At 72.2% G+C, this 51,365-nt stretch carries 41 protein-coding genes, 2 pseudogenes and 1 riboswitch (1 of these 44 only partly in view); of the genes and pseudogenes, 22 read left to right on the top strand and 21 right to left on the bottom strand.

The window, feature by feature from the left end:
- From ACW69E_RS22350 to ACW69E_RS22335, 4 genes are all read right to left on the bottom strand, one after another.
- Positions 1 to 1,041: Hsp70 family protein (locus ACW69E_RS22350; RefSeq protein WP_457500061.1), on the bottom strand; the 1,041-nt coding region annotated here is incomplete at its 3' end.
- 244 nt (positions 1,042 to 1,285) lie between these two features.
- Positions 1,286 to 1,471 carry a DUF397 domain-containing protein gene (locus tag ACW69E_RS22345; RefSeq protein ID WP_457500060.1) on the bottom strand — a complete coding sequence of 62 codons (186 nt, stop codon included), beginning with the start codon at positions 1,469 to 1,471 and terminating at the stop codon, positions 1,286 to 1,288.
- Positions 1,468 to 2,349 carry a helix-turn-helix domain-containing protein gene (locus ACW69E_RS22340; protein ID WP_457500059.1) on the bottom strand — a complete coding sequence of 294 codons (882 nt, stop codon included), beginning with the start codon at positions 2,347 to 2,349 and terminating at the stop codon, positions 1,468 to 1,470. The genes ACW69E_RS22345 and ACW69E_RS22340 overlap by 4 nt, the downstream gene beginning before the upstream one ends.
- 145 nt (positions 2,350 to 2,494) lie before the next feature.
- Positions 2,495 to 3,196: a hypothetical protein gene (locus tag ACW69E_RS22335; RefSeq protein ID WP_457500068.1), complete on the bottom strand. Its 702-nt coding sequence runs from the start codon at positions 3,194 to 3,196 to the stop codon at positions 2,495 to 2,497.
- An 80-nt stretch (positions 3,197 to 3,276) separates the two neighbouring features.
- Here ACW69E_RS22335 and ACW69E_RS22330 point away from each other — a divergent pair.
- Positions 3,277 to 3,585 (top strand): annotated as a pseudogene (locus ACW69E_RS22330) (IS630 family transposase); the annotation flags it as partial.
- An 89-nt stretch (positions 3,586 to 3,674) separates the two neighbouring features.
- On the opposite strand, the gene ACW69E_RS22325 reads toward ACW69E_RS22330, so the two are convergent.
- From ACW69E_RS22325 to ACW69E_RS22300, 6 genes are all read right to left on the bottom strand, one after another.
- Positions 3,675 to 4,439: an AfsR/SARP family transcriptional regulator gene (locus ACW69E_RS22325; protein WP_457500058.1), complete on the bottom strand. Its 765-nt coding sequence runs from the start codon at positions 4,437 to 4,439 to the stop codon at positions 3,675 to 3,677.
- Positions 4,440 to 4,568: 129 nt separating this feature from the next.
- Positions 4,569 to 4,892, bottom strand: a complete 324-nt coding sequence (locus ACW69E_RS22320) for a hypothetical protein (protein ID WP_457500057.1) — start codon at positions 4,890 to 4,892, stop codon at positions 4,569 to 4,571.
- Positions 4,893 to 4,898: 6 nt separating this feature from the next.
- On the bottom strand, positions 4,899 to 5,351 hold the full coding sequence (locus ACW69E_RS22315) for a hypothetical protein (RefSeq protein ID WP_457500056.1): 453 nt from the start codon (positions 5,349 to 5,351) through the stop codon (positions 4,899 to 4,901).
- 68 nt (positions 5,352 to 5,419) lie between these two features.
- The gene (locus tag ACW69E_RS22310; protein WP_457500055.1) at positions 5,420 to 6,517 is read right to left on the bottom strand and encodes a hypothetical protein; all 1,098 of its coding nucleotides are present in this window, start codon (positions 6,515 to 6,517) and stop codon (positions 5,420 to 5,422) included.
- On the bottom strand, positions 6,514 to 7,710 hold the full coding sequence (locus tag ACW69E_RS22305) for a coproporphyrinogen-III oxidase family protein (RefSeq protein ID WP_457500054.1): 1,197 nt from the start codon (positions 7,708 to 7,710) through the stop codon (positions 6,514 to 6,516). Before ACW69E_RS22305 ends, ACW69E_RS22310 begins: the two co-directional genes overlap by 4 nt.
- Before the next feature lie 177 nt (positions 7,711 to 7,887).
- Positions 7,888 to 8,037 (bottom strand): thiocillin/thiostrepton family thiazolyl peptide, encoded by a 150-nt coding sequence (locus ACW69E_RS22300; RefSeq protein WP_206351315.1) that lies wholly within the window; start codon positions 8,035 to 8,037, stop codon positions 7,888 to 7,890.
- Positions 8,038 to 8,387: 350 nt separating this feature from the next.
- On the opposite strand from ACW69E_RS22300, the gene nocL reads away from it, so the two are divergent.
- From nocL to ACW69E_RS22245, 11 genes are all read left to right on the top strand, one after another.
- A complete protein-coding gene (gene nocL / locus ACW69E_RS22295; protein WP_457500053.1) occupies positions 8,388 to 9,581 on the top strand; it encodes a 3-methyl-2-indolic acid synthase in 1,194 nt (397 codons plus the stop codon).
- A 2-nt stretch (positions 9,582 to 9,583) separates the two neighbouring features.
- Entirely contained in the window at positions 9,584 to 10,294 is a 711-nt protein-coding gene (locus ACW69E_RS22290) for an alpha/beta fold hydrolase (protein ID WP_457500052.1), read from the top strand.
- A gap of 180 nt (positions 10,295 to 10,474) precedes the next feature.
- Positions 10,475 to 11,800 carry an AMP-binding protein gene (locus tag ACW69E_RS22285; RefSeq protein ID WP_457500051.1) on the top strand — a complete coding sequence of 442 codons (1,326 nt, stop codon included), beginning with the start codon at positions 10,475 to 10,477 and terminating at the stop codon, positions 11,798 to 11,800.
- A 1-nt stretch (position 11,801) separates the two neighbouring features.
- Positions 11,802 to 13,766, top strand: a complete 1,965-nt coding sequence (locus tag ACW69E_RS22280; RefSeq protein ID WP_457500050.1) for a hypothetical protein — start codon at positions 11,802 to 11,804, stop codon at positions 13,764 to 13,766.
- Complete coding sequence (locus tag ACW69E_RS22275) at positions 13,763 to 15,721, top strand: TOMM precursor leader peptide-binding protein (RefSeq protein ID WP_457500049.1); 1,959 nt, start codon at positions 13,763 to 13,765, stop codon at positions 15,719 to 15,721. Before ACW69E_RS22280 ends, ACW69E_RS22275 begins: the two co-directional genes overlap by 4 nt.
- A 92-nt stretch (positions 15,722 to 15,813) precedes the next feature.
- On the top strand, positions 15,814 to 17,379 hold the full coding sequence (locus ACW69E_RS22270) for a hypothetical protein (RefSeq protein ID WP_457500048.1): 1,566 nt from the start codon (positions 15,814 to 15,816) through the stop codon (positions 17,377 to 17,379).
- A complete protein-coding gene (locus tag ACW69E_RS22265) occupies positions 17,376 to 20,138 on the top strand; it encodes a lantibiotic dehydratase (RefSeq protein ID WP_457500047.1) in 2,763 nt (920 codons plus the stop codon). Before ACW69E_RS22270 ends, ACW69E_RS22265 begins: the two co-directional genes overlap by 4 nt.
- Positions 20,125 to 21,144 (top strand): lantibiotic dehydratase C-terminal domain-containing protein, encoded by a 1,020-nt coding sequence (locus ACW69E_RS22260; RefSeq protein ID WP_457500046.1) that lies wholly within the window; start codon positions 20,125 to 20,127, stop codon positions 21,142 to 21,144. Before ACW69E_RS22265 ends, ACW69E_RS22260 begins: the two co-directional genes overlap by 14 nt.
- Before the next feature lie 87 nt (positions 21,145 to 21,231).
- Complete coding sequence (locus ACW69E_RS22255; RefSeq protein WP_457500045.1) at positions 21,232 to 22,461, top strand: cytochrome P450 family protein; 1,230 nt, start codon at positions 21,232 to 21,234, stop codon at positions 22,459 to 22,461.
- Positions 22,462 to 22,493: 32 nt separating this feature from the next.
- Positions 22,494 to 23,726 (top strand): cytochrome P450, encoded by a 1,233-nt coding sequence (locus ACW69E_RS22250; protein ID WP_457500044.1) that lies wholly within the window; start codon positions 22,494 to 22,496, stop codon positions 23,724 to 23,726.
- 23 nt (positions 23,727 to 23,749) lie between these two features.
- Positions 23,750 to 24,223, top strand: coding sequence for a hypothetical protein (locus ACW69E_RS22245; RefSeq protein WP_457500043.1), 474 nt, complete (start codon positions 23,750 to 23,752; stop codon positions 24,221 to 24,223).
- 261 nt (positions 24,224 to 24,484) lie between these two features.
- Here the strand turns inward: ACW69E_RS22245 and ACW69E_RS22240 are convergent, their stop codons facing one another.
- The gene (locus tag ACW69E_RS22240) at positions 24,485 to 24,895 is read right to left on the bottom strand and encodes a nuclear transport factor 2 family protein (protein ID WP_457500042.1); all 411 of its coding nucleotides are present in this window, start codon (positions 24,893 to 24,895) and stop codon (positions 24,485 to 24,487) included.
- A gap of 88 nt (positions 24,896 to 24,983) precedes the next feature.
- On the opposite strand from ACW69E_RS22240, the gene ACW69E_RS22235 reads away from it, so the two are divergent.
- Positions 24,984 to 25,424 carry a MarR family winged helix-turn-helix transcriptional regulator gene (locus tag ACW69E_RS22235; protein WP_457500041.1) on the top strand — a complete coding sequence of 147 codons (441 nt, stop codon included), beginning with the start codon at positions 24,984 to 24,986 and terminating at the stop codon, positions 25,422 to 25,424.
- 85 nt (positions 25,425 to 25,509) lie between these two features.
- On the opposite strand, the pseudogene ACW69E_RS22230 reads toward ACW69E_RS22235, so the two are convergent.
- Positions 25,510 to 25,764: pseudogene (locus ACW69E_RS22230) on the bottom strand (alpha/beta fold hydrolase); the annotation flags it as partial.
- A gap of 38 nt (positions 25,765 to 25,802) precedes the next feature.
- Positions 25,803 to 27,011 (bottom strand): RNA-guided endonuclease InsQ/TnpB family protein, encoded by a 1,209-nt coding sequence (locus ACW69E_RS22225; protein WP_457500040.1) that lies wholly within the window; start codon positions 27,009 to 27,011, stop codon positions 25,803 to 25,805.
- Positions 27,012 to 27,559: 548 nt separating this feature from the next.
- On the opposite strand from ACW69E_RS22225, the gene ACW69E_RS22220 reads away from it, so the two are divergent.
- Positions 27,560 to 27,943 carry a hypothetical protein gene (locus tag ACW69E_RS22220; protein ID WP_206351342.1) on the top strand — a complete coding sequence of 128 codons (384 nt, stop codon included), beginning with the start codon at positions 27,560 to 27,562 and terminating at the stop codon, positions 27,941 to 27,943.
- Positions 27,918 to 30,173: a caspase, EACC1-associated type gene (locus ACW69E_RS22215; RefSeq protein WP_457500039.1), complete on the top strand. Its 2,256-nt coding sequence runs from the start codon at positions 27,918 to 27,920 to the stop codon at positions 30,171 to 30,173. The genes ACW69E_RS22220 and ACW69E_RS22215 overlap by 26 nt, the downstream gene beginning before the upstream one ends.
- Before the next feature lie 96 nt (positions 30,174 to 30,269).
- Here the strand turns inward: ACW69E_RS22215 and ACW69E_RS22210 are convergent, their stop codons facing one another.
- Together ACW69E_RS22210 and ACW69E_RS22205 are read right to left on the bottom strand one after the other, a co-directional pair.
- A complete protein-coding gene (locus tag ACW69E_RS22210; protein WP_457500038.1) occupies positions 30,270 to 30,779 on the bottom strand; it encodes a hypothetical protein in 510 nt (169 codons plus the stop codon).
- Positions 30,780 to 30,804: 25 nt separating this feature from the next.
- Positions 30,805 to 31,872 carry a DNA polymerase III subunit beta family protein gene (locus tag ACW69E_RS22205; RefSeq protein ID WP_457500037.1) on the bottom strand — a complete coding sequence of 356 codons (1,068 nt, stop codon included), beginning with the start codon at positions 31,870 to 31,872 and terminating at the stop codon, positions 30,805 to 30,807.
- A gap of 207 nt (positions 31,873 to 32,079) precedes the next feature.
- Here ACW69E_RS22205 and ACW69E_RS22200 point away from each other — a divergent pair, with 207 nt between their 5' ends.
- On the top strand, positions 32,080 to 32,307 hold the full coding sequence (locus ACW69E_RS22200) for a hypothetical protein (RefSeq protein WP_457500036.1): 228 nt from the start codon (positions 32,080 to 32,082) through the stop codon (positions 32,305 to 32,307).
- A gap of 247 nt (positions 32,308 to 32,554) precedes the next feature.
- Positions 32,555 to 33,988, top strand: coding sequence for a rifampin monooxygenase (gene rox, locus ACW69E_RS22195; RefSeq protein WP_457500035.1), 1,434 nt, complete (start codon positions 32,555 to 32,557; stop codon positions 33,986 to 33,988).
- A gap of 30 nt (positions 33,989 to 34,018) precedes the next feature.
- Here rox and ACW69E_RS22190 read toward each other — a convergent pair whose 3' ends face one another.
- A complete protein-coding gene (locus tag ACW69E_RS22190) occupies positions 34,019 to 35,221 on the bottom strand; it encodes an MFS transporter (RefSeq protein WP_457500034.1) in 1,203 nt (400 codons plus the stop codon).
- A 350-nt stretch (positions 35,222 to 35,571) separates the two neighbouring features.
- A complete protein-coding gene (locus tag ACW69E_RS22185) occupies positions 35,572 to 37,113 on the bottom strand; it encodes a fused MFS/spermidine synthase (protein ID WP_457500033.1) in 1,542 nt (513 codons plus the stop codon).
- A gap of 293 nt (positions 37,114 to 37,406) precedes the next feature.
- Positions 37,407 to 37,591, top strand: a riboswitch (cobalamin riboswitch).
- A gap of 30 nt (positions 37,592 to 37,621) precedes the next feature.
- On the opposite strand from ACW69E_RS22185, the gene ACW69E_RS22180 reads away from it, so the two are divergent.
- From ACW69E_RS22180 to nshR, 5 genes are all read left to right on the top strand, one after another.
- Positions 37,622 to 38,332, top strand: coding sequence for an energy-coupling factor ABC transporter permease (locus tag ACW69E_RS22180; RefSeq protein WP_457500067.1), 711 nt, complete (start codon positions 37,622 to 37,624; stop codon positions 38,330 to 38,332).
- The gene (locus ACW69E_RS22175; RefSeq protein ID WP_457500032.1) at positions 38,332 to 38,739 is read left to right on the top strand and encodes an energy-coupling factor ABC transporter substrate-binding protein; all 408 of its coding nucleotides are present in this window, start codon (positions 38,332 to 38,334) and stop codon (positions 38,737 to 38,739) included. Before ACW69E_RS22180 ends, ACW69E_RS22175 begins: the two co-directional genes overlap by 1 nt.
- A gap of 4 nt (positions 38,740 to 38,743) precedes the next feature.
- Positions 38,744 to 39,493 carry a cobalt ECF transporter T component CbiQ gene (cbiQ, locus tag ACW69E_RS22170; RefSeq protein ID WP_457500031.1) on the top strand — a complete coding sequence of 250 codons (750 nt, stop codon included), beginning with the start codon at positions 38,744 to 38,746 and terminating at the stop codon, positions 39,491 to 39,493.
- Positions 39,490 to 40,362 carry an energy-coupling factor ABC transporter ATP-binding protein gene (locus ACW69E_RS22165; RefSeq protein WP_457500030.1) on the top strand — a complete coding sequence of 291 codons (873 nt, stop codon included), beginning with the start codon at positions 39,490 to 39,492 and terminating at the stop codon, positions 40,360 to 40,362. Before cbiQ ends, ACW69E_RS22165 begins: the two co-directional genes overlap by 4 nt.
- Before the next feature lie 367 nt (positions 40,363 to 40,729).
- A complete protein-coding gene (gene nshR, locus ACW69E_RS22160) occupies positions 40,730 to 41,539 on the top strand; it encodes an NshR/TsnR family 23S rRNA methyltransferase (RefSeq protein WP_457500029.1) in 810 nt (269 codons plus the stop codon).
- A gap of 101 nt (positions 41,540 to 41,640) precedes the next feature.
- Here the strand turns inward: nshR and ACW69E_RS22155 are convergent, their stop codons facing one another.
- The 4 genes from ACW69E_RS22155 to pglY form a co-directional block, all read right to left on the bottom strand.
- On the bottom strand, positions 41,641 to 43,848 hold the full coding sequence (locus ACW69E_RS22155; RefSeq protein WP_457500028.1) for a DEAD/DEAH box helicase: 2,208 nt from the start codon (positions 43,846 to 43,848) through the stop codon (positions 41,641 to 41,643).
- On the bottom strand, positions 43,848 to 45,197 hold the full coding sequence (brxD, locus tag ACW69E_RS22150; RefSeq protein WP_457500027.1) for a BREX system ATP-binding protein BrxD: 1,350 nt from the start codon (positions 45,195 to 45,197) through the stop codon (positions 43,848 to 43,850). The genes ACW69E_RS22155 and brxD overlap by 1 nt, the downstream gene beginning before the upstream one ends.
- A 146-nt stretch (positions 45,198 to 45,343) precedes the next feature.
- Positions 45,344 to 48,265 (bottom strand): BREX-2 system phosphatase PglZ, encoded by a 2,922-nt coding sequence (pglZ, locus tag ACW69E_RS22145; protein ID WP_457500026.1) that lies wholly within the window; start codon positions 48,263 to 48,265, stop codon positions 45,344 to 45,346.
- A protein-coding gene (gene pglY, locus ACW69E_RS22140; RefSeq protein ID WP_457500025.1) for a BREX-2 system ATPase PglY crosses the window boundary here: on the bottom strand, positions 48,262 to 51,365 show its 3' portion. The gene runs 796 nt beyond the window's last position; 3,104 of the gene's 3,900 nt are visible here — the last part of the coding sequence; its start codon lies off the right edge, out of view; it ends in the stop codon at positions 48,262 to 48,264. The genes pglZ and pglY overlap by 4 nt, the downstream gene beginning before the upstream one ends.

Below are 51,365 nucleotides of genomic sequence, written 5' to 3'. Positions count from 1 at the left end.
CACCTCCACCTCGTCGGGGTTGACGCCCTTGTTCGCCTCCTTGCCGGTGAGATCGCGGACCAGATCCGTCACCGCGGGCATCCGCGTGGACCCTCCGACCAGCACCACGTGGTCGATGTCGGAGACCGAGACCCGGGCGTCCTTCACGGCCTGGTGGAAGGGCCCCTTGCAGCGCTCCAGCAGGTCGGCGGTCAGCTCCTGGAACCGGGCCCGGGTGAGCTTCTCGTCCAGGTGCAGCGGGCCCTCGGCCGAGGCGGTGATGTAGGGCAGGCTGATGGTCGTCTCCGTGGCGGAGGACAGTTCGATCTTCGCCTTCTCCGCCGCCTCGCGCAGCCGCTGGACGGCCATCTTGTCCTTGGACAGATCGACCCCGTAGGCGTTCTTGAACTGCTTGACCAGATGGTCGACGATCCGCTGGTCCCAGTCGTCGCCGCCGAGGTGCGTGTCACCGTTGGTGGCCTTCACCTCCACCACGCCCTCGCCGATCTCCAGCAGCGAGACGTCGAAGGTGCCGCCGCCGAGGTCGAAGACCAGGACCGTCTGGTCCTCCTTCTCCAGGCCGTAGGCCAGGGCGGCGGCGGTCGGCTCGTTGATGATGCGCAGGACGTTCAGGCCCGCGATCTCGCCGGCCTCCTTCGTCGCGGTGCGCTGGGCGTCGTTGAAGTAGGCGGGAACGGTGACCACCGCGTCGGTGACCTTCTCGCCCAGGTACGCCTCGGCGTCCCGCTTCAGCTTCTGCAGAACCCGCGCGGAGATCTCCTGAGCGGCGTACCGCCTGCCGTCCACGTCCCCCGTCGCGGGGAAGCGCCAGCCCTCCTCGCCCATGTGCCGCTTGACCGAGCGGACGGTGCGCTCCACGTTCGTCACCGCCTGCCGCTTGGCCACCTCGCCCACCAGCACCTCGCCGTTCCTGGCGAACGCCACCACCGACGGCGTGGTCCTGGCGCCCTCGGCGTTGGCGACGACCGTGGGCTCGCCGGCCTCCAGCACGGACACCACGGAGTTGGTGGTGCCCAGATCGATGCCTACCGCTCGTGCCACTTGTGGTCCCTCCTCTCACCACCGCCGCCCACCGGCGCACGGTGCGGGAACCGGGCGTCTTCTGCCTGTACCTCCTGCATAAAACTTGAGCCGACTCAAGTCAAGCGGAGCCCCGCGCAACCGGCACGCCCATCGCAGGAGCCGTATCGATCTCTGGCCGCCGTCCGGACATGACGAGGCGGGCGGCACCCCGTGGGGTGCCGCCCGCCGCATCGAAGCCCTTTCCGCCGGGGCGCGTCCCGCGTCACTCCCCCGCTATGTGCCGCACGAACAGGCCCCAGCCCTCGCGGCCGACCGCGAAGGCCGGACGGCTCACGTCCTTGGAGTCCCGCACGTGCACGGCCTGCTCGGTGACGGCGACCTCCACGCAGTCATCGCCCTGGGCGCTGCTGTAGCTGGACTTGAACCAGTCGAGTTCCGTCGTCCTCACAACTCTCCTCGCATCCGCTCCAGCAGGCCCGCGGACTCTTTCGGGGACAGGGCCTGCGAGCGCAGTCTCGCATAGCGCTTCTGGATGCGGCTCACCTCTTTCCGGTCAGCGATCAGGCGCCCGTTCTCCTGTCCCTCCGAGTACGCCAACCACTGTCCGTTCGGTGTCTCAAGCAGCCGGACGGGACCGGCGAGGCAGGCGTGTTGCTCGCTGTCCGCAGCCATGACCTGGAGCGTCACGTTGCGCCGGGAGATGAGGCCGAGGATGTGGTCGAGCAGTTCGCGGGTGACCTCGGTCCCGCCGAGACGGCGCATGAAGACGGCCTCCTCGACGATGAAGTCGAAGGTGGTGCCGGGCCTCTCGTGGAGCAACCGCTGCCTCTCCAGGCGGGCTCGCACAGTGGCTTCCAGTTCCTCGTCCGTGAGAGGTGGAATGTCGTTCTCGCAGAGGGCGCGCATGTACGCCTCCGTCTGCAACAAGCCCGGCACCAGTCTGCACTCGTACGTGGCCAGGCTCACCGCGAGCCGTTCCAGGCGGGCCCACTGACGGAACCAGGCGGCCAGGCCTGGTTCGCCGCGCGTCAGGTACTTGGCGGCCTTGCGCAGGGCGCCGGTGTTGCCGAGGGCGATCTCGGCCAGTTCCACGAACGACTCGTCGGGCATCCGGCGACCCAGCTCCACCGACGCCACCGTGTGCTTGGAGTACCGCACCCAGGTGCCGAGTTCGGCGCGACTGAGACCGGCGTGCTCGCGCAGGGCCTGAACGACGGCCCCGAAGGTGCGCAGGCTGCTCGAGGGGTTCGGCTCCCCTCCCAGGTCCACTCCAGGGTCCGCTCCCGGATCCACTTCCTCCGTGGCGCAGGCGTCGTCTGTGGTCATGAGCGGCCCTCCCGGTGCTGTGCTGTACGCGCGGTCTCCCCCGCGGCCGAACCCGCCCAGAGTCACCGAAAGGGCCGCGCGTCGTCCACCTGGAGTGCGCGTACGGTCACTCGGCGTACGCGGCCCGCCGTCGAGGCGCGGGCGGTCAGCGCAGCGGCTCGAAGGGGGCCTCGCCCTGCTGGCCGTAGTAGGCGTGCAGCAGCGAGACCCTGGCGACCCGCCGCCCTTCCGTCACCGCCTCCCGCGCCGCGTCCCGTCCGGTGAAGTCCCGCCGCTCCCGCTCGTGTTCCACTGATGGCTCGATGGTGGGCGGGGCGTACAGCAGCGGCAGGTCGGCATCCTCCCGGACCAGTGTGACGACGAGGCGGTCGCGGGTGCGCGCGTCGCGGTACTCGTACCGTTCGGCGGAGGAGGCGTAGTCGGGGTGGAACGGTTTCCGCGAGCCGGCCCACCGGTCCTCACCGAGCGCCTCCGTCCATTTCTCGCCGATCTCCTCCGGGTCGCCGTCGAGGACGACGTACCGCTCCAGCCGCCACTGACAGCTCAGCGGGCCGGGCGGTTCGCCCTCGAAGGCGGGGTGGCGCAGACAGTGGTCCTTCGCGGCGGTGCCGAGCTGCCGTGACACGCCCGGCAGGCCGTCGATGATCTCCTCCAGGCGGCGTTCGCCCTCCGGCCCGGCCTCGCGGCTGGCCGCGTCGACCTCACCGGTCCGCGACAGGACGTCCATCGGCTTGGCCAGCCACACGTAGCCGTACCACCCCGCCGTGGCCAGGGCCGCCAGTGCGACCGCCGTCGCCGCCGCGCCGACGATCCCGCGCCGCACCCGCGATCCGGCCTTTCCCGTCACCTTCGCCCCCCGCTTCCCTGCCACAGCACGGCCGCGGTTCCGCCCGCGCCCTCGTTCACGGCACCACGCTATGCCCCTCCCCGCCCGACGTCCGTATCGCGATCGTCTGTGACAACTTCTCCCCGCACCTGGCCACGTGGAGGTGTCAGCGGGTGGGCACCTGGGCCGCGGCGAACAACGTCGAGATCGCCTGCACGCCGACCAACAGCTCCTGGCTCAACCGCATCGAAGCCCAATTCACCGCCCTGCGCTACTTCACCCTCGACGGCACCGACCACACCACCCACAAGGAACAGGGCAGCATGATCCGCCGCTACATCATCTGGCGAAACCGCCATGCCGACGACCAGCGCCTACGCGCCGTCGTCGACAGGGCGAACGTTGCCTGATATGGCACCAGGGGCAGTCCGCGCAAGCGAGCTCGACGGCGGCGGCGCGTTCACGCTGCCTGGCCGGGCGTCGAGGCACGCGCGACGGCTCAGTGCTCGGGGGCATCCCAGGTGACGTTGACCTCGCCCAGCCCTTGATCGGAGAGGAGCATCGAACGCTGGAGGCGGCGCAGCGCGGGAGAGGGCTCCAGGCCGAACTCCTTGACCAGGCTGGAACGCACCTTGTGGTACACCTCCAGCGCCTCCGAGCGTCGTCCGGCCCGGTACAGCGCAAGCATCAGATGCGCGCACAGACCCTCGTGCGTGGGGTGCCGGGCAATAATGCCCCGCAGTTCACCCAGGAGCTCATGGTGGCGTCCCAGACGGAGATCCGCATCGATACGGCGGTCAAGGAGGTTGAGGTGGGCCTCCTCAAGTTCCTCGACCTCCGCCTGGAGCTGAGGCCCGGTGCGTATGTCGGAGAGTGCGTCTCCACGCCAGAGCGCGAGCGCCTTGGTGAAGGCGTCGGAGGCGGCCTGGAAGTCGCCTTGCTCCCGGGCGCGGTAGCCGACCGCCGTGAACATCTCGAAGCGCCGCAGCGCCACCCGGTCGTCGGCGACCTTGAGCACATAGCCCTCGGACTCCGTAGCCAGGGCGAGCCCGGGCTCAGAGCCGACGGCCGCTCGGGACTGAGCCACGGCCTGGGCCATGCGCTTGCGCAGGTCGAGGACATACGTCTGCACGGCGGTTCGCGCGTACGTTGGGGCACTCTTGGACCACAGTTCCTGGACGATCATTGAGACCGGGACGAACTGATTGGCCCGCGTGGCCAGCAGTGCGAGGAGCACTTTGGCCTTCGGTGCTGTGGGAACCACCGAGATGGCACCCTGCGAAACCTTTAGCGGGCCGAGCACATCCACATACATCGCTTTCCCCCGTGCTGAAGTTCGGCTGCCATGCTGCCGCGTTCCCGGCACACCCCCTGGACATATTCCGGTAAAGCGTCAGGCAAGAGACACCCCGCTGTGCACCGCGGTAGCGGCGCTGAACTCCTTCATCACGCCGGCAATGTTCACGCCGTGGGGGCCGAGCGCCTGGCCGATCTTGTCCACATTCACATTTCCGCCAGGCTGACGGACGCACACAGTTGCGCTGATCTTCTGTTTCTTCCCGGGCTGATACTGCGTGGACATGATGCCCCCCTCATGACGACGCGAGAACTCCGCCGAGGCTAACACCCGGCTCGTGCGGCCCTGCAGAAGATCGATGCTTTTCGGCCAGCAGAAATGGAACAGTGAATTCCGGAAATCTTCGGTTCCTGAGAACATGGAACCTCATGGACTTTTGTTGATCAAATCGACTGACGCCACTGGCCGGCGTTTTCCGCCTCGATTCCGGGGATTATTCAGCCCCGGACCCGATGACCATGACTTGGCACTCCTGCTCGCCCCGGCGGCCCGCAAGAACAGCCGGCCGAACAGGCCGGCCACCCCACGCCTGACGGTCTGCAGCACCTCCTCGCCGGAGCGAGGTGGGAACCCGATGACATCCGCGACGATCTGCGGGAATGCCCGCCGGCCGGGGGTACCGAAGGCCGACGCACCGTCCGCGCCGGCGGGTACGTCGAAGGTCGTGCCGTCCACGACCGCCTTGCGCAGGTCACGCCAGAACACCTCGTCGTGACCGGCGGGAACCGTCGGTTCCCCGGCGACCACGAACAGCGCACGCAGCGGCGCGCTGCCCGGCCTGTCCCGTGCCCGGGAGACCGCCCCGTCCGTCGGCACCACGTGGCACTCCCTGCCACCCCGCGCCCACCGCAGTCCGCGTCACACAGACCAGCCGGCTCAAGTCATGGCTACCGGCCCCGGGCCAGGGCCGTTACCACTGCCAGGGCATTCACCTCGAAGAGCGCCTCACAGGCTCGACTGACCGCGTAGCAGAGGAAGTAGCGTTCGGCCAGCGCGATGCCGCCGGCGTCGAGGCCGGCGTAGAGCAGGCTGGTCAGCAGCCGGGTGGCAAGGAAGGCCGGATCCTCGTTCAGGAAACGTTGCAAACCATCCGAGCCGGCAACGACACGATGGAATGAACTGTCCTTCAGACCAACGCCGTTGGCGGGATCTGGGCCCTCGTCCTGGAGCCATAGGCGCCCCGCGCGGAAGTCTTCCGTCACCTCGGCCTTGACAGGATGCACAGCCTGGAACCAGGTCGCCGCAGCCGGGGACACCACGGGTCCGCGGCCCTCGGCCTGTGCCAGCACCCCGTCCACCAGGGGCTCCAGCTGGTATGCGATCCGCTCGTACTTCTGCTCCAGCATCGCCTGCGCGCCCTGCGGATCCCGGCTGGACGCGATGAACGCCTCGGCGTGCGAGCGATAGCTGAGAAACCCGAGAGGGACGCCTTCCCGCCCCTCCACGAGTTGCTGAACGGTCGCCGGCCCCGCGGTGCTGACGCCCCGCAGATGCGCAGCCATCAGTTCCGCCGCCGCCCACAGCAGGGCGGGCCTGCCGCGCTCCGACGCGACGGTCAATTCCAGCAGCGCCGGGCATGCCGACGCCAACACCGACCGGGTGACCGGCCCCAGCCGCGGCCCGGCGAACACGGAACCGGCGAGCGGAACCAGCCGGGCCGGGCCTGCCGTCACCTCGACCCGGCCGATCGCCCGCGCACGCTCCCGTGCTTGGCTCAGGCAGGCGCGGGACTCCTTTCTTCCCCCCGGCCGCAACTGCACGCAGAGAGCGGCGGTGCTCGGGCCGGCCCCCGGGACGGGCAGAAAGAATCCGGGCCGTTCAGGGGCCACAGCGGTCAGCAGCGGGCGGGCCACCTCCTGCAGCAGGCGCTCCCGGTCGGCCGCGGCCCCGGTCAGCCGGATCTCCAGCCAGTCGTCCGCCGGATCCGGCTCCAGCGGGACGTTCTCCGCGGCCGGTGCGGCGTCCGCACCACTGTGCGTGGTCATCCGAGCTCCGGCTGGGACATGGCCATCTCGAAGGCGAGCTCGATCAGTGTGATCCCGGCCTGTCTCCTGGGCAGCCGGATGCCCCGCTCGTCCTCGACCAGGCCCCGGCCGCGGAGGAACTCGGCGAGCGGGGCGATCGCCGGCCGGGTCAGCACCTCGGCCAGCTCTGTGCCGGTGGCAAGCCGCCACTGGTCCCGCAGGACCCCGTCGAACATCGCGAGACCGGCCTGGAGCAGCGAGACGAGGACTCGGTCCTGACCGGCCGACACATCGATGTCGAAGCCGAGCGGATCACTGATATAGGAGTGCAACCGCCCCTTCTTATGGGACTGGAACCGCCCGTCCAACAGGGAGATGGCGCCGGATCCCAGCCCCACCGTGTCGGCGCGGAGCTGGAAGTACATCGCCGCGAACGGCGAGACCTTGCCGAAGTAGCCCGAGGCGTACTCGGTGAGCCCCGATCCATGGATGGCCTGGCGGGCCCGGGTGAAGAGGAGCTGCTGCTTGCGCAGATAGTCCCGTTTCTCCACCCCGGCCATCCTGCGCCGCATAAAGGTGCCGGGCGTCGGGCGGAAGGAGTAGAGCGACAGGTGGCTCAGCGGCAGCTCCAGCGCCTTGGCCACCGTGGCGTCGAGTTCCTCGGCATCCTGGTCGGGGAAGCCCGACATGATGTCGATGGTCACGTCCTCAAAGCCGGCTTCCCGGGCGTTGTGGACGATCCGCTCCGCCTGCTCGGCGGAGTGCCGGCGGCCGAGCCGCCGCAGCCGGGCATCGTCGAAGGACTGTACGCCGCTGGAGACCCGGTTGAAGCCCAGCGAGCGGAAGAAGCGCAGCTTCGCCGCGTCCACGGTGTCCGGGCTGCACTCGATCGTGGCCTCGGCGACCCCGCCGAAGTCGAAGGAGGACCGCAGGGCCTCCATGATCTGGGTGGCCTCACGCTCGTCCAGACTGCTGGCCGTGCCGCCTCCCCAGTACATCACGTAGGGGGTGTGCGTCTCACTGCGCAGCCCCGCCCCACGGGCCTTGATCTCACGGCACATCGCGTCGATGTACGAGCGCCGGACGGAATCCTCCGGGCGGCGGAGCAGATCCTTGTTGGGAATGCCCTGGACCCAGTCACAGAAGGTGCACCGGGAGTAGCAGAACGGTACGTGTACGTAGAGCATCACCACCCGCCGGCCCGGTGTACTCAACGGAAGACCGGAGACTGACTCGTCTGCGGCGAGCGGCGCCATGGAGGGCATGGTAATTCCTTTCACAGCCGATGTGGCATACCGGGACCAGGAGAGCGGTGTCCGTGCCGAAAAACCGGGCGCGGACACCGCTCCCTACGTGTCAATGCACGCTGATCACCTAATGCACTCCTGGAGTCAGGAGGAGCAGGAACAGCAGCACTCGCAGGTGGTGCAGGAGGCCGACATCACCTTGGCCACAACCTCGCTGTCCTCCAGCCGGCTCTCGTCCAGGAACTCGGAAATCTCCAGGGCGTCGATGTCAAGATCCTTCAGTTCCGCGTCCATGGGAACTCTCCCTTCAATTTCGGTCGGAACGAATGCGCGTCGATTGACTGCGCACAAAACGGAGGCTATGGCGGGTCATTTCCGATGGTCAAGGCCCTTCGAGCGATCCGCGAGAAACGCTCGTAACCAGCTTTCCAGACGGCCTGTCATCGCTCCGCGCACACTAAGGAACGAGTGAAGAGGCGGTCAGCAGACGACAGGAAATCCACTAAAGAACAACTTGTCTTCGCACGTCACAGCATGAAACGGAGGAATCTCCGCCGTTTTTACAGCCTCTTGCCCGCGGTGATTCGGGGCGGATATACATGCGCTGTTCGCACACTTCACCCGGCACGCAGAGGAGATCCGCCATGGCCGAGCACGTGCGGGAATATTCCAGCGACTTCACCCTTCCGGACCTGGCAGAAGTGCGCGAAGAGGCGGCCGCCGTCGACACCCGGTCAGCCCTTTCGCTCCCGCTGGGGCAGGAGCCCCCGGAGTCACGCGCGGCCGTCGCGCTCGCACTGTGGGAGGACCGCTCGATAACCACAGATGAACTCAAGAAGGCGGCCGAGGAGAGGTGTGCGACCCGTGCTCCGGTCCTGCACACATTCGTCCCGCTCTACACGACCAACCACTGCGACTCCGAGTGCAAGATGTGCTCCATGCGGAAGGGAAACGTCCGTCTCGATCGCAAGTTCTCCGGCCGCAATGAGATCATCGAGCAGCTGCGAGTTCTACGCGACCATGAGGGTGTGCGCGGGGTCGGGCTACTCACCGGCGAGTACGAGGACAAGCACACCCGTCTCGCCTCGGCCTTCCGCATCGGCTGGGCCATCCGCACTGCGCTGGATATGGGCTTCGAGCGGATCTACTTCAACATCGGGAGCATGGAACCGGACGAGATCGAAATCCTCGGTGAATGGGTGGAGCGCGAGGACCCGGTCACCATGTGCGTCTTCCAGGAGAGCTATGACCGGGACACCTACCGCCGGTTCATGGGAAAGACGTCCGCCGGGGTGCCCAAGGCCGATTTCAACCGCCGCGTGACCTCCTTCGACCGTTGGCTCGACGCCGGCTACCGCTATGTGAACCCGGGCGTGCTGGTCGGGCTGCACGACGATCTGTCCGCCGAGCTGGTGGCCCTGGTCGCCCACGGCGAGCACCTGCGCCGGCGCGGGGCCGTGACGGACCTTTCCGTGCCTCGGATGCGTCCCGCCATGACATCGCGCGACACCACCCGGGTCAGTGACGAGGACTATCTGCGGATGATGGCGGCCGTCGCGTTCGCCTGCCCGGAACAGCGACTCGTCCTCACCACCCGCGAGCCCCAGGAGTTCCAGGACCGTGCCCTCGGCCTGGCCGGCGTCATCTCCCCCGGCAGCCCGGACGTGGCGCCCTACAGGGGCGATGCGCAGACCCGCAACGATGCGCGTTCCTCTCAGTTCCAGGTCGCCGACCTGCGCCGCCCACGGCACATACTCGACCGCATCGAGTCCTCGGGCATCGAAGTGGGGCACTTCGTCAACCCGTCGCCCCGGCCCGCCACCGCAGGCCGATCGTGATCGTGACTCAGCGACCGCTCGTCTACCTGCTCCATGGCCTGCTGGGCACGGCATACGCGCATTTCGGTCGGCAGATATCCGCATGGCGCGGCGGGTACCGGCCGGTGCCCATCGACCTGCCCGGCCACGGCCGGTGTCCGCTGGATGCCCAACCCGACTACTACGACGACGCCTTGCGCTACGTACTGGCCCTGCTCGACCGCTTCGGGCCGGGACGGCTGATCGGAGCCTCCTATCTCGGAGGCCCGCTCGCCGTACGTGCCGCCGCCGCTCGTCCGCACCTGGTCGGCTCCCTGGTGCTCACAGGGTTCGTGCCGGACACCGCCGAGGACGCCTTCCAGGCGCAGATCGCCGGCTTCGAGCAGCTGGCCGCGGAACATCCAGAGCTCGCAGACGAGTACGAGCGGCTGCACTCGATGCGCTGGAAGCAGACGCTCGGCTCGGTCGTCGCCCACGTGGGGCGCGACTTCGCGGGAACGGTGCGCGTCAGCCCGCAGGAACTGACAGAACTCGGGATCCACACGCTGTTGATCAACGGATCGCTCAAATCCGCTGAGCGGGCCGCCGCCGAGAGCGCGGCCCGCCTCGGGGGGCCGGTCAGCGGTCATGTCGTGCCGGGCGCGGGCCATCTCGTCAGCAGGGACGCCCCGGAGCAGTTCATCCAGACCGTCGAAACCTTCTGGCACCGGGAGGCCGAGCATGACTTCGCCTGAGCCGCCATCTTCCGGCTCGCTGCGGGAGGACCTGTCCCGGTTACTCCAAGAGGGGGATCTGCACCGCCCGCTCGACTCTCTGGAGGTGGTCGTGGTGCGGGGATTCCTCACCCAGCGCCTGCCACTCCTGGATACCCCCACGCCGGGGGACGTCCCCAAGACCATCGAAGGATGGGTGACATGGGCCGAACGCCATTCAGCCGCTTCCTGACACCCGCCGTGTCCGGTTCCACGGCCTCGGGCCGCGACCCCGGCGTGTACTGGGGAACGGAGTTCGCATCCTGGGACGACCTGCTGTCCGAGGGGCGCCGGCGCGCGGCGCTACTCCGTTGCGGCACCACCTACGCCGTGGACCCGGAAGGCGGGCCGATGGCGTCGCTGGCCTCGCTGCTCGCCGTCGCCTCGGTCCCGGACACAGCGCTGCTGTGGGCATCTCCGAAGCGCCTGGGACTCACCGTCCGCGAATCGGCTCCCGAGGTGTTCGAGGTGACCGGAGGAGCCTCGCTGCCGGCCCCGTCCGATCGCCCGCTGTGGGGCATCTGCACCTCGGGCAGCACCGGCACGCCGAAGGTGGCCATCGGCCACGCCGACGAATGGGAGCTGATCGCGCTGCACAGTGAGGCGGCGATGTACCAGGACGCAGTCGGGGGCAGACCCCCCACCGCGCTGGCCACCTGCCTGCCGCTGGGGTTCTCCGCCGCCTTCTTCATGTCCGTACTGCCGGCACTCTTCTTCCGTCGCGATCTGCTGATCTTCCCGCCGCACGACTGGCGTCCGCTGACCGGCCTGGCTCAGCGGCACCGGGTGGCCGCGCTGGGTGTCCCCGCCCTCGCCGCCGCCGCGTGCATCAACGCGATCGAGCCTGCGGCGATGGACTCCGTGGCGCTGTTCCTGGGAGGCGGCCATCTCAGCGGCGAGCGGGTGCGGCTCATCCGGGAGCACTTCACCGGCATCCGGGTGAGCAATCTCTACGGCACCGCGGAAACGGGGGCGATCGCGCTGGACCACGACCCCGGACACAACGAGCACGTCGGATTCCCGATCGCCGGGAAGTCCGTGTGGATCCGGGACCCCGACAAGCGGGGCACCGGCGAGGTGTGCGTCACCGGGCCCGGCTGTGCCCAGTACCAGTGGCGCCCCGGGCAGGCGCCGACCCCCACCGCCGGCCTGGTGTCGGGGACGGACTACGGGCGCTTCGATTCCGCCGGTCACCTCTGCCTGGAAGGCCGCCCGGACGGCGGCGAGAAGCTCGCCGGCGTACTGGTGTATCCGCGGGCCGTCGAGCGCCATCTGCTCACACTGGACGGCGTCAGCGACGCCCGGGTCACCGTGGAGCACCCGTCCTCCGGACTGGAGCATCTGGCCGCCACCGTGGTCGGGGATGTCGACCCCCCGGCTGTCGAGGAGCACTGCACCCAACTGCCGGAACACCAGCGGCCCAGCCGAATCCGCTACGTCTCCGAGGGCGAGGCGGCATCCGTCTACACCGCACACGGGAAGCTGTGACATGGCTGACGACAACTCCCCCCACGTCACCAACGCTGTCCAGCAGGGCCTGGACAGCACCTACCGGGTCCGCGCCGACGCGTTCTACGTCCGCCAGGACGACGGCGTCTGGCTGGGCAACAACACCGGCTCGTTCTCCGTCCGCGGCCAGGGGGCCTACCAGCTGGTCAGTTCCCTCTTCAGCAACCTGGACGGAGAGCGCAGCCTGGCCGACATCTACGGCGACCTCTCCGAGAACGCACGCAGTTCGGTGCTGCGCCTCATCCGCGTGCTGCTGCACAACGGCTTCATCAAGGAGGTCAGCCATCCCGCCGAGCCGGTTCCGGACTGGATGCGCGAGCGATACGCCACCCACCTCGCCTTTCTGGAGCACCACGCCGACCGTCCGGTGACCCGGCTGCGCCAGGTGCGGACCCGGCGCGTGGTCTGCGCCGGCCAGGGCATCGCTCTGCACGCCATGCTCGACGCCCTGCGCGAGTCCGGCATCGCCCGACTGGACGTGGTCACCGGGAAGGAGGACGCGGATACCGCCAAGCAGTCGGCCCAGGTGCCCGACAGCGGCTATCGCTGGCGGCTGCACTCCACCGACGGCGATCCGCTGGAGAGCCTCGACGACCACCCGGCCTGCGCCGGCGCCGATGTGGTCCTGCTCGCCTGCGATGACGTCACCCCGGCCGCTCTCGGCCGGGTGCAGCGCCTGCTGCGCTCGCGCGGCATCCCGGTCGGCGTCCTCGGCCACTGCGGGCCGTTCACCACGGCCGTGCCGCCGCTGGCCGACGCGTCGTGGTGCTGGGAGTGCGTGTATCGGTCCATCGGTGTCCCCGCCAACGGGGACACCGCAGGGCTGGCGCTCTCCACCGCTCCTGCCACTGTGGGCGCGCTGCAACTGGCACAGCAGGTGTTCGCCCTGCTGGCCGACGTCCGGATGCCCGACGCCGAGTCGGTGACGACGGTGGAGCCGCTGGCCCCGGTCGTACGGCACCACACCGTCTACCAGCACCCGTGCTGTCCGCACCACGGCCGCGAGGCCGTCGCCCTCACGCAGCCGGCCGCGTCCGGTGATGAGGAGAGGGCCGGGGAGACCGCCGTGCCGGAGACGGCGGTGCGCCCGGACATACCCATGCCCGAGGACCCTCCGGAGCGTGTCGCCGTCTCCGACCGCATCGTCGTGACCGCCGCCGGCCTGACCGACCCCCTGACCGGACCGCTGCTCGCGCTGGGCGAGGGCGACCTGAGCCAGCTTCCGCTGTCGGCCAGCTCATGCCGGGTGGTGCATCCGGCCGGCGACGCGGACCGGCCCGCTGCGCTGCGCGTGATCTGCAGGGCGCTCTCGCCGCGCGAGGCGCGCAACCAAGCCGTGCTGTTCGCCATGGAACAGCTGGCCACCCGGGTCGCGGAACTGACCTGGCCGGCAGAGCGGGACGCCGCCCGGTACCGGTTCGGCGCCGGATGGTCGCTGGCCGAGGCCCGGTTCCGGGCCCGGCTGCACGCCGCGCTGGACGCGCCGGCCGGGACACCGCATGAGGCTGCCGGACCGGAGGAGCGACCGGCCGAGGGGACCGTCCTCGCGTTCCTCGCCCAGACGCTGGACAGCCTCGGTACCGGCGCCCGGTGGCGCGCCGGCGAGCTGGAGAAGCCGGCGCACGGCACCGTACGGGCCCGCATCACCACCGCCGACGGCGCCACCGCGACCGGCGTCGGCACGCACCGGGATCAGGCGCTCGCCCATGCGCTGGCCCGCGCCGTGGCCGCGCGTACGACGTCCGGCTTGGGGCCGCGGGACCTGGAGCATGTCGCGTTTCTCGCTCCTCCCGTCCGTACCTGGGCTCAGACGGAGGCCGCCGACCTTGCCGCGCACGAGGTCACCGAGCTGCTGCCGTTCCTCCGGTCCGCCCCGGACAGCGGATCCGGCGGGGGCGCCACGTTGCGGGTGGTCGCCCTGGCATCCGAGGAGGTCTCCCGATGACCCTGCCGACCACCCTCACCGAGCATGCCGCCTCCGGGCCAGCGGTGGTGGGCGAGGGCTACCTCGCCCACCACCTGGCCAACCGGTTCGCCGTCGCTCCGGTGCCGCCCCCGCCCACTCGTGGACAGCAGGACATCACCGTGCTGGTGGCCGAGCTCGGCGAGCTCGGCGACTACCAGGACACCATGGTGGAGAGCCTGGTTATGGGCAGGCGACTGCTGTTCGTGGGCACCTGGCGCTCCCTGGCGTACCTCGGGCCGCTGTGGACACCGGGCACACAGGGCTGCCCACGCTGCCTGGTGACCCGTACCGCCAACACTCCCTTCGGCCCCGGCCTGGACGGAGACGATCTCGCGGAGTCCCTGCCTCACGCCCCCGATGTGCGGACCTGGGGGCCGGGGGTGCTCGGCATCATCGAGCACTATGTGCGGGCCCTGCTGTCCCAGGACACACCCCTGGGTGACACGGCCACGGACCGACAGGTGGTCGTGGTGGACGGTACCGCCGGCTCAGTGGAGCACCAGCCGCTGCTGGCCGACTCGACCTGCCCCGGCTGCGGCGCGATCAGCACGGACACGATGCCCGAGCTGACCCCCCGCGACGTTCCGGTCACCAAGCCCGACCCAGCGGTGCTGCGCACCGGGCGGCTCGACCTGGACCGCCTGTGCCGGCAGCTGCTCTTCCCGGGCCTCGGGCTGTTCAAGGAGGTGCGCCAGGACCTGCAAAGCCCGTTCGGGGCATGCTCCGTTGAACTGCCGTCCCGCTGGGGGCGCCGGGAGCCGGCCATAGGCCGCGCTCGGGACTACCGCTCCAGCCGGGCCGTCGCCGTGCTGGAAGGACTGGAACGGTACGCGGGGCTGCAGCGCGGCGGCCGGGCAGCTCCGGTGCGCGCCAGCTACGCGGAAGTCGCGGACCGCGCGCTGTATCCGCCTTCGCTGGGCACCCATCCGCCGGAGAGCCATCAGCTCGAGGGGTTCCGCTACCAGGAGTTCCACCCGGACACCGTCGTCGACTGGGTGCAGGCCTACTCCTTCCAGCAGGACGGTCCAATCCTCGTGCCGGAGCGAGCGGCCTTCTGGGGGCCGCGCCACGACGCCGAGGTCTCGTTCTTCTACGACACCTCCAACGGCTGCGCCCTGGGCAGCTGCACCGAGGAGGCGGTCCTGCACGGGCTGCGCGAACTGGCCGAGCGCGATGCCTTTCTGCTTACCTGGTACCGACGTCTCGCACTTCCCGAGGTGCAGTTGGAGGGCGCTGACCCGCGGCTGGACCAACTATTGGCCAAGTCGGGACTGTTCACCGGTTTCCGCTTCCGCTGCTTCAACGCGACCATGGAATACGGCATGCCGGCCTACGTCCTGACGGCGGAGAACTCCCGGGACGACGGCCCGCGGACGTTCGCGGGAGGCGGCGCCCATCCCGATCCGGTGCAGGCCGTGACCGGGGGCCTGCACGAACTGGTCGGCACCATTCTCGCCACCCGGGACTCCTACCAGCGCAACCGCGGGGCAGCGCTGCGGATGCTGACGGAACCGGACCTGATGCGCCGCATGGAGGACCACTCGGCGGTCGGAGCTCTCCCCGAGGCCCGCGACCGCTACGCCTTCCTCCTCGACCGACCCGCCACGGCCGGCGGACGGCTGCCGCTCGCGGAGATCCCGGGCACCCTGCGGTCGGACCAGGACGACCTGCGGGCCGACTTGCACACCGCGTTGGCCGGTGTCCTGGACGAGGGGATGGATGTGCTGGTGGTCGACCAGACGATGCCCGAACTGCGGCACCACGGCGTGTGCTGCGTACGGGTGTTGGTGCCCGGCCTGCTGCCGATGACCTTCGGCCACCGCAATCGCCGTACGGCGGAACTGCCTCGGCTCACCGAGGGCACATCGCTTCCGTACGCCGCCCAGCCTGACCCGGACGCGCCGATCGGCGCCATCCCGCACCCCTTCCCATGACGTCCCACGGCGGAGGCCCGCGCCGCGCCGGCGGCCCCGTCCCTGTGGCCTGTCCAGCCCACCGAGAACGAGAAGTTGGAGGGGATCGAACCATGGCACAGCCCACCGTGCCCGAGCCCATCACCAATGACGAGCTCTATGCGTACACCGAGGGGCTGCGGCGCGATCCCCGCGGAGCCAACCCGCCCGACTGGCGGGTGGACTGGGCCGATGGCCCCTGGCCCGTCACGGTGTACAGCGGGGGCCGGCGCACTTCGCTGTCCGCCACCTCCGCCGGGCCGCTCAGCGCGCTCCACCGGGTGCTGAGCGGCAGCCTGGCGATCAGCAGGGTACGCAACGATCCCGCCGGTGGCATCCAGGCCACACCCGAAACGCCGGTGCCGCACCACGGGCCGCGCGTCCAGATGCGCCGACCCGTCCCGTCCGGTGGCGGCATGTACCCCACGGAGGCGTACGTCGTGCCGGCGGAGGAGGACCTTGTCCACCACTACTGCCCGTACCGGCATGAGCTGGTGTGCCTTGGCCGCACCGGTGCTGCGGCCCTGCTCCGCCGGACCCTGGGGTTGGCCGAGGACGAGCCCACAGGGCACCTCGTGGTACTCGCCACCCGCTTCTGGAAGAGCTTCTACAAGTACGGCGACTTCACCGCCCGGCTCGCCGCCGTGGACGCCGGTGTGGTGCTGGGCCGGGTCCTGCGGCTCGCCGAGGCCGAACCGGGCCCCGTCCGGCTGCGCACCGGCTTCCTCGGAGCGGCCGTCGCCGAATGCCTCGGGATCGCGGCCACCGAGGAAGCGCGGGAGGTCCCCTGGGCGGTCCTCGGGTTCGGCCCGCCGGCCGGCCACCGCGGCGCGGCCCCCCCGGCCTCCGTACCTGCGCCCCCGCGGGCCCTGGAGCGGTCCCGCCGGATCAAGCGCTCAGCCGCCTTCGACCGGTTGCAGCGTGCCTGCCAGCAGCCCTCCGTCCCGCCCGCTCCGGCGGTCGGCAGCGAACCGCCTCTACTACCGCCCCTGGAACCCGTGCCCCTGGCCGCCCCTCGCCGCCCGGCGCTGCTCGACCCCGCCGTACTGGCCCGGCGTGCCTCCCGGGGTGCGCGGTTCACCGGGGTGGAGGTGGAGTGCGCCGCTCTGTCGACCGTGCTGCACACCGCCGCGGATGCGCTCAGCGGGCTCGCCCGCACCGGATCCGGGCCGGCCGCGCACTGGGCCGCACGCACCCGGCTGCACTGCGCGGTTCACCGGGTGTCCGGCGTGGCGCCGGGCTGGTACCGCTACCAACCGGAGGAGCAGAGCCTGCTCCGCACCGGCGCGGACGCCGATCCGCGCTGCGCGGTCACCGTCCGCAAGGCGCTCTTCGCCGCCTCCTTCAACCCGGAACTCGCCGCCTTCACGGTGCATGTCAGCACTCCGCTGGACTGGCGGGCGTGGCGGGGGCCGGTGGCGTACCGGGAGCAGCAACTCGCGGTGGGGGCCGCCATGGAGGCGATCACCCTGGCCGCCGCCGCCGAAAGGCTCTGTGGCCATCCGGTCCTCGGATTCGACGCGGACCTCATCGACCGGGCGTACCGGCTGGTGGACAGCGGCCACGGCGTACAGGGGCAGATATGTGTCGGCGCAGTGCGCACGGACCCGCATTGGGAGATGGGAATTTCACAACGGTGACCGGAACCGAGCAGCTGACAGACACCGAGCGGCGGCAGCGGCTGCCGGAGGCCGATGGCGAGGGGTTCAGCCCCTACCTCCTCTTCCGGCGCGGCACCCTCACACCCGCGTCCCTGGACGGGCTCGTCCCCCAGCACACCTGGGAGTTACTGGACCGTGCCGATCGCTGCGCCCAGGCGCGTGAAGAGTTACGCGGCCGTCTGGAGGACACCCTCTACGCCGCCGTCCCCGGAATGCCGGCAGCGGAGCGGCGCGACCTGCTGCGGCTGCGCAGGACCATTCACAACGACCGGCCGCCGGTCGCGCTCCCGAGCCTGGCCGGGCTCCCGTCGGAGTGCCGGGAGCTGCTGGAGTCCTGGCTGCGGAAGCGCGCCGAAGGCGACCGGCTGCTCGACGAGGCCGCCGCCGCCCTCCCCGGCGAACTGAACGCCGGACGCACGGCACTGGCCGCGCTCATGACCCACGAGGACTTCCAACGCGGTGTACAGCTCTCCGACGAGGCCACCTGGCGCGCGCTGCGCGGCTACGCAGCCGATCCTCACGCGACGGGCCGTAAGCCCAGCAGACGACGCCGGCTGGAGAACACCCTCACCAGCTTCGCCTACCGGGTGGTGTTCAAGCCCTCTCCCTTCGGCTCCTTCACCGAGATCGGCGCCCGCCCCTGGGACCGGCCGGGCGCCGGCGGACCGGTAGGCGACTCGGCCGCGCGCCGCCCGTCGCAGGTCCGGCTGAGCGTCGGCCTGCTGTCGTGGATGAGCTACGAGCTGCGGCGCCTGGCGGGCTCCGAGGACCTGATGCGGATCCGGCTCAACAACTCCCTGATCTCCCACGGCGACCGGGTACTGTGCGTCCGCCGGCCCCCGGACGGCGCCGACGCCTCCGCGTTCGGGGCGGCCCAGGTCGTCTCGGCCAAGAACACCGAGCTGGTCCGGCTGCTGCGCCGGCTGCTGTCCGACGGCGATCTGACCGAGCGCGCCCTCCGCGACCACCTGACGGCGGCCGGACTCGCCCCGGACACCGCCGCCCGCACCGTGGACAAGCTGGTGGAGGCCGGTCTGTGCCACCGCGGACTCGGGCTGCCGGATCAGCAGCCGCGCCCGGCGCAGGCCGTCGCCGCACGGCTGCGCGCCCTGCCCGGGCCACAGGCCTCCGAGTGCGCGGAGATCTTTGCGCGGCTGCAGGCCATCGAGGACACCCTCGTCGGCGCAGACGCTGACGAGCGCGCCGGCCTGCTGACCGAGGTGCGGGAGCAGGTCGCCCGCTTCGTCGAGTTGTGCGGCGCCCCCACACCCGCACCGGAGGCGATGCGTTCGGTGGTCTTCGAGGATGTCGGGACCCAAGAGCCGCCGCACGACGACCCGACCGCGCTGGTCGACGGCGAGTGGGCCTCCCTGGAGCTCTTCCAGCGGATCGTGCCTGTGCTGGACGACGCGTCCATCGAGAAGGCCGGCCTGTACACGTACTTCGCCCGGCTGTACGGCGGCGATGAGGGTCCGGTTCCGGCCATCGAGTTCTACCGGGCCTTCGCCGAACTCACGCCGAACGAAGCCGCGGCGGTGGCGACGGGGCAGGGCGACGCGCACTGCGACCGGCTGCGCGAGTTGCGTGCGGAACTCCTCGACGAGCTGCGCGCCGCCGCCGGCCGGGATGGTGAGGTACGGCTGGACGCCGCCCGGCTGCGCGCCTTCGCCGACCGCCTGCCCGCTTCCCTGCCGCCCTGGCGCTCGGCGGCCTACCGGGTGCAGATCGCCACCGAGGCGAGCGAGCGGCTGGCCGTCGTCAACGGAGTCACCACCGGCCAGGGCGTGTTCTTCTCCCGCTTCTGCGAACTGCTGGCAACCGCCGGTCCGGAGGGCTGGAGCCTCGCCGGCGCGCTGCGCCGGTGGATCACCTGGAATGCGCCGCGGCAGACCGATCTCACCGCCGTTCTCGGCCTCAACTTCAACCTGCACCCCCGGCTCAGCCCTCATGAGCTGGTCTACCCCGGGTCCATTGCCCGCCCTGGCTCACCGTCGGAGCCGCTGACGCTGGCAGACCTGTTCGTCCGTGCCGACCACCGTCGGCGCCGGCTCCAGCTCGTCTCCGCGCGGGACGGCGAACCGGTGGACCTGGTGCCACTGAACTTCCTTTACCCGGCGGCGGCGCCCGGCCTGTACCGCTTTCTGTGCGCCTTCGCTCCCACCCGTACCTACCGCGGTGGCCTGTGGGAGCAGTTGGCCCGTGCGGACGCCAGGTCGGGCCGGCCCGTCCCGCCCGGACCCCAGCGGCGCCCGCGGGTGCGACTGGGTGGCCTGGTGCTGGACCGGGCTTCCTGGAGCTTCCCGGCCCAGGACATCCCAGAACCCGCCGGCGGCGGGGAGTGGGACACCGAGATGCTGGCCCGCTTCGACCGCTGGCGCCGAGCGCACGGCGTACCGCGCCACTGTTTCTTCCATCTGATCTCCGCTCCGCCACCCGGCGACGGGTCCGGGGACGTACTGGAGGAGACCCGCCGGTGGGCCCTTCAAGCCCGCAGCGCCCGACTGCACAAGCCGCACTACCTCGACTCCCGTAACCCCTTTCTGCTCCAAGTACTCGCCCGGCAGTTGACCGAGGCCGCCGACGGGACCGTGGTCTTCCACGAGTGCCTGCCGTCGCCCGCCGACACCTCCGCGACACACCCGCCGCGGAGCGCGGAGGAGTTCTTTCTGGAGTACACGCTCTCCTCCCGCCGCTCCGCCCATCCGCACGTTGAGGAGGACCACCGTGCCCAGGACTGAGGCCGCCGCCTGGCAGAGCCTGCACATCCACCGCTACGAGGACCAGGACGGCTTCCTGGTCAACGGCCTCGCCCCGGTGCTGACGCCGCTGCGCGCCTCGGGCGCGGTGGAGGAGTTCTTCTTTCTGCGCTACTGGCAGGGCGGCCACCACATCAGGCTGCGTCTGCGGACCTCCCTGAAGACGGCGCAGGATGTGGCCGATGCCCTCGTCGCCCATCTGGCCCGCCACCCCGCCGGCACAGGCCTCGACGCCGAGGAGTTCGGTCCCGCACAGGCCACCATGGCCGCACTGGAAGCGGAGACGGCGAGCGAGGTGCTGCCGTCCGATTCGGTACACCACGCCACCTACACACCCGAGTTGGAGAAGTACGGAGGCAACCTCGGCGTGGCCATCGCGGAGCGCTTCTTCGTCGCAAGCAGCGATGTGGCGCTGGCCACGCTGGCCCGCCTTCCCGGCGGCTCCGGGAGGCGGCTCGGCGTCGCCTTCTCCACCATGCTGCGTGGGCTGTGCGCCGCCCGGCTCACCCCGGCCGAGATGGCTGGCTTCTTCGCCCACTACTGCGTGCTCTGGTCGCCCTATGTCTTCGACCGGTTCCTGGCGGACTGGCCCGAGCTGCTGCGCGCGCGCCGGGAGTCCGTCGGCCGGCACGCGGTCACGGTGCTTGACCAGTCCGACCGGGAGCCGACCGATCCGTTCGGCCGGGCGGTGGGCACCGCATGGCGTGAGCTGGCCGAATCCGCCGACACGGTGCTGCCCGCGGTCACCCTGGGGGGCAACGACGCGCCTGTGGCGCGGCGGCGGCAGATTCTACTGGTGAGCTATCTGCACACGCACAACAACCGGCTCGGGCTGATCCCTGAGCAGGAGTCCTTTCTCGGTTGGCTCGGACACCACGTGATCAGCGAATACGCCGGGCTTCCCCCCGCGGCGGACCTGCTGGACCGGGTCCGGGCCACCCGGCGCGAACGGCTCGGCGCCTACGCCGACCTCGCGCCCACTCCCTGAAACCCGCCGGCGCCGGTCCGGCAGCTTGCCGCACCGCGCTCGATTCGCTCGCTCCGTCTCGGCTCGCCTTGCATGTGAGGAGAACTCATGGACGTCACTGACCGCACCTATCCCTTCGCCCGGCACTGCCCTTTCGCCATGCCCGAGGAGTTCGGCTGGCTTCGCGGCCACCAACCGGTGGCCAAGGTCCGGCTCGAAAGCGGTGACGAGGCATGGCTGATCACTCGCTACGAAGATGTACGCGCCGCGCTGACCGACCCCCGGTTCAGCCGGTCGATCCACCGGGACGGTGCCGCTCACGTGGACACGGGCTTCCAGGCCGACGCCGACAGCCCGCTGTTCAACTTCGGCGGCACCATCTCCGAGCCCCCGGGCCACACCCGCTGGCGTCGCATCGTCAACCGCGCCTTCACCTCCCGACAGGCCGAGTCGATGCGCAAAGAGATCGCCGCGCACACCGACGCCCTCCTCGGTAAACTGGACGCCCGCGGCGAGGGCTTCGACCTGATGGCGGACTTCGCCTACAGGCTGCCGATTACCGTGATCTGCGACCTGCTGGGCATCGAGGACGCTGCCCGCCCGGAGTTCACCGAGCTGGCGGCCCAGCTCACGCGCCGCGACATGCAGTCCTCCTTCATCGAGTTCGGGCAGGCGCTCCAGTCGATCGGCCGCTATGCGGTCGGCCTGATCGTGCGCAAGCGGAAGGACCTGGGCGACGACCTGCTGAGCACCCTGATAACCCTCCGCGACGAGGAGGGTGACGCCGAAGGGCTCACCAACGAGGAACTGGTCTCCACGGTGATTCTGCTGCTCATGGCCGGCTATGAGAGCACCGCCGTGCAGCTGGGCAACATCTTCTACGCCCTCCTGCGCGACCCCGACCAGATGCGCGCTCTGCGCGAGCACCCGGAGCGGATCGACCGCGCGGTCGAGGAGCTGCTGCGCTACGCGCAGATGGGCACCGGATACGCCATCGCCAAGTTCACCACCGAGGAAGTCGAGCTGTCCGGCGTGACGATCCCGGCCGGATCCACCGTCTTCGTTTCGTTGGCCTCGGCCAACCGCGACGAGCGGATATTCGGAACGGACGCCGACACCCTGGACCTGAACCGGGCAAAGGCGCACCGGCAGACGGCGTTCGGCTACGGACCGCACTACTGCCTGGGTGCGGCGCTGGCCCGGGTGGAGATACAGGAGGCGGTCGCCCGCACCCTGACCCGCTTCCCTGGCCTGCGCCATGACGGCGACCTGGACGCGGTGGAGCTCACCAGCAACCTCTTCACCTACTACCCGCGCGAGCTGCGCGTCCTGCCCTGACCCCGCCGTCCCGCCACCACTGGAGCAGCCCGATGGACACCGCACAGGAGACCGACGCCTATCCGTTCCCGCTTGCCTGCCCCTTCACCCAGCCGCCCGAGCTGGCCCGGCGCCGCAAAGAGGCGCCGGTCGCTCCCGTGACCCTGCCCGGCGGCGCCTCCGCCTGGCTGGTGACCCGCTTCGACGACGTCCGGACCGTCCTCACCGACGAGCGGTTCAGCCGTAGCCCGGTCCGGCAGAACGCGGTGCGCGAGCAGCGCCGTGCGGGACCGGCCTCCGGCCCGGGACAGTTCGACTTCGGTGCCAAACTGGCCGACCCCGCCGCCCACGCCCGCTGGCGCTCCCGGCTCGGCTCGGTGCTCACTCCGCAGCATGCCGAGTCCCTGCGCCCACGGATCGGGCAGATCGTCGATGAGGCCCTGGACGAGATAGCGGTACGCCCTGACCGTACGGCCGAGTTCGTCTCGGACTTCGCCTACCGGATCCCGGTCCGGGTGCTCGCCGGGCTCTTCGACCTGACCCCGCAGTTGAGCGACCGGCTTCAGGGCTGGGCCACCCGGTTGCGCGGCGCCGCGCCTTCGACCGCGGCCTTCGGTGAGGCGATGCGCTCGCTGTACGAGGTCGCCGCCGAGCTGGTGGCCAGGGAGCGTGCCGAGCCCGGGCCCGGACTGATCGGGCTGCTGCTCTCCGCTGACCGGGAGGGCCGGGAGGGCACGGGGACGATGACCGATGAGGAACTGGTCTCCACCGTCTTCCTGCTGGCCACCGCGGGATACGAATCCACCGCCGTGCAGTTCGCCAACGGCCTGCTCGCCCTCTTCCAGCACCCGGTCGAGCTGGAGCGACTGCGGTCGGGCTCGGTTTCGATGGCCGCCGCCGTCGAGGAGATCCTGCGCTATGCCCAGGCCGGGACCGGCTTCGCGGGCACCACCTACACCACTGAGGAGGTACGGCTCGGCGATGTCACCCTGCCGCCCGGGGCGACGGTGCTGATCTCCCTGGACTCGGCCGGCCGGGACGAGCGGCGCACTGACCGGCCCGAGGTGTTCGCCCCCTCGCACGGCGCGCCTCACCACCACCTGTCCTTCGGCGCGGGCGGGCACTACTGCCTGGGCGCGTCCGTGGCCCGGGTTGAGCTCCAGGAGGGCTTCACCCGGCTACTCGCGCGGTTCCCCGGACTGCGCCTGTCCGGCGATCCCTGGAAGACCGAGTTCACCCGCAACCTCTTCCACCACTACCCGCGCGAACTTCGGGTGGAGTGGTGACCGGCCACCGAGAGGAAGTCGACATGAGCGACCAGGACGCGTCCCTGTACTGCTCCATCATTCTGTGGGACCTGTCGCGGTCCTCGCAGACGGTCCGCTCCCTGCGCACTTATCTGCGGGACTACGCGATCGAAAGCTATGAGAAGGTTCCCGGCCTACGGCAGAAGGTGTGGATCTCCTCGACCGGTTCGGAGGGAGAACTCTGGGGCGCGGTCTACCTGTGGGACTCGCAGGAGGCCGCGTACGGCCGACCGCCCGGGGTGTCGCATGTGCTCGAGCTGATCGGCTACCGCCCCACCGAGCGCCGCTACTTCGGTGTGGAGGCCGCGGCCACGGGCCTGGACAGCCTGGTGGGCGCGCTGACCGCCGGGGTGGGGATGGCTTTCCAGCCGGGATCTCCCGAGCCGTTGGCCCGTCCGCAGGAGTTCGTGCCGCCCGGCACCGACGCCTTCATCCAGGCAGGGGAAAACCCAGCCGGCCGTCCGGCCGTCAGCTGAGGGACGCATCGGCCCACGCCCCCACGGTGAACTGGCCGAAGTCGGACGGCGACGCCGGCATCGGCCACTCCGGCACCTCCAGCCGCGGCGGCTGAACGCCTCGGCCTCCCCGAGGCCAGGGCAGTCATCCGGTGAGTGTGCGCGGGCGCACCCGGGGCTCGCCCGCCCTCCCGGAGTACCCACGGTTCCGGGCGGTCGATGCGGTGGACCTCCGCCCCTGTCCGCTCTGCACGGGTGGAGGCCCGCGCCCGTCCCCTCCCGTCAGCTCTCCTGCATCCAGGCGAGCGTGATCCGCATGGCGCCGAACCGCCAGCCCGCCGGGGTCCGCACGGCGGTGCCCGCCACTCGCAGGCCGCTCGTGCGGTGGGGCGGTTCGCCGTCGCGGTGGAAGTACACGATCTGGTTCGCGGTGGCCTCGGCGTGGTCGCCGTCCACACTCACCAGCACGTCCCCGTGCACGTGCTGGGTGTGCTCCCCCTCGACCCGGCTCCGCCGCAGAAGGGCGGTCACCTCGTCGAGACCGTGCAGCTCGCCGCGCGGCCCGCGCACCAGGACGTCGTCGCTGTAGACGGTGTGGGCGTCGTCGTGGCGGTGTTCGTCCAGCAGGTTGGCCAGGCGGGCGAACAGGTCGGCGATCTCGATGCGGTCGGTGGTCCGGGTGGCGTCGGACACGGCATCCCCCTTGCGGCAGACCAAATGTTGGTGGGACCAACACTAGGGCAGTGTGTTGGTTTGACCAACACCATTTAGAGTGGCCGCCATGGACGAGCCCCCCGAGCGCCTGACGACGAAGCCGAGCTGGCTGATCAGCCAACTGGCCGTGCACGCACGCAGGTTGGCATTCGAGGGATTCGCCGCCGCCGGGGCGCGCGGATACCACTACCGCATCCTGGCCGCCCTCCAGGAGTTCGGGCCCGCGAGTCAGGCCGAACTCGGCCGCCGGTGCCGCGTCGACCGCAGCGATGTCGTGGCGGCCGTCGGCGAACTGGCCGGGCGGGGCTTCGTCGACCGGACGCCGGACCCGGGCCACGGGCGGCGCAACAGGGTGACGCTCACCGAGGAGGGCCTGCGGCGACTGCGGCACATGGACGAGGTGCTCGACCGGGTGCAGGACGACCTGCTCGGGCCGCTGTCGGCCGAGGACCGGCAGACCCTGACCCGCCTGCTCGGCCGCGTCCTCGCCCACCACGAACCGCACTGATCCCCCTCGCCCCACCCGTCCGGCGTCCGGCCGCGCGGGTGCGCCGCCCAGGTGGTGCGGGCGGAGCTACGGCAGGGCGTGCGGGTCAGGCGGGCAGGGCGGCGAGCCAGTCGGTCAGCAGGCGGTTGACCTCGGCGGGCCGCTCCTGCTGGATCCAGTGGCCGCAGCCGTCGAGGATGTGGGAGGCCACCAGGCCGGGCAGCGTGACCGGGTACGCCTCGATCGCGTCGGCCAGCCAGGTCGTGGAGGCGTCCAGGCCGCCGCCGATGAACAGCGACGGCTGGGTGACGGGGGCGCCGTCGTAGGCGGCGAGGTCCTCCCAGTCGCGGTCCATGTTGCGTTGACATCCTCGCCGCCCTGATGGACGGCGATCCCCGCCTACCGTGCCGCCCGTGGCCGCGGTGTCGGGTGGGTTCCCGCTTCGCCGCGCGGTGCGGGCACGGGTGCCCGTCTTACCAGCGCTCCACGGGCTGACACGGCCAGTCCAGCCGCCCGGGCGACGTTGACCGCCGCGTTGACGTCCCGGTCCAGCACCGCCCCGCACGCCGGGCAGGTCCACACACGGATGTGCAGGGGCTTGGGGCCGTCCTTCACGCCGCAGGCCGAGCACACCTGGGACGTGGGCTCGGACCGGCCGATCCGGATAAAGGTGCGCCCGTACCGGGCGGCCTTGTACTCCAGCATGGCTACGAACGCCGACCATCCGGCATCGTGCACGGACCTGGCCAGGCGGGTACGCACGAGTCCCTTCACACACAGGTCCTCCACCGCGACCGCTTGGTTCTCGCGGATCAGCTTCGTGGAGAGCCGGTGATGGAACTCGCGGCGCGCGTCCGCGACCTTCGCGTGCGCCCGTGCGACACGGATCCTGGCCTTGCCCCGGTTCCGGGAGCCCTTCTCCTTGCGGGAGAGGGACTGCTGCGCACGACGAAGCTTTTTCTCCGCCCGGCGCAGGAACCGCGGGCTGTCGATCTTTTGGCCGTCGGAGAGGACCGCGAAGTGCCCGAGCCCGAGATCGATACCCACTTCCGGAGACGTCTCCGGCAGCAGTTCCTCCGGGCCGGTCTCCACGATGAACGACGCGAAGTACCGGTCCGCCGCGTCTTTGATCACCGTCACGGTGGACGGAGCGGAGGGCAGTGCGCGGGACCACTTCACCCGCACGTCGCCGATCTTCGGCAGACGCAGCCTGCCGCCCGGGGTGATCGACCAGCGGGCGTTCGCGGTGAACCGCACGGCCTGCCGGGTGTCCCGCTTCGACTTGTACCGGGGCGCGCCCATCCGCGGGCGCCTGCCCGCCAGGCCGTCGAAGAAGTTCCGGTACGCGGTGTCCAGGTCGCGCAGCGATTGCTGGAGGACGACCGCGGAGACCTCTGCGAGCCAGGTCCGTTCCGGGGTGCGCTTGGCCTCGGTGATCAACCGCTTCGACAGGTCCCCGGTTTTCGGGAGCGGCAGCCCGGCGGCGCGGGCGGTCTCCCGAGCGCGGAGGGCGTCGTTGTAGACCACCCGCGCGCACCCGAACGCCCGCGCCAGCGCCGTGCGCTGGCCGGCGCTCGGGTAGAGGCGGAACCGGTACCGAAGCTGCACGCCGTCCACGCTATCCAGCAGCCCCGTCCACCTCGACCGGAACATGTGTACGGTCCGTCACCGTGTCGCCCGTCGTGCTGCGGCATAGGGCCTCCTCAAGGGCCGTGGGACGCCGCCGTGGTGCGGGCCGGCCCTCTCCGGCCCTCCGGCGGCTCGGCTCCGATCATGGGGGGGGGATCCTGCCCGGAGGGCGAGCCCGTTTGCCGGTCCGGCAAGCGTCGTTCCGGCGACGGGTGCCGGCGCGGCCGGTCGCCCGCGTCCGGTGGTTCCCGGAGACGGATCCGTTCGGGGTACCGACAAGTTCCGCAGGGGGTGCCGCAGGTGCTTCGCCTGCTTTTCCGGTGAGGTGATCGCCTGTCAGTCTCCTGTGGAATGCTGTGATCGTGGGCGCTGTCCTCCGGGGGACGGCGCCGCCTGCCGGAGTGTTCTCGGGGGTGCCATGACCGGTTGGTCCGGACCGGACCGCGGCGGGGGCGGAGTCGGCGACTGCGCCGAGGCCGCCGCCCGGGCGGCCTTCGTCGCGCTCGGCAACGGAAGGTGAGGAAGTCATGGGCGATATGACCACGGGGTCGCTGGTACTGCGGGTCGTCCCCGAAGCGGACGAGGACGCCGCCGAACTGGATGACCTGGCAGGGCAGCTAAGGACCGAACTGCTCGAACTGGACGTGGAGCGCGTCGATCCGCTGGCTGCGGACGACCTGCCCCCGCTGGCCAAGGGTGTGGGCACCACGGTGGGCGCGCTGCTCGTCCGGTTCGGCATCGCGCAGGGCGCGCGTGCCGTGGTGGGCGCCGTCAAGCGGTGGGCGGCGCGCAGTGAGAAGTCGGTGGAGATCACGTTCGGCGAGGACTCGCTGAAGGTGACGGGCATCAGTTCGGAACAGCAGGACCGACTGATAGAGATCTGGCTTGAGCGGCAGAACATCACTTCCTGAGCTGCAGCCCGGGCGGCGGTCCGCACTCGTCGTCGCCGTGTCCTCGTACGCCGACGACGGTCTCGCCCGGCTCCGGGCCCCGGCCAGGGACGCGGAGGCGCTCGCGGAGGTTCTGGGCGCCCCGGAGATCGGTGGCTTCGACGTGCGCGGACTCACCGACCCGACAGCGCAGGAGATCCGCAGCGGCGTCGACGACTTCCTCTCCGGGCGGAGCACGGACGAGTTGCTGCTGGTGTACTTCTCCTGCCACGGTCTGCTCGACGCGCGCGGGCGCCTGTACTTCGCGGGCGCGGACACCCGCAAGGAGCGGCTCGCCTCGACCGGTGTCGAGTCCGGATGGCTGCTGGAGCAACTGGACGAGTGCCGGGCCCGGCGCCAGGTGGTCATCCTGGACTGCTGTTTCAGCGGTGCGTTCGCGCGGGGGGCGAAGTCCGCCGAGCGTGATGTGGACCTGGAGTCCCGGATCGTGGGGCACGGGCGGGGACGGACCGTTCTGACGGCCTCGCGGTCCCGTGAGTACTCCTTCGAGGGCGAGAGCCTGACGGAGGCGGCCGTTCCGGAGGGTTCGGTGTTCACGACCGGTCTGGTCGACGGACTCCGTACGGGCGCCGCCGATGCGGACGGCGACGGGTACATCTCGGTCGAGGACGCGTTCGACCACGCGGCCGCGTATGTGGTGGAACGGGGAGCCAAGCAGACACCGCAGCGCTGGGTGTTCGGAGGCGAGGGAAGGATCTGGCTCGCGCGGGCGGCGGTGCGTGCCGCTGCCGGGGACGATCTGCCCGAAGCGCTGAGGATGGCGCTGGACAACCCGCTGCCCGCCGTACGCGTCGCCGGCGTCATGGCACTCGGCGAGTGGTTGTCGGAGGGGGGCGAGGCCCGTTTCCGGCTCGCCCGGCGGTACCTGGAGCGCATCGCCGCGACCGACGACCCGGCGGTCGCGCGGGCGGCCCGAGCACTGCTACCCCCGCCGGAGGCAGCGAGCCCGGCCGTGGCGGCCTCGCCGCGGCGGAGGCCCGCACAGCCGCGTGTGGTGCAGCCACCGCCGCGACAAGACACACGCCTGTCCGTGGTGCAGCCGCCCCCGCGAGGGGCCGCACGACCACATGTGACGCCCTCGCCCTCGCCCTCGCCGAAGAAGGCTGCCGCCGGGCCGGGTCTCCTGCACACCCTGCCGGTCTGGGACACTCCCGATGACCTGGGACAGTTGCGGTGGATCAGCGGCATGGCTGTTCACCCCACGGCGCCGTTGGTCGCCGTCGCGCCCAACGGGGAATCGCAGCAGCACGCCGATGGCGGACCACCGCAGCTCTGGGACCCCGTGGAAGGCCGCCTTCTGCACACCCTGCACAGTCATGGCAATCCGATCCAGGCGCTCGCCTTCAGCCCCGACGGGGACTTTCTGGCCACTTCGAGCTACGAGGACGTACGGATCTGGGACACGCACCACTGGCGGCAGCGGCAGCTGCACACTCTGATGAACGGGCTGGGACTCACCTCCGGACAGCTCGCCTTCGCTCCCGGCGGCCGGCTGCTCGCCACCGACGACTACGACGGCACGGTCCAGGTCTGGGAGCCGTCGAGCGGGCGGGAAGTGCTCAGAGTCGGCCGGGACACCCACGGACGCGACCCGCGCGTCACGGCACTGGCGTTCAGCCACGACGGGCTCACCCTGGCCACAGGGACCGACAGCGGGGTCGTGAGGGTCCTGGATGTCACCTCGGGCAGACAGCTGCTGCGGTCGAAATGCCACGGGGGCTGGGTGACCGGACTCGCGTTCGGTCCTGGTGACCGGCAGTTGGTCAGCACCGGGAGCGTCGACGGTTCCGTCGTCCTGTGGGACACCGAGAAGTGGCGCGCACTGCGGAAACTCCAAGTCGGTGAAGGTGGCGTGGGGGGTGTCGAGTTCAGCCCGCACGACGGGCTCCTTGCCGTCAGCACCGGACTCGACGTACGCCTGCTGCGGCCGGACACCGGACAGCATGTGGCCACGCTGGGCGAAAGACTCGGCGACGCCACCGAGGTCTTCGCCTTCAGCCACGACGGCGGGCTCCTGGCCTGCGCGGGTGTCGGCGGTGAGGTGGGCGTCTGGGACGCGCGGAACAACCGGCGGATGCACCGCCTGACAGGTGGTCACGAGAGCAGCGCCACGCACCTGGGCTTCACCCCGGACGACCGCCACCTCGTCACCGGCGGCGGCGAAGGTGTCTGCGTCTGGCGAGTGTGCTGAGAAGCCGCTGCCCGCGACACATCCGGCAGGTGAACGCCGGGGACCTCCCGGCGGAGCGGCGCCGTCCCCACGTGGCGGGGGCGCGCTGTCCGTGCGTCATGCGGCGGGGCCAGGGGCGGAGGACCGGCGGGTGGTGTCCCGCCGGGTGATGGCCTCGGCCACCTGCTCGACGGCGGTGCGCAGGAAGCCGCCGTAGGCGTCCTGGGGGAGGTCAGGGATGTGCCCGCGGGCCGCGTCGATGTGCTCGGCGGCGGCCTCGAACGACCCGAGCCGGCGGTAGTCGTCGGCGAGGTTGAGGTGCAGGGACGGGTAGAAGGCGGCGATGCGCAGACCGGCGTGGTGTTCCTGAAGACGCTGTTCGGTCACGGCGTCGGCGGCGTCCAGGGCCCGGACGTCCCAGGCCAGGGCCTGGGCGGGGTCCTCGTGGAGGTCCGCCAGGTGGTGCGCGAGGGTGCAGCGGTACAGCGGGTCGCCGGCGGGACCGATCGCGGACCACAGGTCCAGGAGTTTGCGGCGGGCTGCCTGCGCCTCGCCGCTCTGTCCTTCGGCGACGGCTGCGCCTATGGCCTCCATGGTCGGGTCGGGGGTGGCGGGGGCGGCGGTCATCGGAAGGGCTCCTCGTGGTTGTCGGTCAGGCGTGGTGGCCGGGGCCGGCGGGCATGGCCCAGGTGGTCAGGTCGCCGCGGTCGGCGGAGCGGACCGTGACGGGCAGACCGGTCCCGCGCAGGTCGAGCATCACGTCGGGGCCGATGGCGGTGCTGACGGCCGGGTAGAGGGTGGTCAGCTCGAAGAAGACCCGCACCTCCCCTCCCGTCACGGTGGCCGGGAGCAGGGTGCCGGGGTGCCCGTCGGCCGCCGGTAGGGCCAGGCCGCGCCGGGTGGCGTGCAACTCGATCCGCTCGCCCGGGTGTTCCTCCAGTGCCCGCAGCAGCGTGTCCTTCGCCACCGTCGCGCGGGTGGTGGCCTCCGGCAGGGAGGCGAGCATCAGGTGGTGGTCGGGGAACTCCTCCCTCAGCACCCGGCAGTGCCGGTCCTGCCGTCCCGCCATGCGCAGCCGGATGCCGTACGGTGTCGCCTCGATACGTACCAGGGGACTGCGGCGCATCTCGCCTGCCGCGGCCCGCAGTTCGCCGCCGTCGACCGTGGCGGCCCAGGTCGTGGCCGCCGGTTCGGCGGGGACGAGCGTCCGGGTCGAGAGCCGGTACCGGTCGGTCGCGGTCAGCGCGACCGCCTCGGCGGTCGCCTCGACGCGCAGTCCGCCCAGCACCGGCGGCTCCGGATCGCACACGGTCGCGGTCAGCACCTGCTCGACCGCGTCGGCCAGCACGGGCCCCTTCAGCGCGGCGACCGGCCGGCTCGGCACGCCGTGGAGCGAGGACTTGAGCGCGGCGGCTTCCCCGCGTACCGCCGCCGCGTCCCCGAGGACCTTCGCGACGTGCTCGTCGATCAGCCGGGACGCCTCGCCGGGCCCGGCGCCGAGCACCGCCTCGGCGGTGGTCAGCGGCATGGCGATCCGGCGGAGCCGGCGGAGGGTGGTGGCCCGTGGCACCTGGTCGGCGCCGTAGTAGCGGTAGCCCGAGACCGGATCGGTCTCGGCGGGGGGCAGCAGCCCGGAGTCGGCGTAGAACCTCAGCGCGCTGGGGGTCAGACCGGTGCGCTGGGCGAAGACCCCGATGGGCATCAGTTCGGAATTCGGCACCCGGTCATCGTCGGGCTTCGAGCAGGTCGAAGGTCAATACCGGGTGCGGGGCGTACCGCGCCGGGGCCCGGGGGCGCCGGACCTGCCTGCCCGCATGACCGTGGATCTGTTCGCAGGCATCCGTGCAGACGACTACGCGGCGGCGCTGGACTGGTACGAACGGCTGCTCGCCCCCCGCCGGCGTTCGTCGCGAGCGAGACGGAGGCCGTGTGGGAACTGGCGGAACACCGTTCGGTGTTCATCGAGCGGCGGCCCGAGCACGCCGGCCATGCCCTGCACACCGTCTTCGTCGACGGCCTCGACACCCTCGTGGCCGGTATCGCCGCCCGGGGCCTGGAGCCGGCCAGCCGGGAGACCTGTCCGAACGGCGTCCGCAAGGTCACGTACCGCGATCCGGAGGGGAACGAGATCGGGTTCGGCGGCGCTCCGCTCTGATCGCGGGCGGCTCGCAGGGCCGACCCGTGCGGTCGGCGCCCGGCGGGGGAAGAGATCCGCCCCGCCAGCTTCAACCTATAGCGCACCGGGGGCCTTGCGGCAAGACCCGGGTCCTGCCGCAGAATCGTCGCCCTGGGCCGGAAACCGCGCAAACGACGGGTTTCGCAGGTTATGCGTTTCTCTGTGCGCTTATGCGGCGCACGGGACGGCCGGCCCGGGACCGATTCTCTTCACATGGGGGGCTTCCGTGATCGACGTGATCATCGCCGGCGCCGGGCCGACCGGTCTGATGCTGGCCTGCGAGCTGCGGCTGCACGGTGTGCGCGTGGTGGTGCTGGAGAGGGAGGCGGAGCCGACCGGGGTCGTCCGCGCGCTCGGCCTGCACGTGCGCAGCATCGAGGTGATGGACCAGCGCGGCCTGCTGGACCGGTTCCTCGCGCACGGCAGGCAGTACCCGGCCGGCGGCTTCTTCGCCGGCATCCCCAAGCCCTCACCCGAGCGGCTGGACACCGCGCACCCGTACGTCCTGGGCATCCCGCAGCCGGTCACCGACCGCCTGCTGGCCGAGCGCGCCGCCGAGTTGGGCGCCGAGATCCGGCGCGGCCGCGAGGTGACCGGGCTGGAGCAGGACGAGGACGGGGTGACCGTCGAACTGGCCGACGGTACGCGGCTGCGCTCGCGCTACGCCGTCGGCTGCGACGGCGGCCGCAGCACGGTGCGCAAACTGCTCGGCGTCGGTTTTCCCGGCGAGCCCGCCGGGGTCGAGACGCTGCTGGGCGAGATGGAGGCGACCGAGGACCCGGCGGTGATCGCGGCCGTGGTGGCCGATGTGCGCAGGACCCAGTTGCGGTTCGGCGTCGGGCCCGTCGAGGAGGGGATCTACCGCGTCGTCGTGCCGGCCGAGGGGCCGGCCGGGGACCGCACCGTCCCGCCGACCCTGGAGGAGATCAGGAGGCAGTTGCGGGCGGTCGCCGGCACCGACTTCGGCGTGCACTCGCCGCGCTGGCTCTCCCGCTTCGGCGACGCCACCCGGCAGGCCGAGCGCTACCGGGCCGGCCGGGTGCTGCTGGCCGGCGACGCCGCCCACATCCACCCGCCGGTCGGCGGCCAGGGCCTCAACCTGGGCATCCAGGACGCCTTCAACCTGGGCTGGAAACTGGCCGCCGAGATCACCGGCTGGGCGCCCGAAGGGCTGCTGGACAGCTACCACGCCGAACGGCACCCGGTGGCCGCCGACGTACTGGACAACACCCGCGCGCAGATGGTGCTGATGTCCACCGAGCCCGGCCCGCGGTCGGTGCGCCGGCTGGTGTCGGAGCTGATGGACTTCGAGGAGGTCAACCGGCACCTGACCGAGAAGATCACCGCGATCTCGGTCCGCTACGACTTCGGCCGGGGCCACGAACTGCTCGGCCGGCGGCTGCCGGACGTGAAGCTGGGGCGGGGGCGCCGCCTGTACGAGCTGATGCGAGGCGGACGCGGGCTGCTGCTGGACGGGACCGGCCGGCTGTCGGTGGCGGGCTGGGCGGACCGCGTCGACCATGTCACCGACGCCGGCGGGGAGTTGGACGTGCCCGCGGTGCTGCTGCGGCCGGACGGCCATGTGGCGTGGGCGGGAGAGGAGCAGTCCGGGCTGCTCGACCACCTGCCCAGGTGGTTCGGTCCCGCCACCACCGGCTGAGCCCGGGGGCGGGGCCCGCCCCCGGCGGGGTCAGGCTTCGGTGAGCCGGGGTTCGCTTCCCTCCCCGGCCCGCTTCCCGGGCGCCGCGCGCGGGGTGAGGAGGAAGGACAGGGTCATCAGCGCGGTGGCCGCCACCGGCACCCAGCCGACGCCCGCGACGCCGATGACGGCGCCGCCGAGCGCACCCGCCACACCGGTGCCGAGGTAGAGGCCGCTGATGTTCAGCGCGAGGGCGGTCATCGCCGCCCGGGATCCGGCCGCGCCCATGATGCTCCCCTGGACCGGCGGGTTCAGCCCCCATGCGAACACCGCCCAGAGGGCGATGACCACACCCAGCACGACCGGGTCGCCGATGCCGCCGAACACCAGGGCCGCGGCCAGCGCCAGCGCGAGGGCGTGCCCGCCGACGACCAGGCGGAGACTGCGGCGCGGGCCCAGCGCGTCGGCCGCGCGGCCGGCAAGCAGCGCGCCGAGCAGACCGGCGACGCCGACGGTCAGGAGCATCACCGACAGCAGACCGTGGGAGCCGCCGGCGACCTCGGCGGTGTAGGCCGCGAGGTAGGTGTAGAACATCAGGCCGCCGCTCGCCGCCAGGAACGTGACCGCCACCAGGCGCAGCACGGCCGTGTTCCGCAGCGGTGCGAGCCTCTCGCGCAGCGGGGCGGGCTCGCTGCCGCCGATGCGTGGTGCGGTGGCCAGGAGCCCGAGCGCGGCGACCGCCCCCACCGCCGCGATCAGCCAGAACGTCGCCCGCCAGCCGAAGGCTCCGCCGAGCCACGTCCCCAGCGGCACACCGGTGAACAACGCCGCCGTCATGCCCGCCGTGACCACGCCGAGATAGCGTCCCCGCATGCCCTCGGGCGCGCCCATGGCCGCCGTGGTGAAGACGGCCGAGGTCACCACGGCCGCGGCCAGGGCGGCGAGCACCCGGGCCGCCATCAGCGGCCAGTACCCCGGCGCGAGCGCGGCGGCGGCGTTGGCCAGCACGAAGACCAGCAGGCCCGCGATCATCACGGTGCGCTTGGGGAAGCGTTCGAAGGCGACCGCCAGCGTCGGCGCCCCGAGTGCGTAGACGACGGCGAACACCGTCACCAGCTGCCCGGCCGCCGGGACGCCCACGTCCAGGTCGGCCGCGACGGCCCTGAGCACACCGGCGATGATGAACTCGTCGGTGGCCGTGGCCAGGAGGGTCAGGAACAGCACCGCGAGCCAGCTCGGCAGAGTGCTTCTCATGTCGGGCGAACCTCCGTCACGCGCGCCGGAGCAGCGGGGGACGGGAGACCGGCCCTTGCGCTCAGGGGACGCGCGCTCGTAGCGATGGGAACCGGGATCCGGGCGGCGGCGGGCCCCCCGCCCGCCGCCGCCCCTTCTGCTCGTAGTACCGGATGGACCGGCGGCTCGCCCCGGTCCGCTCGGACAACTCCCCGATCTGCACGTGTCCCCTTTCACGGCGAAGGCCCACAGGGCGGCCGCCGGCCACGTCACGGCCGGCGGCGCACAAGGGACAACCGCGGCGACGCACCGGCTGCTTCCCAGCCTGGCGCTGCGGGCGGGGTCGAGGCTGTCCTGGGGCCCGCCTCCCGTCACCGGTCTCCGCGTGGGCCGTAGGGCTGGAGGAGCTGGTCGACGGGCGCGTAGTCGTCGGTGAGCGGCCGGGCGTCGCCCACCCAGGAGGCGAGGTCGCCGCCGGTGACGACCTTCCAGCCGGTCCCCCGGGCGTCCAGCTCTTCCTGGACCGCGCGCGGGTCGACCGGCCGGCCGGAGGCGAGCACCACCAGATTGCCGCCGTCGGCGGCGGCCGGGCCCAGGCCGATGTCGGCGGGGTCGCCGACGAGGGCGACGTGCTCGAAGACCTCGCCGAGGGTGGCCGCCTCGGCGCGCGCGAAGGCCAGATCACCGTGGTCGATGAGGTTGGCGACGTACAGGCCGTCCTTGTCCAGCACCCTGCGCACGTCGGTCAGCGCCTCCACCGTGGTGAGGTGCCAGGGCACGCTGACGCCCCCGAAGGCGTCGCCGACGACGAGGTCGCGGCTGCCGGTCTCCAGCCGCCGCAGGCCGAGCCTTCCGTCCTCCACGCGTACGTCGATACCGGTTGCGGAGCCCAGACCGAGCCGGTCGTGGTCGATGCGCACGACCCCGCCGTCGATCTCGGACACGACGCTGCGCGTTCCGGGCCGCGTGGCCGCCAGGTAGCGGGGGAAGGTGAGCCCGCCGCCGCCCAGGTGGTGGGCCGCGAGCGGCTCCTGCCCGGGAAAGGCTGCGTCGACCACCGACGCGATGGCGCGTACGTAGGCGAACTTCAGGTAGGTCGGGTCCTCGATGTCGACGTAGGAGTGGCGAAGGCCGTCCAGGACGAGCGTGCGGCCGCTGTCCCGGTCCGGGTCGGCGACGACCCGTGCGCAGTGGTATCTGGTCTCCGCGTCGCAGCCGCCGGGCGCGACCGTGGCGGCCAGGCCGCCGGCGAGGACCGCGAGCGCCAGGGCGGGTGCGCCACTCCACCCGCGCGTCCGCCACTCGACCAGCGCCGAGCCGGCCACCAGCAGCGAGCCGAGACCGATCAGGATGCCGCTGACCGGCAGGCGCGACACGAGGACGAAGCCGGTCAGGACGGTGCCGAGGATGGCGCCGGCGGTGCCGACGCCGGACAGCCGGCCCACGACCGTTCCGGTCTCGGCGAGAGTGGTGAGACGCAGCTTGGTCACGATCGGCGTCACCGCGGAGAGCAGCGCGCCCGGCACCAGGATGGTCAGCGACGCGATCGACAGCAGCGCGGGCGGCGCCCACTCCGCCGTGGTGCGCAGCACGGCGGGGGTGAGCGCCACCACCGCTCCCGACACCCCGAGCGAAGGGCCCAGGAGCCGGCGCGGGTCGACCCGGTCGGCGACGCGCCCGCCCAGCCAGGAGCCCAGCGCGATGGCGGTGAGGGCTATGCCGATCACCAGGGTGCTGGTCTCCAGGGTGAGACCGAGGTAGGGGGCCAGCAGCCGCAGGGCGGTGATCTCGACGACCAGGACCGCGGCCGAGGACCCGAACACGAGCACGGCGGCGGCGCGGGAGCCCGGACCGCGACCGCGGGGCGCGCTCCGGGCGACGGGCGGGGAAGACGATTCGGTCACATGGGACATCCTCGCACGCGCCGCACCGGCCGAACGGCCACGGCCGAAGCCCCTGTTGCCCGGTCGCCCCGGGGTTCGCGGCGGCGCACGAGCCACCGGGCGGAACCGTCGTGGCCGCCTCCCCCTCCGTACCGCGTCATGGTCCTGCCTCCTGCCCAACGGCACGGGCCCGCCGCCGTCACGCCGCGCACCGGCCCGGTCCAAGGTCCCCACCCGCACAACGCGCGCCGTACCGGCACCGGATCCGCCGCCCCGGGCCCGTACGCGAAAAGGGCCTGCTTGCCAATGCTTCCGCGCGCGCATTACTGTCGCCACGCCTTGGTGAACGGGAAATCCGGTGCGATACCGGTGCGGCCCTCGCCACTGTGATCGGGAAGTCCGGCTCCAGCCCTCGCGGGCGGCCACTGGGTCCTTCGGGGCCCGGGAAGGCGGAGCCCGGGCGGTGGTACCCGTCAGCCAGGAGACCGGCCAGGGCGCGTCAACCATCCACGAGGTGCTGGAGAGGGTCTGTCCGGTCATGCACATAGCCGAGGGCTTCCTGCCCCCCGCGCACGCGGTCGCCTGGGGCGCCGCGTCCGCCCCGTTCATCGTCCACGGAGTCCGCCGTCTCACCCGTGAGGTCAGGGAGCATCCCGGGAGCACTCTGCTCCTGGGCGCCTCCGGAGCCTTCACGTTCGTCCTGTCGGCCCTGAAGTTGCCGTCGGTGACCGGGAGTTGCTCGCACCCCACCGGCACGGGGCTGGGGGCCATCCTGTTCCGGCCGCCGATGATGGCGGTACTGGGCACCATCACGCTCCTGTTCCAGGCGCTGCTGCTCGCGCACGGCGGACTGACCACGCTGGGCGCCAACGCCTTCTCGATGGCGATCGCCGGCCCCTGGGCCGGGTACGCCCTCTACCGGCTGCTGCGGCGGTCCGGTGCGCCGCTGATGGCGGCCGTCTTCTGCGGCGCCTTCGCCGCCGACCTGTCCACCTACTGCGTCACCAGTGCGCAGCTGGCGCTGGCGTTCCCCGATCCGGTCAGCGGATTCTGGGGCGCGCTCGGCAAGTTCGGCTCCATCTTCGCCCTCACGCAGATCCCCCTCGCGGTGAGCGAGGGGCTTCTGACGGTGTTCGTGATGCGGCTGCTGGTGCAGTCCAGCCGGGGCGAGCTGACCCGGCTGGGCGTGCTGGTGTCCGGCGGGCGGGCCGGAACGAAGAAGGCGGCCGGCAGCGAGGCGGTGGCGTGATGAGCAGGAACGCGAAGATCAACGCCCTGCTGCTGCTCGCCGTGGCCGCCCTCGCGGTCCTGCCCCTGGCCCTCGGCCTCGGCGACCACAAGGAGGAGCCGTTCGCCGGCGCCGACGCCGAGGCGGAGACGGCGATCACCGAGATCGAGCCGGACTACGAGCCGTGGTTCTCCCCGCTGTACGAGCCGCCCTCCGGTGAGGTGGAGTCGGCGCTGTTCGCCCTGCAGGCCGCGCTCGGCGCGGGCGTTCTCGCCTACTACTTCGGCCTGCGCCGCGGGCGCCGCCAGGGCGAGCGGCGGGCCGGGGCGCTGCGGGAGGCGCAGCAGGGGGCCCTGCCGGAAGCGCGTCCGGAGGATGCCGGGGGCAGCGCGGGGAGCGCCGGGGAGACCGGGCCCCGGGGAGCCTGAGCCCGTGCTGCCGATCGACGCGGCGGCGCACGGCAACCGCTGGCGCCGCCGCCACCCCGTGGACAAGGCCGTGCTCGGCTTCGGCCTCACCGCACTGGCGCTGTGCCTGCCGCCCTGGCCGGGCGCGGCCCTGGTGTCCCTCACCGCGCTCGCCGTGCTGCTGGGCCCGGCGGGCGTGCCCGGCCGCAGACTGTGGCGCGCCTGCCGGGTGCCCCTGGGCTTCTGCGTGACCGGCGCGGCCACGCTGCTCGTCCAGGTCGGCGGTCCGGAGGGGCTGCTGTCCCTCGCCGACGACGGCCCGGCCCGTGCCGGGGAGCTGCTGCTGCGCACCTCGGCGGCCTCCCTGGGCGTGCTGCTGTTCGCCTTCACCACCCCGATGTCCGACCTGCTGCCCCGCCTGGTGAGGGCCGGTGTGCCCGCGCCGGTCGTGGACGTCGCCCTGGTGACGTACCGGATGAGCTTCCTGCTGCTGGATTCTGTGCGCCGCGTCCGTGAGGCGCAGGCCGCCCGGCTCGGGCACACCACCCGGGCCGCGGCCTGGCGCTCCCTGGCCTCTCTGGGCGCCACCGCGTTCGTCCGCGCCTTCGGCCGGGCCGCCCGGCTGCAGGACGGGCTCGCCGGGCGGGGTTACGACGGCGCCCTGCGGGTGCTGGTGCCCGAGGCGGGCGTCTCCGTGCGCTTCACCTCCGGCAGCGTCGCGCTCCTGGGCGCCGTGACCGCCCTCACCCTCGTCCTGGAAGGACCTCTGACATGAGCGAGCCGGCGCTCGTCGCCCTGCGGGATGCGTCCTTCTCCTACGAGGACGGGCCGCCGGTGCTCAGCGGCCTCGACTTCGAGGTGCGCGAAGGGCGCACGCTCGCCCTGCTGGGCCGCAACGGCAGCGGCAAGACCACGCTGATGCGGCTGCTGAGCGGCGGACTGCGGCCGGACGGCGGCGAGCTGGCCCTCCATGGTCGGCCCGTCGCCTACGACCGCAAGGGGCTGACCCGGCTGCGCACGACCGTCCAGCTGGTCGTGCAGGATCCCGACGACCAGCTCTTCGCCGCCTCCGTCGCCCAGGACGTCTCCTTCGGGCCGCTGAACCTGGGGCTGCCGGACGCCGAGGTGCGGGCGCGGGTCGACGAGGCGCTGGAAGCCCTGGACATCGGCCACCTGGCAGACCGTCCCACCCATCTGCTCTCCTACGGCCAGCGCAAGCGGGCCGCGATCGCGGGGGCGGTCGCGATGCGGCCGGAGGTCCTGGTCCTCGACGAGCCGACCGCGGGGCTCGACCCGGACGGCCGGGAGCGGCTGCTCGCCACGCTGGACGGGCTGTGCGAGGGCGGGACGACGGTGGTGATGGCCACGCACGACGTCGACCTCGCCCTGCTCTGGGCCGACGACGCGGCGCTGCTCACCCCGGACGGGGTCCGTACCGGGCCGGCCGCCGCGATGCTGGCCCGCACCGACCTCCTGCACCGGGCGGGGCTGCGGCTGCCCTGGGGCATCGCGGTGGAGCGGCTGCTGCGGGCGCGGGGCCTGGCCTCCGGCGCCGCCGCGGGCCCGCGCACCCCGGAGGAGCTGGCGGCGCTCGCGCACGCCCACGCCGACGGTCCCGGCCCCGCCCCGGCGGCCGGCGCCTGACGAGCACGGGCGCGGGCACGGGCACGAGCGCGGGCGCGGCGGCGCGAGGGGAACGGCCCGCGGCGCACCGGGAATTCGGCGGCGCCCGCGGCGGCCCCGGCCGTTCGCGGGGCGAGCGGGACCTTGCTACCGTGAACCGTGCTGGCTCGACGCGGCGCGGGGAATGTATGATCCGGGCGAATACTCAACGCGCGGGAAACAGGCCGCGCGGGCCTCGGGCGGGAAAGTGGGGAATTCTCCGGACGGCAGCGAATTCCCCTTGCTTATGCAATGCCCGGTCGACGCAGTCATTCGCGGGCCGTCGTCACGCAGGGCTCCACATCCCCGAAAAATCGCGCCATCGAACACAGCAGCCGGCAGGACGACCATGACTGAGTTGGACACCATCACGAATCCGTCCGATCCCGCGGTACAGCGGATCATCGACGTCACCAAGCCTTCCCGATCCAGCATAAAGACGACGCTGATCGAGGACACCGAGCCCCTCGTGCACTGCATCACGGCAGGTGTGGAGTTCATCGAGGTCTACGGCAGCGACGGCACGCCCTTCCCGCCCGAGTTGCTGGAGCTGTGCCGGCGGCAGGACGTACCGGTCCGCCTCATCGAATCGTCGATCGTCAACAAGCTGTTCAAGGGGGAGAGGAAGGCCAAGGCGTTCGGCATCGCCCGTGTCCCCCGCCCGGCGCGGTTCAGCGACATCGAGAGCCGGAACGGAGATGTCGTCGTCCTCGACGGGGTGAAGATCGTCGGGAACATCGGCGCGATAGTGCGGACGTCGCTGGCGCTCGGGGCCTCGGGGATCGTCCTGGTCGACAGCGATATCACCAGCATCGCGGACCGGCGTCTGCAGAGGGCCAGCCGGGGCTACGTCTTCTCGCTCCCCGTCGTCCTCTCCGGCCGCGAGGAGGCCATCGACTTCATCCGGGGCAGCGGAATGCGGATGATGACGCTCAGCGCGGGAGGCGATCTCTCCGTCAGGGAGCTCGGGGAAATCCCCGATCGGCTGGCCCTGCTGTTCGGCAGCGAGAAGGGCGGACCTTCCGAGCTTTTCGAGAAGGCGTCCTCCGCCTCGGTCTCGATTCCCATGGCCGGCACGACCGAGTCCCTCAACGTGTCCGTCTCCCTCGGTATCGCGCTGCACGAGAGGATTCACCGGAATCTCGCGGCCGGCCGGTAGCCGGCAAGCGCCTCCGCTTCCCGGGCACCCGGCCGCCCGGCCCCGTCCCCTCGGTGGTGACCACTGACGGGACGGGGCCGGTGGGTGGACGACCTCGGTTTTCACGCGGAGCCGCTCAGGTCGACGAGACGCACGGGCTCCGACAGCACCGCGCGGGCGCCGTCGAAGTCGGCCAGGCGTGCCGCGACCGTGGCGGCGGCGAGGCGTTCGGGGAGGGCCGCGGAGAACTTCAGCCCGCGTACGGCCCGGGGGTCCACGTCGGGCAGGACGAGGTTGTCGCCGACGCTTTCGCGGGCCGCGCTCCAGTCGGCCGGTGTGAGGTCCTCGCGCAGGCGCAGCCAGCAGTCGGTGGGGCGCTGCAGGGGGTCGGCGACCGGCCGGAGCGTGGCCGCGAGGGTGGCGTTGGCGCGGTAGCCGGCCCAGGTCCACCAGCGCACGTCGCCGCCGGAGCGGGTGATCAGGGTGCCGCCCGGGTGCACGGTGCCGGGGGCGTCGGTCTCGCGCTGCCCGGCCAGGCGCGCCGAGGCGCGCCTGGTGAGGGCGACGGGCGGGTCCGCGCCCAGCAGCACCTCGCGCATGGCGCGGGTGAGGGCGTACGACAGTCCGGCGATGCCGCCGTTCGTCCACTTGGCGACGCCGCCGCCGTCGGCGGGTTCGACGAAGACGCGCTTGCGCTTCCAGTCGGTGTAGGTGACCTGCCAGCTCCGCCCGCCGAGCAGCAGGCGTCGCGGGCCGGGGCGTTCCTCGGTGAGCACGCTCGGGTCGGTGCGGCCGATCTCGGTGCGCCCGGACAGCACGGTGAACTGCGGCGGCGCGGTGAAGGACGCGGTGAGTTCGATGAAGTGCCGCCTGCCGAAGCGGCGTTCCGCCTCGGGGCCGACGAACAGCATGCCGCCGTCGCTGTCGAGGAAGCCCTCCTCGGTGAGGTGGCGCAGGATCGGGGCGGCGGACCGGTCGAAGGGGGCCAGGCCGTTCCACTGCCGTTCCCACAGCCGGTCGCCGAGTCTGTGCTGCTGCAGGGTGGCGGCGAGGAGTTGCTGGGCCACCAGATGGCGCGGCTCGGGGGGCGGGAGGACCGGTTCGACCCAGCCGCGCGACCACAGCAGCAGCAGTCCCGCCGCCTGCAGCAGGGTGTCCTCGTGCGTGGTGAGGAACAGGCAGTTGCGCACGGTGCCGGGGCGTCGGCCGGTGCGGCCGACGCGCTGCAGGAAGGAGGCGACGGAGGCCGGCGAGTCGATCTGTACGACGCGGTCCAGGTCGCCGACGTCGATGCCGAGTTCGAGGGTGGAGGTGGAGACGATGACGCAGTCGCGTGCTTCGGCGAACGCCTGCTCCGAGCGGGTGCGTTCGTCGACGGAGAGGGAGGCGTGGGAGAGGAAGACGGTCACCTCGCGGGCGCGGAGCGCGGCGCCCAGTTCCTCGACCCGGCGGCGCGAGTCGCAGAAGACCAGGCGCTTCTCCCCGCGGTGCAGGGCGGCGATGAGCTTGGCGGCGTTGTCGAGGGAGCCGACGTAGTCGAGTTCCACCTCGCCGGCGGGTCTGACGGGCGCGGGGCTGGCGTGCGGCGCCTCGGTGGCCCGCTCCCCGTGTCCGGCCGCGCCGGTGGCGGGCGGGTGGGCGCCCGGGGCGACGACCTGCCCGGTGCGGCTCCCGGCAGCGGCCCCTTGCAGCCAGCGCAGCAGTTGCCCGGGGTTGCCGACGGTGGCCGAGAGCCCGACGCGCTGGATGGGCCGGCCGGTGACCCGCTCAAGCCGTTCGAGTACGGCGAGCAGGTGCCAGCCCCGGTCGTCGCCCGCGAAGGCGTGCACCTCGTCGACGACGACGGCCCGTACGCTCCCCAGCAGCCGCGCGTGGTCGGTCCTGATCCCGATCAGCATCGCCTCGAGCGATTCGGGCGTGGTCAGCAGGATGTCCGGCGCCTCGGTCCGGATGCGCTGCCGCCGCGACTCCCTGGTGTCGCCGTGCCAGAGGGCGGCGCGCCGTCCCAGCCACTGGGCGTAGGTGTCGACGCGGCCGATCAGGTTGTTGAGGAGCGCCTTGAGGGGGCACAGGTACAGCACAGAGGTGCCGGTCCACCGTTGCGCGGCCATCGCCGACAGCAGCGGGAAGCAGGCCGCCTCGGTCTTGCCGCCGGCCGTCGGGGCCAGCAGGACGGCGTCCTCGCCGTCCATGAGCGGGGCGATCGCCGCCCGCTGGAGGGGGCGCAGGTCGGGCCAGCCGAGGGTGTTGACGATGTGGTGCAGGACGACGGGGTCGAGCCGGTCGAGTACACCGCCCTCCTCCCCGGCCGGGCTGCCGGCGTCCGGCATCACAGCTCCAGGTCGATGTCGTCGGCGGACGCGGGGCCGCCGTCGGCCGTGGCAGCCAGGTTCCGCTCCACGTCGGTGAGTTCGCCGCTCGTGACGGTCAGCCTGTAGTGCTGCCGGGGGTCGAAGTCGCCGAACTGGTCCACGCGGTCGAGCACGTCCCCCACCAGCTTCTTCAGGAACAGCCGGGGGGCCACCCCGACCTTTCCGCCCAGCGCTCCGCCGACGGCCCGCGCGAGGTCCGCGACGTAGGCGTCGTCGACGACCGTCCGCACCCGCTCGGGCGAGGCGGCGGCGTCGGCGTACAGGTCGCGGATGGTGGAGCCGAGACCGGTCAGGGACCCCTGGGTGAAGCCGGGCAGCCGGATCTGCACGGCGCGGGGGTTGTCGAAGCGCGGGTCGGTGGTGAAGTCGGTGGCGAGCCGCTGGGCGAGCGGGGCCAGGCGCTGGACGCCCTGTTGGCCGTCGTAGAAGGCCGGGGTGCCGGTGATGACGAGGTACAGACCGGGGAAGCGGCCGGAGTGCACCTCGTCGATGAGCTGCCGCAGCGCGTTGAGCGCCTTGTCACGGGCATCGGAGCGGACCCGCTGCAGCGTCTCCACCTCGTCCAGGACGACGAAGAGCCCGGTGTGCCCGGAGTCGCGCAGCACGGTGAGCAGGCCCTGCAGGAAGCCCAGCGCGCCGAAGTGGTCGAGGTCGCCGCGCACCCCGGCGGACCGGCGGGCGGAGGCCGCGACGTGCGGCTGGCCGCCGAGCCACGCCAGCACGGCCGCGGCCCTCGCCTCGTCGCCGTCGGCGAGGGCGGCACGGTAGCCGCGCAGGGCGGTGGCGAAGGACGGGGCGTGCCGGGAGACCTCGGCGAGCCGCGCCACGAGCAGCTTCTCCACCTCGCCGGGCAGCTCGTCCTCGGTCGCGCCGGCCGCGAGGGCGTCCTCCTCCAGGGCGTAGAACCAGGCGTCGACGACCGGGCGCAGGGCGCTGGGCGGGAAGCTGGAGGTGGCAAGGCGTTCGGTCAGCCGCCGGTAGACGGTCTCCAGCCGGTGCAGCGGGGTCTCGTTCTCGGAGATCTGGATCTCGGCCACGGCGAAGTTGCGGCGCTTGGCCCGCTCCCCCAGCCAGCGGGTGAAGAACGTCTTGCCGGATCCGTACTCACCGCGCACGGCCTTGAACACCGACCCGCCGGACGCGACGGCGTCCAGTTCCGCGTCGAGGGCCGCCTCGAACCGGTCGAGCCCGGTGGCGAGCAGGTCGAGTCCGCTCTCGGGCACGGCCCCGCGGCGCAGGGCGTCGACGACGGTACGGCGGCGGGCGGCCGAGACGGGGGCGGGGCGCTTGGATCCGGCGGTGCTCACGGTGACCAGTGTTTCATTTCCGAGCGTGCCGGCACACGGGAGCGGGAACGCTCCCGCGAGCGGCCCGCGGCCGGGCCACCGTCCGCCCGGGCACGGCGGACGCCTTCCGGGCCCGGGCGGACGGCCATGGACGGCGGCACCGGCCGTCAGGCCGGGCCCAGGGCGAACTGTTCGCGCAGCAGGGCCTCGTGGAGGCGCAGGGTGCGCCCGTCGGGCAGGGTCTCCAGGACCTGTACGCCGTCGTAGTTGAGGAGTTGCCGCAGGACGGCGGCGAAGCCGTCGCCGCGGGTGGTGGGCATGCCCGCGCGCTGGGCGAGAGCGGTCGCGGGCAGGGTGCCGCCCGCCTCCAGCAGGGCGGCGAGCGCCTTGCGGACCTGCTCCTGCTGCGGTTTGCGGGCCAATCCGCCGAGTTGCGCCCGGTACGCCTCGGAGTCGAGCAGTGCCGTCACCAGCGCCTCGGTGCGGGAGACGGGGGCCGGGGTGAGGAGGGCGTCGTCGCCTCCGGCGGTCGGGCCCACGTCGAAGAGCGCCTGGTGGGTCCGCGCGAGTTCGGCCTGCTTCCTCTGGGCCTTCGCCGTCGTTCTCCCGGGGGCCGCGGAAGTGGCGGCCTGCGGCCGGCCGGTGCGGTCGTCCGGCGCCGCTTTCCCGGTCTCCCGCGGGGCCCACCAAGCGGGGCGCTGGTCGCCCAGCTCCCGCCAGCCCCTGGGCGGTTCCGCGCCGAGCCGCAGGAAGGCGAGCACCGGGATGGCGACCTCGGCGGGGGATGCCCCGCCGTGGTAGCCGGCCCTGAGGGCGGTGTAGCGGGAGTCGGCGTCCCACAGGGCGACGACGGACGCGCCCGGTTCGGGCCACACCACGCGCGGCCCGGACAGGACGGTCTCCCGTTCGGCTGTGGGGCCGCCAGGCAGGCGGTGGCGGGCGGACGCGGGGTCGGTGGTGGGGGCGACCTTCGTGCCGTGCCGGTCGACGACGTGGCCGTGGTCGCTGGTGACGATGACCGCCATGCCCTGGGTGGCCGCCGCCCGCAGCAGGTCGCGCAGGCCTGGCACGTCGTCGACGCGCCAGGCGCCGTCGCCGAGCTTCTGCTCCTTGGCGAGCCGGTCGTCGATGGCGTTGAGGACGACGGCGACATGGGTCCTGCCGTCGGCCAGCGCCTCGGTGAGCGCCGGGCCGAAGGTCTCGCCCGCGGTCTCGGTACGCAGGTCGTCCTTGTGGAACACCGCTGCCGGGGCTCCGCCCCACAGCTTCAGCGCGGGGAGGAGCCGCTTCTCGTCGGCCTGGGTGCCCTTGATCAGCCTGCCGGTGAGGAGCGAGGTGCGGGAGACGGCCGTCACCGTGGGCAGGGCGGCGGCCATGGCCCGCCGGGTCGGCGGGCCGCCCTCGGGCAGCGGGTCGAACTCCGCCCAGGAGTCGCGCAGTTCCTCGGCGAGTTCGTTCGCGATGGCCGCGCTCATGCCGTCGAGCACCAGCAGCAGCACCCGTCGTGTCTCCCCGCGCCGGACGACCGGTCCGACCACGCGTTCGAGGAAGGTCTCGACGGTGAGCATGGAGCCGGGCTGGGTGCCGGCCTGCGTCCAGGAGGCCAGCGACCGGGCGAAGGAGGCGTCGATCAGCCGGCGCCGTTCCCTGACGCGGGCGCCGAGGGTGTCGTAGGCGGCCTTGAGTACGGGGTCGGGGTCGCCGCCGGCCTCGATGTGCTCCAGGGCGCAGTCGGCCCAGCCGGTCTCGGCGACGTGCCGCTGTATGGCGTCGGCGACGGTGGGTGCGTCGGCGGGCGGGTCGGTGGCCAGCCAGCGGGCCAGGCGCTGTCCCATGCGGGCGCGTTCGATGCGGGCGGCCTCCTCCGGTTCGGTGGCCAGCCGGTGTTCCTCCAGGCGGCGTACGGCGTCCGCCGCCGCGGCCGTGTCGCCCGCCGCGAGGGCGCGGCCGACGGCGGTGAAGCGTGCTTCCAGGCCGCCGCGCAGGACGGGGCCGGCCTCTGCGGCCTGCTCGGCGCCGAACCGGCGGGCCAGGGCGTCCGCCCGGTCGAGCACGGTGCCGATGGTACGGCGTGCCTCGCGGGCCTGGTCGGCGTCCGCGCCGCCGGTGCGGTGTCCGGCCGCCAGCAGCCCGGTGACGTACTCCTCGGCTGCCCGGCCGAAGACGGTCACCAGGGCGTCGAGTTGGTCGCCGGCCGCCGGGGGCTGCTCGCCGAAGTAGCGTTCGGCCCGGCCCCGGGCGCGGTAGGTCTCGGGGGTGGGTTCGGCGTGCTGCCACAGGGCCGCGCACACCAGGCCGAAGGCGACGGCGTCCGCGCCGCGCCCGGCCTCGGCGAGGGCGAGCAGGGCGCGTCCGGCCAGGCCCGCCTGGTCCTCCTCGGCGAGGAAGGCGGCCAGTCCGGCACGTTCGGGGCCGCGCAGGGCCAGGAGGCGTTCGGGGGCGCCGGGCCGGGTCGACCAGTGCAGCAGGGCCTGGGCGTCGAGCCGGTCGTCGCCCGGGCGGCGCCGGCCGCCCTCGGTGTCGTAGCGGCCCAGGCGCAGGCGGCGCTGGGCGAGCGCGGTGAGGGCGTGCTGCCGCGACAGCCAGCCGCCGGGCACCGGCGGCCAGCCGCCCGCGGTGGGCGGGGTGGCGTCCAGGAGTGCCTCGGCGGCCCAGTCCGCGTCCCTGAGCCGGGGGTCCGTCTGCCGGGCGCCGAACGCCTCGCGGACGACGTCCCAGCCGTCGACCGTGTCGATGCGCTGCTTGTGGACTCGGGCGAGGACGGCCGGGTCGAGTTCGTTCTGCTCGCGGTCGGTGAGGACGACCAGGACGGCGGGGCCTTCGCGGCGGCCCGCCAGGTGGTCGAGGACGAGTTCGTGGACGGCCAGCGGGGAGGGCGCCGCCGCGACCCCGGCCGTGCGGCCCTCGCCCCAGGCCGGCTCGGCGGGGCCCTCCCACCGGGGCTCGGAACGCAGCAGCACGACCCGCCGCCTGCCCCCGCCGCCGCCCGTCAGGGAGGCGGTGAGGGAGGACTGCGAGGACAGGTACTGGGTGACGGTCGCGGTGTTCAGCCGGACGGCTCCGGGGACGGCGACAGTGGTGTCCGTCATTCGACGACCCGCCAGGTGATCTCGATGGTGGCTTCGGGGTTGCGGGCGGCCAGTTCGGCCAGTTCCGCCCGGAGGTCGGCCGCGGCCCGGGCCGCGGTGGTGCGGCGGCCCCCGGACTTCCCCGCCCCGCCGCCCGCCCCGGCGCCGCCCGCCGGGGCGGGCGTCTCCTGCGGCTGGGTGTAGGAGATGCGCGGGTCGCTGGTCGGCGTGTCCAGGGACTGGCCGTCGGCCGCGGAGGCCGGCGCCGCGGCGGGCGCGTGCGGCGGGGTGGCGACGGCCTGGCGGCGCTTGACCAGGGCGACGACCTCGCGCTGGGTGCGGGCCAGGGCCTCGCGCAGGTCGGCGGTGCGCTGGTCGTCGCGGGCGACGTTGCGCAGCGAGTCCAGCAGCGCCTCGCCCTCGGGGCCGAGCCCGGCGGCGAGTTCCAGGGTGGTCCAGGGTGCGGAGGCGACGGCCTCGGCGACGACGCGGGCCTTCTTGATGGATGTGCCGTACCGGTCGGCGCTGGTCCCGCCCAGGTCGAAGGTGGCCAGCGCCTCCACCGTCCGCTTCGCCCCGGCCGCGCCCTTGCCGGCCTCGGCCGTGAGGGTGTCCAGCAGTTCCAGGGCGCGGCGGGCGAGGGCGAGCCGTCCGGTCTCGGCGGTCTGGTCGAGGCCGAGGAAGACGGCGTGGGCCTCCAGCTGGTGCACCAGGTCGGCCGCGTGGTCGCGGTGGGCGCGGGCGGCGCCGATGATCTGGTGGGCGAACTGGTTGACCATCCGGCCGCGCCGCAGGGCGGGCGGTTTCTCCCCGAAGACGGTCTCGAAGCGCTGCCGCGCGGCCTCCCAGTCGGACTCGGCGGGCAGCGGCTGGCTGCGCAGCCCGTCGTGGTCCTTGATCGCGTTCAGTTCGGGCGCGGGGTCCAGGACGGTGCCGCCGCGCACCCACACCCGGTCGTCCATCTCGGCGAAGGCGGCGACGACGAGCCGGACCAGGAAGTCGGGCAGGCCGCGCGGGTCGGGCTCGTCCGTCCAGTCGGCCAGTTTCACCAGGGACAGGTCCCCGGTGACGCCCCGGGAGCGGGCGAGTTTGCGGAAGTGGTCGGCCCAGTAGCGGGACAGCTCGAAGTACGCCTCCTTCTGCTGCCCCAGGCGCAGGGGCCCGGCGACGCGCTGCATGAGCCCGCGGTCGCCGGCCGGGACCTCCACCCGCCCGTCGCGCGCCTCGGCGGCGGCCCGGACGTGGGCGAACACCCTCCTGGTGTCGGCGGGCCTGACGGCGGTACCGGTCTCCTCGGGGTCGAGGTCGGGGTGGGCCGGGTACTGGTGGGCGAGCAGCTTGCCGGCGACGTGCCGGATGCCGTCGTACATGTTCTGCCCGAAGGACAGGGTCAGGTCGTCCACGTCCGGCAGGGCGGCCAGGTGGTCGTCGAAGTCGGGCACCACGTCGGCGGCCTGCTTCCGGGCGAGCCCGTAGGCCTGCTTGAAGGCGCCCCTGACCTGCTTGAGCAGGGCCTCGCGCTGGGTCTCCAGCAGGCCCTTGGCGCGGCTGCGGTTGTCGGCGTTGAGGTGGCCGGCGTACTGGGTGTCGAAGCGGTGCTCGTCGGCGAGGGCCTTGTCGATGACGACCAGGCGCCGGAAGTCGGCGAAGCGCTGCGCGGACAGGTGCGCGGGCAGCCAGGCGACGGTGCGGGACCGCTCGCCCTGCTGCCGCTCGCGCAGCCGCTGGATGCGGTTGGCGTCCTCGACCGGACCCCACTCGCCCTCGTCGAAGGGGAGGTCTATGGCGATGCGCCACAGACCGTCCTGCTGCGGCATCAGGTCGTGGTCGGGCAGCTCGTCCTCGTCGGCGACGTTGCCGAAGACGACCTCGGCGGTACGGGCGGTGCCGCGCCAGGTGAAGCCGAGCTGGTCGCTCAACTGGCCGTGTTCGACGCCCAGTTCCTCCGACAGCAGGCGCCGGGCGAGTGCGGCCCGGTTGCCGGGGTTGTCGTTGACCTGGGCGTTGGCGATGACGGAGTCCACGTCGACGCCGGACAGCTCCAGCCGCACGCCGGGGTTGGCCTCGGTGCCGGTCTCCTTGATCTCGGGGAACCGGGCGGCCCACTCGGCGACCTTGTTCTTGATGATGCCGACCTCGGCGCCCGGGATGGGGGCGAGGACCGAGCCGTGGTTGAGCGCGCCGAGCCGCCGGATGGTCAGCTCCGACAGCGCCGGCACGCTGGGCGCGAGCGCCGACAGCAGCAGGGTGCACACCAGCCGGTTGTCGCCGGTGAACATCCGGCAGCCGGCCAGCCGCCTGGGGTCGGTGATGGACTCGGGCCGGTTGCGGTACTGCTCGACGTCGTCCTCGGTGATGTCGTAGGAGCTGAGCAGATAGGGCCGCAGCTTGGTCCTGTAGAGCTTGTCGGCGGCCTCGAAGACGACCTTGAGGCTGTCGGTGAACGGCTTGTCGCCGCCCTCGGCGATCACCGGGTAGAGGTCGCCGACGGGGACGAGCTGCCCGAGGCGGATCTCGTTGCGGTGGTCGGCCAGGAGCTGGCCCATCAGCTTCAGGCCGGTGCGGGAGCGCTGGAGCGCGGAGGAGATGTGGACGAGGGTGTCCATGAAGGCGGGCGAGAAGGGGTACGTCAGCCGGAACGACTCCTCGTCCGCCCCGGTGGTGCCCTTGTCGGAGCCCAGGAGGGTGTCCCAGACCTGCGCGCCGGCCTTCTTGGTCTGCGCGAACGCCTCGTCGACCAGCCTGGCCGCCTCGGCGTCCCTGGGCTTCAGCAGGCGGGCGTGGGCGATCTGCGGAAGGTTGCGGTCCTCCAGGGTGATCTTGTCGAACCGGCCGGAGGCCAGGTTCAGGGTGTCCTGGATGGACGACTCGGCCGCGCCGGACACCTCCTCGCCGACCAGCTCGCGCAGGTCGCGCTGGCGGGCGATGAACGACACCACGGGGATGGCGCGGCGGGCGTCGCCGCCCTCCACGAAGTTCGTGATCTTGCTGGCCTCGCGGGCCACGAACTTCTGGTCGTGGATGAGGGTGGCCAGCCACAGGATCAGCTCGTCCATGAACAGGATCAGGCCGTCGTAGCCGAGCGACTTGGCGTGCTCGGCGATCACGGACAGGCCGGCGT

This window comes from Streptomyces sp. SS8, assembly GCF_054072955.1.
This window is presented reverse-complemented; position numbering and strand designations above follow the sequence as displayed.

Excerpts from the sequence above, each read along its gene's own strand:
- ACW69E_RS22190 (WP_457500034.1), bottom strand. The coding sequence starts at position 35,221 with ATGAGAAGCACTCTGCCGAGCTGGCTCGCGGTGCTGTTCCTGACCCTC.
- ACW69E_RS22270 (WP_457500048.1), top strand. The coding sequence starts at position 15,814 with ATGGCACAGCCCACCGTGCCCGAGCCCATCACCAATGACGAGCTCTAT.
- ACW69E_RS22175 (WP_457500032.1), top strand. The coding sequence starts at position 38,332 with ATGAGCAGGAACGCGAAGATCAACGCCCTGCTGCTGCTCGCCGTGGCC.
- ACW69E_RS22220 (WP_206351342.1), top strand. The coding sequence starts at position 27,560 with ATGGGCGATATGACCACGGGGTCGCTGGTACTGCGGGTCGTCCCCGAA.
- ACW69E_RS22250 (WP_457500044.1), top strand. The coding sequence starts at position 22,494 with ATGGACACCGCACAGGAGACCGACGCCTATCCGTTCCCGCTTGCCTGC.
- ACW69E_RS22235 (WP_457500041.1), top strand. The coding sequence starts at position 24,984 with ATGGACGAGCCCCCCGAGCGCCTGACGACGAAGCCGAGCTGGCTGATC.
- ACW69E_RS22210 (WP_457500038.1), bottom strand. The coding sequence starts at position 30,779 with ATGACCGCCGCCCCCGCCACCCCCGACCCGACCATGGAGGCCATAGGC.
- ACW69E_RS22180 (WP_457500067.1), top strand. The coding sequence starts at position 37,622 with ATGCACATAGCCGAGGGCTTCCTGCCCCCCGCGCACGCGGTCGCCTGG.
- nocL (WP_457500053.1), top strand. The coding sequence starts at position 8,388 with ATGGCCGAGCACGTGCGGGAATATTCCAGCGACTTCACCCTTCCGGAC.
- nshR (WP_457500029.1), top strand. The coding sequence starts at position 40,730 with ATGACTGAGTTGGACACCATCACGAATCCGTCCGATCCCGCGGTACAG.
- ACW69E_RS22185 (WP_457500033.1), bottom strand. The coding sequence starts at position 37,113 with ATGTCCCATGTGACCGAATCGTCTTCCCCGCCCGTCGCCCGGAGCGCG.
- ACW69E_RS22245 (WP_457500043.1), top strand. The coding sequence starts at position 23,750 with ATGAGCGACCAGGACGCGTCCCTGTACTGCTCCATCATTCTGTGGGAC.
- ACW69E_RS22340 (WP_457500059.1), bottom strand. The coding sequence starts at position 2,349 with ATGACCACAGACGACGCCTGCGCCACGGAGGAAGTGGATCCGGGAGCG.
- ACW69E_RS22275 (WP_457500049.1), top strand. The coding sequence starts at position 13,763 with ATGACCCTGCCGACCACCCTCACCGAGCATGCCGCCTCCGGGCCAGCG.
- ACW69E_RS22280 (WP_457500050.1), top strand. The coding sequence starts at position 11,802 with ATGGCTGACGACAACTCCCCCCACGTCACCAACGCTGTCCAGCAGGGC.
- ACW69E_RS22255 (WP_457500045.1), top strand. The coding sequence starts at position 21,232 with ATGGACGTCACTGACCGCACCTATCCCTTCGCCCGGCACTGCCCTTTC.
- ACW69E_RS22300 (WP_206351315.1), bottom strand. The coding sequence starts at position 8,037 with ATGGACGCGGAACTGAAGGATCTTGACATCGACGCCCTGGAGATTTCC.
- ACW69E_RS22320 (WP_457500057.1), bottom strand. The coding sequence starts at position 4,892 with ATGTTCTCAGGAACCGAAGATTTCCGGAATTCACTGTTCCATTTCTGC.
- ACW69E_RS22285 (WP_457500051.1), top strand. The coding sequence starts at position 10,475 with ATGGGCCGAACGCCATTCAGCCGCTTCCTGACACCCGCCGTGTCCGGT.
- ACW69E_RS22310 (WP_457500055.1), bottom strand. The coding sequence starts at position 6,517 with ATGACCACGCACAGTGGTGCGGACGCCGCACCGGCCGCGGAGAACGTC.
- ACW69E_RS22165 (WP_457500030.1), top strand. The coding sequence starts at position 39,490 with ATGAGCGAGCCGGCGCTCGTCGCCCTGCGGGATGCGTCCTTCTCCTAC.
- ACW69E_RS22155 (WP_457500028.1), bottom strand. The coding sequence starts at position 43,848 with ATGCCGGACGCCGGCAGCCCGGCCGGGGAGGAGGGCGGTGTACTCGAC.
- pglZ (WP_457500026.1), bottom strand. The coding sequence starts at position 48,265 with ATGACGGACACCACTGTCGCCGTCCCCGGAGCCGTCCGGCTGAACACC.